The organism is Nostoc sp. 'Peltigera membranacea cyanobiont' 213 (assembly GCF_002245975.1).
In the GTDB taxonomy this organism is placed as follows: Bacteria; Cyanobacteriota; Cyanobacteriia; order Cyanobacteriales; family Nostocaceae; genus Nostoc.
In genome coordinates this window covers 57672-106888 of sequence record NZ_NOLI01000007.1, presented here as the reverse complement: position 1 = coordinate 106888, position 49217 = coordinate 57672, and the positions used below count along the sequence as shown (strand labels likewise).

Sequence of the window (49217 nt, the reverse complement as noted above, 5' to 3'; positions counted from 1 at the left end):
CTGGGGAATGGGGACTGGGGACTGGGACAAGAAGAACAACTTCTATCTTCTATCTACTGTTTCTTCCCAATCCCTAATCCCCAGTACCCAATCCCTAATCTTTAGTAGTAATTACCTACTTTGCGATGGCGAACGGCTGTGAGTCCATCGTTTTTGGAGACACGACCTTCTTGGACGGTGCAGTATAAAATCCAGTGGTCGCTGCATTCCATGCTGCTCTGTATTTCACATTCTATGTATGCTAGAGCATCAGTTAGAATCGGAGAACCGTTTTTCGCAGTTTGAGTTTTCACTCCTGCAAAGCGGTCAGCACCGGGATGCAAACGCTTGAGAAAGTGTTTTTTGAGTTCTTGATAGTTGCCTTCTTCCAAAACGTTGAGGACGAAGCGATCGCCTACTTGCATTAAGGAATCAATGGCGCGGTCTTTAGCAACAGCAATTGTTAATCCTAATGGTTGCAAACTCGCTTGCGTTACCCAGGATGCCAGCATTGCACTTGAGACATCTTCTTTTTTAGTAGTGACTATATATAGTCCACTACTAATGCGACCCAACGCCTTTTCCATGTTGACATCAAGGGACTTGATGTGCTTGATGTTGCGATCGCGCACTAGCAATTGTCCCAAGTCTTTACCCGCTTCTTCACACAACTGGAATGTGGATGCGCTGGGAACTTCTCTAATCCGAATAGCTGGGAAGGCTTCTTTAATGCCAGAGTCGAGAAATTTTCTGCGGAGTGTATCAATGGGTTCATCATCCCCACCGTAACATTCAAACAGCCCAACCAGTTGCTTGTTCTTAGCAACAGCTAACACCGAACTGATGCTAGCTTGGGCGGCGGCGCTTGTAGTCGGGGGCATACCAATAATGATGCTAGCTGCTCTACCTGCTAGTTCTTGGATTTCTTGGCTCTGGGCAGTACTTAGATCCAGGACTTCTACCCCAACCCCAGTTTTCAGTATACCTTCGGCAATTGCATGACCAAGGCGCTCGCTATAGCCGTAATCTGAGACAAAAAACAAGCCAACTGTAGTTTCTGCCTTGGCTTGTTTTTGGCTCCAATTTTCGTAGCACCCGGTTAGAACATCTAGATGGTGGTATAATAAAGGCCCGTGACCGTTGGCGATAATATTAATCTTGCCTAGTTCGCTCATCCGCTTCATGGCATTCACCAAAGAACGAGCGTTAGGGCCCATCAAACAATCGTAGTAAAATCTAAAGTCAGCTTCGATCGCTTCTAAATCTTCGTCAAAGGTGCGATCGTCACAAAAATGCATCCCAAAAGCATCACAGGTGTAGAGAATTTGGGTTTTACGGTCAAAGCTAAAGATTGTATCTGGCCAGTGCAGGTTAGGCGCACTCACGAATTCTATTTCGTGTCCTTTGCCGATATCGATGCGATCGCCAGTTTTCACAACCCTCTTACTAAAAGGATCGTGTACTAAGCCTTCCAAAAACTGAAGCGCAACTTTTGAGGCTAAGACGGTAGCTCTAGGAGCCAACTGGAGGACATCTTCTACTAAGCCGCTATGATCTGGCTCTGTGTGACTAACAATTATGTAATCAATTGTTTTGGGGTTAACAAGACCTTTTAAAGTCTCTAAATACAGCTCGCGAAACTTCTGGTGAGAAGTATCAATCAAAACTGTTTGTTCACCCCTAATTAGATATGAATTGTAGGTTGTGCCGTTTTGCAGTCCGAATTCGATATCGAAGCGATCGCGATCCCAATCAAGAGAGCGAATCGCCGTTGTGTTAGGGGCAATTTCTACAGTTTGTATAGTTAGCCGATGTTGAACGTTCTCTGCGATCGCTACCATTATTCGTCTCCGAGCGCAAATTGTCAGGTTTTTCTTCTGCCCCCATTGTCTCTATTATTTTTTATTTAAGTTGTAATGAATATCAGTTTTTGAATAATTTAACTTGTATCAATTATTACTTTTTCTTAGCAAAAAGTATGACTAAAAAATCTACTCGATCTTAATTTATCTAAAAAAATATACTGAGTATTGAATTTTGCGATTTATCTCAGTTTCTCATAAATTAAAAATATCACGATCCTTATAATATTTGACAATAAAAACTGAAAAAATAAAGATGTTATCACATATCTAGGAATACTATATAGAACTCATATCTGAATTTTTGGAAAAACTTAGTACAACTAAAAAAGCTTTATCTACCCTTGCCTCTTGGGTATTGCCTAACTATACAAGTAAGTTAAGAAATTAAAATTAATTTTTTGAGAATGACGTATTAATACTAAAAGAGATATCAGGACTTTTACATAATTCCTGTAATTATGGTGCAATATAATTGTCTTAAGCAAATAGATTAGAAGTTAGCTTTTGAAGATGCTATCTCATAAATAAGTAGGAAAAGTAGGAAAGGTGGGAAAAGTAGGAAAAGTAGGAAAGTTAACAAAATAACTCCTATCTCCAATAGGTATTGAATATATTTTTATCTCAAGGAAGAATCTTGTTACGTAAAATATAAACTTTATGTAAAGTTGATCGGATAGATATTTTTTGTAGATAATTAAGAAAAACTTCCAGAGATTAGTTTAATAAAAAGGAACTAGGCTTATATATGTATGTTTTTCCGCTCATTCAAATGGAAACTCTCGCAAAAATAATTTTTAAAGTTTCGGTAAATCACCGTAAACATACGAATAATCTAATAATTTTAGTGATACAGTCCTTTATTATCGACTTTAGACACTAATTAGGATAAAGCCAACAAATTCTTCTTGTTATGGCTAGCAGCTATAGCTTCTATCTCTCAATCCAATTTGCCTATACAGGCTAATGGTGTTCTTTTTGATGCGCCTAACTTTTTATAAAATTCCATTGTCGATGATAAATTGCAAATTTTGATATCCCTCTAAAGCCGATACTTATTGCGTAACATCATTTTAGATACTGGCATCCTTAATATTTATAGTTAAATTTTAAGAGAGTGCTATTAAATACGTAGTTTATTAAGTATATAGGCGTGAATAGACATAAGAAAAAATAGCAAAAATTAATTGTGTAAAAGGTTATTAATTATGGGATGCCGATTAAAAGTCTTTCTAAGTGAGCAAGAAAAGCTAACCTTAGAAGAGTTAAGAAAAGCCAAAGATGCTCCTCAACGTACTAAGGATCGCGCTCAAGTCTTATTGCTAAATAATCGTGGGTTAAAAAACGAGCAAATTGCTAAAGGCTTGAACTGGGCAATTTCCACAGTCCGTCAAACCCTTCATCGTTGGGAAAAGATGGGTTTAGCTGGTCTGTGGGATGCTCCTGGTCGAGGTGGAAAACCTCGATATTCAGAATCAGATTTGGTTTATCTAGAAAATTGTTTAGCTCAAGAGTCGCAGACTTATAACTCTAAACAATTAGCAAAAAAACTGGCATCTGAACGTCAAGTAAGCTTGAGTGCAGATCGGTTACGACGGGTACTTAAGCAAAGGGGAAGAAGGTTTGGAAGCGCACACAAACAACCCCAGGAACAGAATACTTAATAGTCTGTCAAGCTAGTAATGAAAAGTTTGTAGTAAGCCACTAAGCGTGCTTATAAAATCAGGACTGAAGTCGTGACTACGAACTTTCTTACCGCAGATCGAAGATAATTCGATCGATTAGTGTACTTCATAACTTCGGTAACTGCTGTATTGGCATATAGCTAGCTTTTGAGGAGAGGTACACAGACTCACTATCCGCTTTTTTGGTCAGAATATCTAACTGAATTCTGACTCCTGAATTCTGTTTAATAAAACAAAATCCACCTAAACATTAAACTGTTTGGTGGACTTGTTATTTATTCTTAGTGGATCCGAGCAGAGTCGAACTGCTGTCCAAATTGGGTATTGACCCCCCGCTCATTCACAGGTTTAGCCTTTCTGACCCTCAAGGCGGGAATCGTTCATTATCCCGAACGTAGGATGCTCTGATTTAATCTTAGCTAGACAAGCCAACCAGAGAACGCTTGCTAGAGCATCCGTTGGGGTTTGGTCTTCAGTCCTTAACGGAGTCAAACTAAAGACGCTCGAACCTATAAGAGGTGTTTAGGCAGCTACTAGAGCATCCTTACGAGCAAAGCTAACGATGTTATTCGCATTTACTTTTTGTTTGAGCCTTTGATTTCCGAGAGGAGACTCACTCTCGACCTGAATCACAGAGCAGCGTTCGCCAACCTGTCGAAACCGTGACGGACCCATGCGCTTCATATTTCAATTATAATACGCAATTTGGAAATTCGTAATTCGTAATTATCAAAGTTTGGATATATGGCTCCAATTACTCAAAATAGCCAATCGCTAATTTTAAAACCATTAGCAATTGGCTATTTACCACGATCCACAACAAATATTTTTCTAAGTTAGTGCTTCAGCACCACCTACAACCTCAAGGAGTTCTTGGGTAATTGCAGCTTGTCGAGCTTTGTTGTAAGACAGTGTGAGGCTATTAATCAATTCACCTGCATTTTCGCTGGCATTACTCATGGCTGTCATCCGCGCTGCTAGTTCACTAGCGGCAGATTCTTGCAGCGCCCGCAATAGCTGGTTACTCAGATACAGGGGCAACAGAGAATCGAGGATCTGTACTGGATCTTGCTCGAAAATCATGTCAGGAGCTAATACACGGACTTCCTTAGTCACTTTCTGCCGTTCGACTTCAAATTTACCGCCACGGGTTGTCAAGCGGAAGATTTCGTCATCGCTTGCTTCTAGACCTTGTGGATCGAGTGGCAGTAAGGTTTGGGTAACAGGACGCGAACTAACCAAGGAAAGGAATCTGGTATAGATTAATTCAATGCGGTCAACTTCTTCCGAAAGGAACAAGGAAAGTAGTTGATCGGCAATTTGATTGGCTTCGGCTGCGGTGGGAATTTGCTCCAGGCCGCTGTAGGTAGCATCAATGGGCTGATCGCGGCGTTGAAAGTATTGTGTTGCTTTGCGTCCGACTAGCACAAATTGATAGTTTAAACCTTCTGCCTTGATTTCTTTGGCGCGGTTTTCTGCACGACGGATAACGTTATTATTGTAGCCGCCGCATAAACCGCGATCGCCTGAAATTACTAACAGCCCGACTGATTTAACTTGCCGTTTTTTCAGCAGTGGCAGGTTGGCTTCTTCAAAGCGCAGACGGCTTTGCAAACCATATAATACTTGTGCCAAGCGATCGGCAAAAGGGCGAGTTGCTAGTACTTGTTCTTGTGCCCGGCGCACTCTAGCCGCAGCTACGAGGCGCATGGCTTCTGTGATTTTTTTGGTGTTTTTGACCGACTGGATGCGATCGCGTATTGCTTTTAGATTGGCCATATTTTTAAGTTCTGAGTTAGGAGTTAGGAGTTAGGAGTTAAGAGTTAGGAGTGTTTCATTAACTTTTAACTCTTAACTCTTCACTTCTAACTTTAATTACGCTGTAGCTTTGAAGGTCTTTTTGTATTCAGTAAGCGCTTCCTTCAAGGCTGCTTCTTCTGCGTCACCTAATGCTTTAGATGCTTGTACTCCTTGGGCATATTTACCACCCTTTAAGGACTCCCGCAGACCTTGGGTAAAGGTGGTGACTTTATCTACAGGTAGATCGTCTAAGTAACCATTAATACCTGCATACAAAATTGCCACTTGTTCGTATACTGAAAGTGGCGAATTTTGTGGCTGCTTGAGGAGTTCGCGTAACCGTTGACCGCGTGCCAACTGGTCTTGAGTGGCTTTATCTAAGTCAGAAGCAAATTGAGCGAAAGCTTGCAAGTCGTCAAATTGGGCTAGTTCCAATTTAATCTTACCGGCAACTTTTTTCATTGCCTTGGTTTGAGCCGCAGAACCCACGCGGGATACAGAAATACCAGGGTTTACAGCGGGACGGATACCAGCGTTAAACAAGTCAGAAGACAGGAATATCTGACCATCGGTAATGGAGATTACGTTGGTGGGGATGTATGCTGAAACGTCACCAGCTTGGGTTTCGATGATTGGTAGAGCGGTCATGCTGCCTTTACCTAATTCGTCACTTAGCTTTGCTGCTCTTTCTAGCAAACGAGAGTGAATGTAGAATACATCTCCAGGGTAAGCTTCGCGTCCGGGTGGACGACGCAACAATAGGGACATCTGCCGATAAGCTTGGGCTTGCTTGGAGAGGTCATCATAAATTATCAGGGTAGCTTTACCCTTATACATAAAGTACTCAGCAATACTTGCGCCTGTGTAAGGAGCTAGGTATTGCAGGGTTGCTGGTTCACTGGCACCAGCAAAGACAACGACGGTGTAATCCATCGCGCCTTTTTCTTCCAATGTCTGCACCACGTTAGCAACTGTGGAAGCCTTTTGACCGATCGCAACGTAGACACAAACTACATCTTCTGATTTTTGGTTGATGATGGTGTCGATAGCGATCGCAGTTTTACCGGTTTGGCGATCGCCAATGATCAATTCCCGTTGACCGCGACCGACGGGAATCATTGAGTCAATAGCTGTAATCCCCGTTTGCATGGGTTCGTGTACAGATCGACGAGCAATGATACCTGGTGCTGGAGATTCAATCAAACGGCTTTCTGAGGATTTGATGTCTCCCTTACCATCGATGGGAAGACCCAAAGCGTTTACAACTCGTCCAATTAAGGCTTCTCCTACGGGTACTTGGGCAATTTTACCAGTAGCGGTTACAGAACTACCTTCTTGAATTTCCAGCCCTTCACCCATAAGCACCGCGCCCACGTTGTCTTCTTCTAAGTTCTGGGCGATGCCAATTGTGCCATCTTCAAATTCTAAAAGTTCCCCAGACATAGCCTTTTCCAGACCATAAATCCGGGCAATACCGTCACCTACTTGAAGAACGGTACCAACGTTAGCAACTTTGACCTCTTGATCGTATTGCTCGATTTGTTGTTGGATAATGCTACTAATTTCGTCAGGTCTAATTGATATGCTCATGTGTCTATCTTGTTTGCTTTCGAGACGGAAGTAAAAGGGACTGGGGATTAGGGACTGGGGATTAGGGACTGGGGATTAGGGATGGAAATAATTTATGACTATAATCTTTTTCCTAGTCCCCAGTACCCAGCCCCCAGTACCCAGTCCCAATTTTCTAGCTATTAGTTAAGCGCAATGAAAGGCGGCGCAGTTGACCCCGAATACTGGCATCAATTACCTGTGAGCCTACTTTAATAATTACGCCACCAATTAATTCACTATCTACCTTGGTTTCGAGTTCTACCTGGCGAGCATTACTGATAGCAATCACCTTTTCTGTGATTGCTTGCTGTTGAGCTTCTGTGAGGGGAACGGCTGAAATTACTTCCGCTAATACGGTTTGATTCAGCTGCCGCAACAGCGCCAGATATTGTTCAAAAATCGATTCCAAGAATGCAATGCGGCGTTTGTCTACTAAAACCAACAAAAAGTTACGTAAGTAGGAGTTAGCGCCTTCACCGAGTATTTGTTTGATGAGAGCTTTTTTGTTCTCAGACTGAATAAACGGGTTGCTGAAGAAGTTATGTAGCTGTTTGTCTGCCCTTAGCAGTCCCAGAAAAGTCCGCGCATCTTCCCCGAACTCTTCTGTCAAATTTTTCGATTGCGCTATTGACAAAAGCGCCTGTGCATAAGGCTGGGCGACTTCGGCTGTGGCTACTTGACTTGTCATACATTGCCTCCGAGTTGTGCGATGCTGCGGTCAATTAAACTTTGTTGAGCATCGTCGGCAATCCCGCCTTTAAGCTGTGATTCGACTTTCTGCAATGCTAGTGTAGCAACTCGTTGCCGTAATTGAGCGATCGCTCGCTCGGTTTCGGTGTTTAAATCTGCTGCTGCCGTTTGTTTCAAGCGTTCTACGTCTTGCGCTGCCTTTACTAACAAGGCTTCTTTCGATTTTTGGGCGTTTTCTACGGCTGATTGGCGGATACGTTCTGCTTCTGCCTGAGATTGCTTCAACTGCTCTTGCGCTTTGGAAAGGGCAGTCTTTGCCTCTTTTAAGCGCCCTTCTGCTTCCTGAATTGCGGTGGCAATATTGGATTGTCGCTCGTTCAGGATATTGCTTAAAACTTTACGTCCGAAGTAGAATAATATGCCAATCAGAATCGCTAGATTGATCAGATTGGTTTCAAAAATGTCTAGGTTTAGACCGAAACCACCTTCTGCTGCGCCTTCTGCCAATTCAGAGTGAACAGCGTTCGCTTCTGCGGCAAGTAATAAGAATGTCCCCATGATATCCATTTACAAGTGCGCTGCTCGCTTGCTAATACGTTGTATTTTCCCGAAGGGAAATTTAAGTATCTTTTCCCAGAAGGGAAAAAGTGCCTTTGTTTGACACTTAAATTTTGCGCTCTGGACTAGGGGCCAGTTGCGCGTATGCTTTACACAGAACCAATCCCGTTAGCTTATCTAACTGGAGTTGGCCCCAATAGTTTTTCTAGAATCTGCCTGCTGAGAGCATCAACTTGTTGCTCTAAGGTGCTAAAGGCTGCTTGCTTTTGTTGTTCTATTTCAACAGAAGCTTGTTCTCGTTGAGACTGAGCTTCTTTTTGGGCTTCAGCGATTTTTTCAGCAGTAATTTTCTTAGCTTCAAGTTGAGCGGCTTCTACAGTAGCTTGCGATTGTCTGCGAGCGTCTGCAAGTTGCTGCTCATATTCTGTAGCCAAGCGCTCGGCTTTAGCCAAGCTTTCTCGCGCCTCAAGGGTATTAGTTCGGATATAATTATCGCGATCGTCTAGTACCTTGGTTAGTGGTTTATAGAAAATTGCATTCAACAAAGCTGCTAATAGCAAGAATTGCAATGCCATGAAGGGCAAGGTAGCATCGAAATCAAACATTTGTCTCCTCTTTGGCTGGAGTAGCAGTTTTCATGGCTAGCAACGTCATCCAACCTTTCATATTTTTAGAGACCCATAGCCAACAAGGGTCAACTGAACATTAGAAATATTACGATACCCAAAAGATTTGGTTGTAGAGGCGTGATGATTCACGTCTCCACACTCACAAAATTTTCAGGTATTAAGCGAAGGGGTTAGCAAACAGCAATACCAAGGCAATTACTAGACCATAGATAGTCAAGGATTCCATGAATGCCAAGGTTAATAGCAGAGTACCGCGAATTTTTCCTTCTGCTTCAGGTTGACGAGCAATACCTTCTACTGCTTGTCCAGCAGCGTTTCCTTGACCAATACCAGGGCCAATTGCAGCTAAACCAATCGCTAAAGCAGCAGCGAGAACTGAAGCAGCCTGAACTAATGGATCCATGTTGATTTTCCTTGCTTTGATTACAAAACTAACAAAAGTACGTTAACGATTAGAAACGTGGTTTTCACGCTGCACATGAGTTCTTTCGATCGCGCTTTGCGATGTTTTGAGCGAAAATGCTCTTGAAACTGTGCTATCAACTGAGAAGTTTAATGCTCCTCATGCTCATCTCCACCATGCCCCTCCATTGCCTCATGAATGTATGCTCCGGCTAGGGTGGCAAAAACCAGGGCTTGAATGGCACTGGTAAATAAACCCAAGGCCATTACAGGCAGAGGTACAAATAGAGGAACTAGCAGCACCAACACCGCGACTACCAATTCATCCGCCAAAATATTACCAAATAGACGGAAGCTTAGGGAGAGGGGTTTGGTGAAATCTTCAAGAATTGCGATCGGCAACAAAATGGGTGTTGGCTCTATATATTTCTTAAAGTAGCCTAAACCCCGCTTGCTAAAACCTGCGTAAAAATACGCTAAGGAAGTTAGCAATGCCAATGCAACAGTCGTATTGATGTCATTGGTGGGAGCAGCCAATTCGCCCGAAGGTAGCTTGATGAGCTTCCAGGGAATTAGCGCCCCTGACCAGTTCGATACGAAAATAAACAAGAAGAGTGTGCCAATAAATGGCACCCAAGGGCGGTACTCTTTCTCACCAAGTTGGTTTTTGGCCAGATCGCGAATAAATTCTAGGGCGTATTCCATCAAGTTCTGGATGCCCTGGGGAATTCTTTGTGCGTTGCGAGTAGCAGCTATTGAAGCCACTACTAGAATACTAATCACAAACCATGAGGTGAGAAAAACTTGCCCATGAATTTTAAGATTGCCCAACTGCCAGTAGAAATGATGACCTACTTCTAATTCGGCGAGGGGAAAAGAATTAAAGGCGTTTAAGACACTAAGCATTTGCATTCTTCAAGCATTTTCCCCAACAAGCGAGGATGGGATTACTATCTTTGTGAGCCTGAACTTTTTAAGAATCAGGAATGAACGCAATTTGCACCATATAGACGAGGAGCGTGGCTTTGTAAGTTAGAAATCCCAAAAATATGGGCAAAATCTGTAGCTCACGCCATTGAGTTGCTACGATCATGACTCCAATAAACAGAGCAAAACGAGTTTTGCTCAAACTGGTTTTTTCACTACCAAGTTGCTCAACGTCTCTAGCCAACATTTTTAAGTAAACCACACCTGTACACGCCCCAATTAAATAATTTAGGGCAATGTTTAAGGAATAAAAAATCCACACAGAGATAAAAATAACCCCCGTCAAGACAAGCGTGATTACCAACAATCGCTGGAAGAGTTGATGAAACTCTTGCATAGAGTTACCTGATTCTGTGTCTCCAGAATCAGTTTTAGCATCTTGTTGCGTTGTCGGAGTGGGCGCAATTGATTCGTCTGACAAGCTCACGAGACTTGAAACCAGTACAGCTAAATTATGATGACTGCACATTCAGTCAGCTGAATCATATCACGATCCGGTAACAATACTTTAGGAAAAAACAATTAACTTCTTGTCAACCTTAGACAGTCAGTAAAATTGCGCTCCCCGAAGTAAGAGAGTGACTGATGATGTAAGGGAGCGTGCGGATGAATAATCAATAATCGCTGCCGGAAAATTCAAATTTTCTTCCAATTCCAGCTTTTTTTGAGTGGATTATCCTCCTTCAAAATCGTTACATAACATCCTGGTGTTTGAATTAAGTCGGTGTCAATAAAATCAACTGGTGCTTGAGGAGTGTATAGACGTACCGCAAATCAGAAATTGTAGAGTAGCGGCTTGTCATTAAAGATCGCACCACCGCTAAATTCCAGAAAACTCCAACTTTTGGGATGTGCAATACCCTGTTTCTTGGGTACTTTCCTAATTTACATTAATTTACCAAAAGTGGTGATGGGCGATCGCTCATCACCATGAGTATAAATTGCTTTTGTTAAGCCAGTAATGCGATTAAGCAGGTGTTAATAATATCAACTGCTGCTGAAGAAGTTTTCTTACCTCATCTAATCCCAGTTGTACACCTGTCAAAATCTCTGCAACTGTGGAATTCGAATCACACTTTTGCATAAATTCAAACTCTTCTACAGATAAATTAACAATTTGGTAATTGTAATTAAAGAAGCATTGACTAGGAAATCCTTCGATACAAGGATTAAGTTCGGGAATCGCTGCCAATAAAGCGTTGTCGTCTGACCAGTCAGCTTTGACTAAAGGAGGACGACCGAGGAAAAACTCGTAATGAGTTACTTCTGGATCTAGTAATTCTATCAGGCGATAAAGCTGGCGATCGCTCAATTCTTTTGCCCGTTCTACTAACTCCGGTGCTTTGCCCAAAAGCCTCTCCAAATCCCAGAAACTCGGATTTGAGAAACCAATAAACTCCAATCCCGAAGCATCAATTAATTCAAACAGCGTCTCAATGTTGTAGTCAATTTCTTGGGGATGAACGTACATATCAGCAAAGTGTTCATCCTTGTGATTTTCTAATGACCAGCGTTGTTTTTCAGATTTGACAATTCGGTTATTTTCTGGTAGAGAAGAAAATATTTGTCGCCCGACTTGGACACCATCGCGGTAGTCGCCTTTTTTGTCACCTTGAATAAGTGCGATCGCTTTTTGCATAAGTTGAATTTCCCAGCGTCCCAATTCCCCATACACAAAAATGTGCATTAAGCCGCCTGGGGCTAACTTCTTCGCCAAAGCTTGAATACCGCGAATTGGATCGGACGTATGGTGCAAAACGCCAACACAGTTAATTAAATCAAACTCACCCGGTAACTCTTCCACATCGAATAAGCTGAGGTGATGAAACTCAACACGGTTAGCACCAGAACGTTGACAACGTTCTTTTGCTACAGCTAAAGCGCCAGTACTGAGGTCAATTCCCACAACAGAAGCTTGAGGATTGAGGTGAACCAAGTACTCTGTACTTACACCAGTACCGCAACCTGCATCTAAAATCCGAATATCTTGTCTTTTAGGTTTTTGACCTGTGCAGAAATTATGAGCGGCTAGCCAATTCCAGCGCCAGTTATAGCCTGGAGGTGGTTCATCCAACAAAGCTTCCGGCGGAAACGGATATGTATTGTAGAGTTTGGCAACAGCAGCACTGACAGTTTGAGAATCGGACATGATAAGTAAATCTTGGGGCAATTCTGAGTTTATCGAATATTTGATGCTTGCAGCCAAGAAGTTTTACCCTCCGTTTTCAGGAAGTTGAGTTAAACTGGTTTGTTGTATAAATTTTACATTTGGCATTAACAAATGGTTGCTCAACAAATATCACCACTTATGAATAAACCCGTTCATAAAATTCTCTTTGGCAGTCCTGGAACTGGCAAAAGCCACAGAATAGTTTCCGAGATTATCCCTAATTACTTAGGTATAGATGAATCTACTAATCCTGAAAATATTATCAAAACAGTTTTTCACCCAGAATATACCTATGGGGATTTTATGGGCAAATTAATACCGATTACGATGAGATCGGGGAAAGTAGAGTACAACTACTATGAAGGACATTTTTTAAAAGCACTATCTCAAGCTTATAAGAATATTAAAGAAGCCTACGATAAAGATGGTAAACAACTAAACCAACCGAAAAATGTTGCTCTTGTGATTGATGAAATAAATAGAGGTAACTCCTCAGCTATATTTGGTACTGTTTTTCAGCTTTTAGATAGAGATGAAGATGGTTGGTCAAGTTACGGTATTAATCTAACTGTTATTGAATTTTTAAAGCTATTAGAATTGATAGGAACTAAATTTAGTTATGATGACAGAGGAAATATCAATGAGTATAAATTGCAACCTTACGAAGGAGTTACTAGGCTAGAAACATTACAAAAGAAAATTGAATTTTTAAGATTTGATTTAGTAAATAGAATTATCAAAATTCCTCCTAATCTTTCTATCCTTGCTACTATGAACACTTCCGATAATTCCATTTACTTCATGGACAGTGCATTCAAACGTCGTTGGGACTGGGAATTTGTTAACTGGGATGAGACTAAGCCTAATACAGCGACGTATGGTAAAGGAGGAATCTTAGACGAAAAGGAATGGAAAAAGCTTATTAAAAACCTTAATAACTTTATCAAAAGCCATCATGCCTCGATTCGAGGAATTGAAGACAAGCAAATCGGATATTATTTTATCAAACAGCCTGTAACTGCTGAACAAATCCAGAATAAACTAATGTTCTTTCTATGGGACAGTGTGTTTAATCGTGATAAAAAGCCACTGGCGGATGTTCTAAAGGTAACAAAAGATAATCTAGTAACTTTTGGAGATTTCACTAAACTACATAATACTTTTATAAAAAATATAATGAGTCTTCCTGATTGACATTACTATTAAAATTTAACTTTGAAAAACTAGTCTCTATGTTGAATGAGCCATGTTTGATTTTTCTAGCCTTAATATAGTCAAAAATACCAACGATTTCTTCATTGGTATTCGTAAGTCTAAACTGGAAGATAATTTTGAGTTTTGTCTGCCAAATGGCTTTGATAATTTCCCAGAGGGCGACTTTGAAGCAGTACGAAATTTATTTTTCAAAATGTATCGCACCTTTCGCAAATTTGAGCGTGATAATTTAGGCAACACAAGATTCAACATCAATAAACCTGATTATCAACAAGAACAGGATCAAACGACTCTTTCATCTGGTGGAGTCAAGATGCAAACAGAGGAAGGAGATGTTTGTGTACTCTACAGTAAGATTAGAATGATTGAGCGAGTTATGGAAGCCTACGATGAACTTGCAATAAACTCAATTCAAAAGAAAGTTAAACGTAGTGAAGACATCGAATATTCTCAGATCCACAAGTATCTAGATCGCGCTATTTATCTAAAAGACAATTCAAACAACGATGTAATCTATGTTGAAGCAATGGATCTGCCACGTTCGACAGTACGCTATGAAAGCACTGATATTGTAAATCTGTATTGCTATATTCTAGATGAGATTATAGAGCAGTTAGATAGTGATGTACCAGATAACATTAAAGCACGTACTCAAGATATACGCTTTCTTGCCCAAGGCTTTAAGGAAGATTATCTAACTAGCAACCAATCTATTTTTGCCAAAGATGCCTTTGAAGAGACTATTAGTATTCTTAAAGAAGCCCTAGATAAGATAGATAAAAATACTTTATACAAAGATGCTGACTATTGGGGGCTTTACGAAGCTATTGAAACATTCCTTTACGGCGAGCTAAATCCTGAGCAAGGCGATGGTGAATTCTGGGGAGTATATGGGTTTTCCCTAATTTGGGAAGATATGTGCAACACCTATTTTTTTAAAAAACACCGCGACGAAATTTGCTATGCAGATACAGACATATCTCTGAAAGGATATCAGAACTTAGAAAGAGAAGGAGAAGAAAAAAATCGAGTCGGAAACTGCAAAGCCAATGGCGGAAGTTTATACTGGAATCAATGGGTTTACTGCACAAGTTTAACAAATTCTAACAAGTTAGGAAAAATCCAAGATAAACTTGAATGGGACGAGCTACTTTGCATTGAATTTGATTTAAATCCTAGACAATTTGTTTACTCGCATTCTAAATATAATCAGTCTGAGAAACGAGTTAGAAGTAAAGTAATACGTCGATTCATACGTCCTGATTTAATTTTAGAAACCCAGGCTGTAAAAGTAGATAATAACTTTCAAGAGAGTAAATCTATAAAAATAATTGATTATAAAGATTTACCATTAAAATTCTATATTAATAAAAAACTCTCTCAAAAGTCGGCTAAAAAATACAGGTATGACATAATCAAGCAACTTACCTATGAATACATTTTACAGCAAAAATGTGAGGTTTCTGCAAGTGAGTTTTTTATTCCTTATTACTACTACATAGCACCATCTAATCCATTAGGTGAATTAGAACCCGGACTAAACCTTCAGGGTATAAAAATATTTAGAGCAAACTTTTACTTAATACAAAATTTTTATTTAGAAGATAATTTATGAATTACAAGTTAAATATTATTGGAACTCATTTAGCAAATTCAGCCCTTGAGAGTATTTATGTTCCTTTTGTGTCCTTTGCTAACGAAGAACAAAAAAAACTTATAGAAAATTATATATTTCTGCAAATAGATAAGTTTTTTGAAAAACTTTATCCTACTGGTGTCATCCGATCTCAATTATCGTATTCAAAACTTATTACAGAAGAAGATTTTAAAAAAGTTAAGATAGCCTATTTTTATGATAACTTATTCCATGACTTAGAACGAGACTCTGATGGCAGATTAAAATTAAAAATTAAATGGAGTATCACTTTTGATGACAAATGTACTCCGATTCAACTAGTAAATATTCCTCCATCTTATCGTGGATATAAACATAAGGTTAACGATTTTTATGATAAAGACACGCAAGGTCGTCCGCATCGAAAATACGGTACTATAGAAATTAATGGAAAACCAGTATTTTACTATATCTATTTTACACTTCAGGAAATACTAGATGTAGCTAAACAAAAATCCATATAATGATTTACAACCAATCAGAGTTTAATTTACGCTGTGAATGGGGCGCACAAGGAGTTGCTCAACTTGCTCCCATCAGTGATGTAGTTGTGATAGTTGACGTTCTCTCTTTTTCCACCTGCGTGGAAATTGCCACCAACAACGGCGCAATCATTTTTCCCTACGTATATAAAGATGAATCAGCCATAGATTACGCCAAGTCAGTGCAAGCAGAGTTGGCAAGTCAGAGACAACGTTGGACTACAACTGGATATTCTCTCTCGCCAAAATCGGTAGCTGAAATTCCTGCTGGAACTAGACTAGTTTTACCCTCACCTAATGGTTCTTTTCTAACCTTACATACAGGGAATACACCAACTTTGGCTGGTTGCTTGCGAAATTGCCAAGCTGTAGCGGAGTTTGCTCAAAAGTATGGCGATCAAATCGCTGTGATTCCTGCTGGTGAGAGGTGGAAAGAAGATGGTAGCCTACGTCCTGCATTTGAAGATTTAATTGGTGCTGGAGCAATTCTCAGTTATTTACATGGCAGTTTATCACCAGAGGCAGAAGTTGCTGTGGCAACATTTCAAGCTTTCCAGCAGGATTTACTGGGCTATTTGAAAAAATGTAGTTCGGGTAAAGAGTTGATTGAAAGAGGTTTTGAGTCAGATGTTGAAATGTCCGCAGTTTACAACGTTAGTGATTGCGTACCTTGGTTTACTGATAATGCCTATGTAAATTCTGCTTACAAAGTTAATTAAGCATGTGCCATATTTAAATGCCTTTGCCTTGCCAAGTTACCTTTGTGTTTTTCCCAGGTAATGGTTGTATCGATAATCTCGTCTAAGTCATCGTGCTTTGGTTCCCAACCTAAAACTCTACGGATTTTATCAGCACAAGCTGCAACACAGGCAGGATCGCCCGGACGACGTGGGGCGGCAATAACAGGAAAATCTACACCGGAAATAGACTTGACTCTTTCAATAACTTGCCGCACACTGTAGCCTTGACCGTAACCGCAGTTGAAAATTTGGCTTTCCCCTCTTTTTTCTAAGTAATCCAAAGCATCTAAGTGAGCAGTTGCTAAATCCTCGACGTGGATATAGTCTCGGATTGCAGTTCCATCGGGCGTAGGAAAATCAGTACCAAAAATTCGTACTTCTGGCTTGCGCTTGAGTGCCGCATCACAAGCAGCCCGAATCAAGTGAGTGGCATTCGGTGACATTTGCCCCAATAATCCATTTGGTTCAGAACCTGCTACGTTAAAGTAACGTAGAATTACGTACCGTAGTGAAGATGCTGCTGCATAGTCCCGGATCAGCCATTCACTCATCAACTTGGAGCGTCCGTAAGGATTAATGGGCTGTGTAGGATTTAACTCAGTAACGGGATTATCTTTAACTTCACCGTACACTGCGGCTGTGCTGGAAAAGATGAACTTGTTAACACCCATAACGCTACAGCAGTGGAGCAAATTTAAGGTGTTGCGGGTGTTATTTGCGTAGTAGTCGAGGGGATGAGCTACTGAATCTGGAACAATCAGACTAGCGGCAAAGTGTAAAACTGTACTGAATTGATGCTGGGCAAAAATTTGATAAAGATGCCCAGTATCTACTAAATCGCCAATAATTAGTTTCCCGTGTAGTACGGATGCTGGTGAACTTGTAGAGCAGTTGTCGTAGACCACGACATCATAACCAGCTTCCCCCAGTTGACGAACTACATGGGAGCCAATGTAACCAGCACCGCCAGTTACCAATATTTTCTTTTTCATTTCTTTTTCCTTATCTACCTTTACCTAACAAAACAACTCGAATGGTTTTGAAGGCGATCGCTAAATCCAACCAAATGGAATAATTTTTGATGTAATACAGATCGTAAGAAAGCTTTTCGTAAGCATCTTCAATAGATGCTCCATAAGGATACATAACCTGTGCCCAGCCTGTAATTCCCGGTTTTACCAGATAGCGTACTTCATAGTAGGGAATGGCTTGTTTGAGTTTGACATCAAATTCTGGTCGTTCTGGACGAGGCCCAATCAGACTCATTTCACCCTGTAAGACGTTCCATATCTGAGGTAATTCATCAATACGTAACAAACGTAGCCAGTATCCGAGTCTAGTGATCCTTGGATCGCGTTGACTAGCCCACTGCGCCCCCAACTTTTCTGCATCCTGATACATGGAGCGAAATTTATAAACTCTAAATGGTTTACCGTACAACCCACTTCGCTGCTGACTGTACAATACTGGGCCAGGACTATCTAATCTAATTAGTAATGCAACCAACAACAGAAGTGGTGCAACTAATACTAGTAAAAAGAGGATCAATATGAGATCGACAACTCGCTTCAGTTTCATACTGAAGTAACCAGGCATTAGGTTAAAACCATCGCTAAAAGCCAACCATTTATCTTGTAGGAGCGATGAAGGAAGTTTATACCAAAATGTTTGGTAAACATCCGGCAATGTATAAACCGGAATACCTCGCAACCGCATTTGCATTAATTGTTGTGCTTGAGATTGGGAAAAATTTATCTGGGCTGTAACTATGACCCCAGACCAGGATTCTTGACTCCATTGCGACAAATCGCTCAGATTTCCCTGATAACTCAGATTGCTTTTTGGTAAGTCTATGGTTGTTTGATTTTCTTCTGCTAGAACAGTCAACTTTCCTAAAGGATTAAGTACCAGCAGTTTTTGTGCAAATTTAATCGCATTATCCCCTGCTCCTAGTATCAACCAACGACTTTTCAGGGCGTGCGATCGCACCCATTTCACTGCCATCACGCGCAATATTACAGCCCAGATAGTAAATATTCCCAAGCTAGGTAAGAAGATACTCCGCCACAATACCGGATTATGTTTGCCAATGCCTGACAAGTAAATTAGGGCAGAAATGAAGAAGGCGATCGCAATATTACAAACAATAATTCGAGCAGGCGCTCTTAAACCTGCGATTTGTCGCTCTGGATGGTACGCATCTGCTAAATAAAATGCTGCAAGTGTCATACACACAAATCCATAAGGCAATGGATTGAGCCAACGCAAGGGTTGATCTAAACGCAACCATTGTGCGATCGCTAAACAAATGAGCAAACCAAAAATATCTCCTAACAAGAGCAATATTGGTAGGCTGCGGACTATATTGGGCAGCCTAGCATTGGCAGGGTAACTAACAGAACTTGTAAGAGTCATTAATTTTTCTTATTCTTTCAGTATCCTGGTATTGATTTGTTCGTTAAAGCCAGCAAGAAATTCCAAGATGGCAATACTAAGGACTAGCTATGTATGTCAAAAGGAATACAAGCAATAAATTTTTGGAATGCTCTATTTTTCAAAGGAATTGGGTATTGGGTATTACGGACTAGGAGAGTAAGCATCAGCAATTTTCCGTAGTATATATCTAAAACCTACATCTTACTTGCGTAGGCTGTCCGATTTGTTCCTTTATATTTGCATTATATTTGCATGATGATATGAATGTAGTCAATATAAACTTTAAAATTAATATTGCCAATATAGTTACTTAAAATCTCAGTAATATTTTTGAAATAAAAGCAACCAAGTATTAAAATTAATGTTCCCAAATAATTATAAAAATTAAGTATAAAGAGCTTCTAGATTATAAATACAAATATTTATAATCCTTATCTATTAAGACTTTAAGCGTTTTTGTATACGTAAGCACTAGTTAATTTAATAATGTTTATATTAATTGTGATAGCTAGGGTATTAATACTTAAAGTATAAAAATATTATTTTACGCATAAAAAACTTTTGAATAAAATGTAGCTTTTATTACCAGTAGTATGCTTATTCGAAGGTTATATGAAGGTTAAATCTTTATTTAATTCAAATACTTGTCAAAGTAATATAAAATCTTAGAGAAAGATATATAAAAAATACCTTGACAATTAGATAATGTTTCTGAGATAACATCTAAAAAGAGCAACAGAAAAGAAAAGAATCTAAAAAGCTAGGATTAAGTAGTTGTTTTTTATACAAATATTTAAGAGTAATTATATTTAAGAACGTCCAAATGATTATTTTGGACTACCGAAATTGGGAAGCAAAATTAGGAACTATTTCAACTATTCGCAACATATTCCATGCCCTCTAACCAAGAAGACCAAAACTCTCTAGATTTGCAACAATACTCGCTGATTATGAAAAGGCGTTGGCTAGTCATAACTGCGGTGACTGCCTCTGTTTTTGGACTTTCAGCTTTAATTGCTATCAAGCAAAAACCAATTTATGAAGCAGAAGGCAAGTTGCTTTTTAGTAAAACTGACCGGGTTTCTTCGTTGACAAGTCCCTCGGCACAAGTTGGAGAGTTGAGCAGTCTGACTCAACTAAGTAGCCCATTGGATACAGAAGCAGAGGTAATTCGTTCTAACCCAATAGTTGAGAAAACTATTACTAGTCTCAAATTGGTAGATAAGCGAGGAATACCCTTGGAAATAGATGATTTTCTCAAGAAAATGAAGATCAAGAGTGTCCGGGGTACTGATATTTTGGCGATTTCCTACAAAAGTAGCAATCCCAAAGAAGCAGCAGATGTTGTGAATTTGCTGATGAGATATTACCTGGAGAATAATATTCGCATTAACCAAACCCAAGCAACAGTGGCACAGAAGTTTTTAAGTAAGCAATTGCCTGAAGTTGAAGCAAGGGTAGTCAAATCAGAGGCAGCTTTGCGTCGGTTTAAAGAAGAAAATCGCGTAATTGCCTTAGACCAAGAAGCAACAAAAGGAGTGGACAGACTTGCAGGTTTATCAGACCAGATTACCCAAGTCCAGGCAAATTTAACGGATGCTGAGACTCGTTCGCAACTTCTGGAGCGTCAATTGAGATTGAATTCGCAGCAGGCTGTAGATATGGGGAATTTAAGTCAATCAAAAAGTGTACAGGAGGTGCTAAAAGAGTATCAGGAGACAGAAAACGAGTTAGCGGTGGCACATACTCGCTATACAAATGAACATCCAGCGATCGCTAGTTTGACAGCAAAAGAAGCAGCCCTGAAAAAGCAGCTAGAGACTCGAATTATTGAGAATGCAGATAGAGAAAAATCTGTATCATCTCAAAATTTAGGGATGGGAGAACTCAAGCAGACCCTACTGGCCCAACTCGTACAGTCAAATGTAGAACGGTCAGCATTAGCTAATCGAGTTACACTTTTGCAGAATGCTTATGCACTTTCTCAAAGACGATTGAGTGTCTTACCGCAACTGCAAGAAAAACAGCAGCAGTTAGAACGACAGTTACAAGTAGCGAGGTCTACCTATGAAGAACTGCTAAAGCGATCGCAAGAAGTCGAGGTAGTAGTAAATCAGAATGTTGGTAATGCCAGGGTAGTATCTACGGCTTTGCTTCCTAAAAAAGCTGTTTCTCCCAAAATTGCTCTTTACCTGGCGTTGGGTGGATTTGTGGGAATTTTGCTGGGTGTAGGGGTAGCTCTGATGTTAGAAGCTATGGATCAATCCCTCAAAACTCTCGAACAAGCCCAGCAGTTATTAGGTTATCCTTTACTCGGTACGATTCCTCACTTGGGCCAAAAAACTAAAAATGATGGGGAAACTTTAGTCGAACTGCCGGTGAGAGATAATCCATATTCGGGAGCAAGTTCAGCCTTTGAGATGCTTCAGACAAACCTGGATTTTACCATCTCTGATAAACCATTAAAAGTAATTGCAGTAGTTAGTTCAACTCCAGGTGAAGGTAGATCGTTTGTAGCAGCGAATCTGGCAGTAGCTAAGGCACACATGGGACGCAGAATCTTATTAGTAGATGCGGATATGCGTCACTCCTGCCAACAGGAAATCTGGAAATTATCTAATCCAGTCGGACTAAGTAATGTTTTAGTTGGTCAAACGGAGTTTCGCAACACCACCCAAGAAGTATTAGTTAACTTGGATCTGTTAACGGCTGGGACAATTCCACCCAACCCCGCAGCATTGCTAGATTCACAGCGTATGGCTTTGCTAATTGAAGAGGCAGCCAAAAACTACGATTGTGTCATTATTGATACTCCTGCCTTGAGTTTGTTTGGTGATGCATTGATGCTGGGCAAGATGGCAGATGGGATATTGCTGGTTGTACGTCCTGGAGTGCTTGATTGTGCTGTTGCGAAGAGTACAAAGATGATGCTTGAGCAAGCGCGATCGCGCGTTTTAGGAATGGTGATGAATGGAGTGACTGCTGATAGTGGTTTTATTCACTACAACCAGAAAGGTTATTACGACAAAAATAGCAGCGATGCCTACGGCGGCAAGCTACGCAATGGTAAGGGGGAACTGAAGTTCCCCAATATACGCATTTCCTGATCGTTGGATGGCGGTTTAGTTTAACTCTTCTGGTTTTTTACGGTAATGCTTGTATTAAAAGAGAATATTTTTGGTGAACAACAGCATACTTAAGAACGGTTTTTACAATTCAATAACAGGATTAATCAAAATAGGCCTAGGCATACTGATTATCCCTGTACTAATTCGCCTATTGGGGATTGAAGAGTATGGACTATGGACTTTAGCTTCTGCTGTGGTGGTAATGGTTACTTTAGCTGAAGCTGGTCTTTCTACAGCCACAACTGTATTTGTCTCCCAAGACTTAGGAAAGAAAGATATTGATGGTCTGTCACAAACCTTGACTGTAACTTTTGGAGCAATGCTGATATTGGCAACTTTAGCGGTAGTTGCTCTTTGGATGGGTGCTGAACCGATTATGAATTTATTTCCTAAATTGGGTCAGTTACAACAGTTAAAAGTTATACAGGCTATCAAAATTGGTGGCTTAGTAGTAGCAGCGCGATTGCTGCAACAAATCTTGATTGGTGTCGAACAAGCCCATCAGCGTTATGACTTGATGAATGTGCTAAATACAATGCAGTCCGTGCTACTGAATGTCGGAATGCTAATTGTAGTATTGCTAGGAGGTCGCACCGTTGAGTTAATGCAGTGGCAGGCTGGAATCGGTGTAGTGACTTTGTTAAGTCATATCTGGGTAGTGCGATCGCTACTCCAAAATTTGAACCTTCGTCTGAATTGGAATCAACCAAAAGCATTAGCAGTCGGAGGCTACAGCTTAATGATGTGGTTAAATACATTGGGAAGTATGCTTTTTAGTCGAGGCGATCGGCTGATTGTCGGCAGCTTGCTAGGTAGTCAGGTGCTTGGAGTATATGCAGGAATTACAGACATCACCGCCCAAATAAACTCATTTTCTGCCTTACCTGTACAGCCCTTACTTCCAACTTTAAGCAATCTAATTGGACAGCAGAATATTAATCAGCGTCAATTGGAACAGCAACTTAAACAAGCTACCCAAATTAATGGATTATTTGCTTTAGGAATGGGAGCAACTCTCATAACACTTTCTCCACTAATTCTAAAAATACTATTTTCGGAGCAAACTGTAAGTCAATACTTAATTACGTTTTGTATTGCAACAGTAATTTATGCACTTTATTCCTGCCATGCAGTTGGCTACTACTCTTTGTTAGCAACAAATGCAGTTAAAGCCTGTGCATTGATTCAGCTGCTAGCTAGTTTTTCGTCACTAGGATTAATTGCCATTGGTGCTTATAATTTTGGCTTAACAGGAGCTATTATAGGTAATTTGGGATATTTCACAGCCTTTGCAGTAACTATATTTGGAATGAAACGTTTATCTATCTCTTATTATCTCTGGTTTAAATGGTTATGCTTTCCATTAATTTGGTTTTTTATAGTTCTGTTAGTGAACTTTAAGCTTCAAAATGATTACATACTAAGATTTATTATGCTTTCGATACAAACGACTATTCTCTTAACATGGTTTGCTATTAGCAATAATTATAATTTATCATTTTTTAAAAAATATATTACTGCTAAAAAATAAGTTTTAGTGCTATTATATTTTTGATATTTAGGAAAGTCTAAAAAATAAATTATTTAAATTAATTTAAACGAACAACAAAGATACAATGAAAGCATATACAGAAAAATTCTACAACTATATTGATAACAATGCATTACAAGGAAGCAAGCAAATTGTTCCATTTGTAATGGAGTTAATTAAACCAAAATCAGTTGTTGATGTAGGCTGTGGTTTAGGTACATGGCTAGTTGTTTGTCAGGAAAACGGAGCTAAAGAAATTCTAGGAATTGATGGTAACTTTGTAGATGAAAATAAATTAAATATTCCCCAAGAATACTTTATTAAACACGATCTAGTAACCCCCTTAAAACTGGAACGACAGTTTGATTTAGTTATATCTTTAGAAGTTGCGGAACATTTGCCAATAGAAAAGGCTGAGAGCTTTGTAGATACACTTACTAATCTTGGTACTGCTATTCTTTTCTCCGCAGCTGTACCTTCTCAACCTGGGACTAAACATATAAATTGTCAATGGCCTAGTTATTGGGCAAAAATTTTTAGTGGAAAGGGATATATCGTATTTGATTGCTTCAGAATGAAGTTTTGGGAAAATCCTGATGTTCCTTGGTGGTATGCACAAAATATGTTTCTTTTTGTCAAGCGATCTTGTCTACATAATTATCCTTTTCTTGAGCAAAATTTTTCTCCTCTCGATGAACCCCCAATTGCAATAATTCATCCTGAATTTTATTTGAAAGTGCAAAATGGCTTTTCCATACAAGAATCATTCTTAGTCCTAATCAAAGTTATATTGAGAAACATAAAAAATAAGATTTCTTAGTTAAATTATTCTCAGAATTACAAGGAATTTACTATGGTATCTATTATCAAAGATAATATACAACTTATAGCGAATAAAGTCTTAAAACCTTTTAAATTACGAATTGTTCGACTTGCTCGAGGAGTAGGTATAGACTTATGTTTGAAAGGACTGGCTCAACGTGGCTATAGCCCTAAAGTAGTCCTAGATATTGGCGCTGCACAAGGTTGTTGGACGAAGTTAGCAATGCAAAGTTGGCCAGATGCTGAGTATTTTTTGATCGAGCCTCTTGAAGAGCGAGTACCAGATTTACAAACCTTGACCAATCAAAATACTAACATCAAATTTATTCTAGCTGCGGCTGGCTCAGAGGCGGGTACTTTAAGCATAGGGGTGACTCAAGATTTAGATAGTAGTAGTCTGATGTATTCTGGTAGTGCCTCGCGTGAAGTACCGATTATATCTGTAGACAATCTGTTTGATGAAGGAGTTATTAAACAACCAAATTTTATTAAAATTGACGTTCAGGGTTATGAATTAAAAGTTTTATCAGGAGCGAAAAAAGCCTTAAAACTATCAGATTTTATTTTACTAGAACTACAGTTTTTTCGCTTTTCATCGGAGATGATTCTGCTACATGAATCAATAGCATGGATGAACGAGCAAGGTTTTCAGCCCTATGAAATTGTAGATGTTTTGCGTAGACCATTAGATAATGCAATGGGGCAATGTGATATTTTATTTATTCGGAAAGACCACTGGATTTTGAAAAATCAAAGCTGGTCTTGATACTCATTTAAAAGTACCTATGCGATTCATAATCGGGTAATTCACGTTTTTAAAAACTACTAATTTTGGCAAAAAATATATGAGTATGTCTCATTTGTTTAGTAAACGCTATATTTAATAATTTAGTTGAAAATTATATTTATGGATATTGTAATTTGTACTTATAACAATGCAGTTATACTAGATCGTGTTCTCACAGGAATCTCATTACAAAAATTTTATAAGAACTATAATTGGTCAGTTTTAGTTGTAGATAATAACTGTACAGACGAAACTGCTGATATTGTTGACAAGCACATTAATTCAGGATTAATCCCTAATTTGCGTAGGATAGTAGAGCAAAAGCAAGGATTAACTCACGCCCGTTTATGTGGAATTAAAAATACAACTAGTGAATGGCTGGCTTTTGTTGATGATGATTGCCTATTATCAGAAGACTGGATACCAAAAGCAATACAATTTGCGGGATCTCATCCAAATTGTGGTGCTTTTGGCGGCAAGGTAGTTCTCGATTGGGAAATAACTCCTTCGCCTATCCTTCTCAAACATTCAGGTAAATTTGCTGCCTATGAGCGCGGTGAAACTTCAAAACAATTAAATCGGCGTAATTACCAAATTCCAGGTGCAGGTTTAGTTATTCATAGAACTGCCCTTGAAAAAAGTGGCTGGTTAGATAAACAATTACTCAACGATAGAGAAGGAAAAAAATTAAGTTCAGGAGGAGATTCTGAGATAGTTTTGCGAATTCTGAACGCAGGTTATGAACTTTGGTATACACCTGATTGCGTGCTGCACCATTTTATTCCCACAAAGCGCATATCAGAAACTTATCTTTTTAACTTAATGTATGGTTTTGGTGCCGCAGCTCCTTACATTGCTGCTATTCGTTGGAACCGTTCTTATTATATTTGGTTACTTGTATCTGTTTTGCGAATTGTTAAAGGATTTTTACAAATATTCTCTTGCTATGTTTCTGCTTCATTTAATCAAAACAATAAAGCAGACACATTGATAATGTGGAATTGGACTAAAGGTCAAATTCATAGCTTATCTACTATTATCAGGATGGGTAGAGAAGAACATATAATCTGGTTAAGCTTATTTCAAAAATCTTTTATTGCCTAAGTAGAAAACATAGAATTAGATAATGACTTTTAATTTATCAAGTATCCAAACCAACTATCAAAAGTATATTTTTTTAATTATTGGAATATGCTTATGGATAAAAATTCCGATAATTGGAGTTTTGCCACTACTTTTATTTGTATTTATCAATAAAAATTCAAAATCCTATAGCCTAGATAGCTTACTCAATAATTCTATACTTCTGCTAGTTGCAGTCACTGTCACTCTTTTCTGTTGTCTTATAGATATTCAAGCTGATACCGAGCAATATTTAATAGCGTATCGAGATTGTAATGGTAATAATCCTATAGAATGTTTTCAATCAACCAATTATCCATTTGAACCAGGTTTTTATTTCCTTGCTTCCTTATTATTTATTATTTGTAACGGTTCGGAGATGGGCTTTCTGTTAAGCTGGTCTTTTATTATTAACCTTTTAACATTTTTTGTAATTTGTAAGGGGATTTCAAAAAATTATTATGCGTTACTGGTATTTTTTGTTATACTAAATCCCGCATTTTATCTTCAAGCATTTTTGATGCGCCAATTTATCTCAAGTACCTTTTTTTTGTGTGCATTAGTTTGTAGAAAAAATAAGTTTACTTGTGTGCTACTTATCTTTTTGAGTATCGTGAATCATTACTCTATACTCCTTTATTTACCTATAATAATAATGCAATTTATTGATATAAATAGTTTATTAGAGCATAGTTTTTTTAATAAAATTAGTATGTCTCTTAGATATTTAAGTATCATTTTATTTGTTTTTGCATTAATCTATTCGTCTTATGTAAATCAATCTACTCTTGCATCTATCTATGATACAATTAATAACATTCCTCAGCTTAGTTTCTTAGCTGCTAAAAGTGCATCTTTTGTAAAAAATCAACTAGCAAATATAGGTTTTCTGCCTCATTTGGTACTATTAACATTTATTGGTTATTTTTATATCAATCTTTCACGAGATAATTACATCAATACAAGCAATACAAGTTTAAATTATCGTCTTACTTCCGAAGAAAAACGTTTAGACCTAAGTATATTATGTCTTTATGTATTGCAGTCAATTTTATTCTTATTTACCCGCAACCTTGATTACCTTCCTTTGAGATTAAGTCTCATACTTCTATCATTTTTAGGAATTTTCTTCTATTTACCTTTAGAAAGGAAGAGTAAACTTAAACCACCGATAAAATTTTTATCTATGGTTATTTTGCTTTCTTTGTCGCTTAGTTACTTTATTTATTTTTTACAAGTTAACTCTCGTGCAAATCCGACATTTAATTATTTAGAAGGTCGTGTGTTTACATCATCTATTATAGATTATATTGAAATGGCTATTTCTCGGTGGTAAATAACTCCCTATAAATTTTAAAAATTATGAATAACTTAATTCAAGTTGATATAATTACTTTGACAAAAAATTCTTCAGATTGTATACTTAGAACTTTAAATAGTGTTAGTATACAAGATTATAAACAGATTAATCACATAATTGTTGATGGTGATTCAAAAGACCAAACAATTTCTATTATTAATCAATATAATCATCAAAAAAAAATAATTGTTTTTCAGCAAAATGGTCTTGGAATTGCTAATGCTTTTAATGTAGGATTAATGAAATCATCAGGTAATTTAGTAATTTTCTTAAATTCTGGAGATGCTTTAGTTAATGAACTAGTAATTACTAAAATTGTAGATTCCTATATACAACAAAAGTGGCTTTGGGCATTTGGAGAAACTATCTCTTTAAGTCGAAGAAAATACTTAAAAAGGCATATTAAGCAGTATAATTATTGGGATAAAAACTTATTTTTGTCCGGCAATCCTATCTGTCACCAGTCTACTATTTTTTCTCACAAGCTTATCCATAAAATCGGCTTGTATGATGAGCAGCTAACTTTAGAAATGGATTATGATTTTAATATTCGAGCTTCTTTAATTGCTCAACCACACCTGCTATATTTTCCAATATCTTACTATGACACTACAGGGATCTCTTCTATAAAAGTTTTTAAACATTATAAAATACACAGAAAAGTACGTAATAAATACTTCCCGCTATCTCCTATTAATAGCTTTAAAACTGACAGTTTGTGCTTTTTTAAAGCATGTATGCGTTTTATGATGATCCCTATGAAAATCTTTTTGTAGTTTCAATTATTATTTCTGTAAATCAGATTCAATATGATAGGCAAATCTAATATGTTAGTTGAACCCAGAGTCAAGACTTTTCCTTCTGTAACTATAGGTATACCTACTTATAATGAAGTAAATTATATAGAAAACCTGGTTTTAGGTTTTCTAGAAACAAGTTATCCCAACTTAATCGAAATATTGGTGGCTGATGGCGGCAGCAATGATGGCACTCAAGAAATAGTCAAAAAACTCTCTGATAAAAACGCACGAGTTAAGTTAATACACAATCCAGAAAAAGTTCAATCAGCTGGTCTTAATCTAATTTTGTCTGAATCTATAGGTGATGTTTTTATTAGAATTGATGCCCATTCGGACTATGCACCTGACTACATTGAAAAATGTGTAGATGCTTTGCAGGAATCAAAAGCTAGCAATGTCGGTGGAGCACAGCGTTTTGTTGCACAAACTTCCTTCCAAGCTGGTGTTGCTCTTGCATCCAAAAGTTTTCTTGGTAATGGTGGAGCTAAATATAGAAACCCCAACTATACAGGTTATGCGGAAACAGTTTATTTAGGGTGTTTCTGGAAAAAGAGTTTGCTAGACATACAAGGCTATAATGTCAAAGCATCTCATAATGAAGATGCTGAATTAAACTTGAGATTAAAAAAGATATTTGACATAACACAAATTAGTAATCAAGATGCTGAATTAAATCAAAGATTAATGGCTGTAAATAAACAAGCAATATATATTGACTCCAAAATTCGTGTCTGGTACTACCCTCGGAAAAATTGGAAGTCCCTGTTTATTCAATATTTTCAATATGGCAGAGGTCGCTATTTAACAAGTAAAAAACACAACATTAAATCACAGATAAGAGGTTTGCTACCTTTTGTATTTATATCTACTGTCATTTTACTACTAATTATTGATTTCCTATTTCCTAAGCTAGGTTTGCCTATAGAAACATTAATTGTGATAGGTTTGTTTTTGCCTTTTCTAGAGAGTCTGCGAGTTACTCTGGGATACTGGAAAGGCTTTAATTCTGAAATTTGGCGAGGTAGTGAAGATAAAATTCCGTCATTCTTTAGCCGTTGGGTTTTGTGCGGAATTACTTTATTGAGTATGCCACTTGCTCACTTTTCTGGCTATGGCTATCAATTATTCCGTAATCAAGTTTTGCGAGTTAACAATTGGTAATTCATAATTTACTAAGCTTTGTATTTTCAAAGGTATTAAATATGAACCCAAGTAAATAATGATATTGCTGGAATTGGATAGCAATATTTTTGTATACTATGACCATCATTCATAACGGCAAAATACTTGAGTTGCAAGTAAGCGATAATTAAAAATTTCTCAATTTAAATTAAGAGATTCAAAAATGCCACTAAATACTGATCGCAAATCAAATAATTATGTAATTTCGCTAGAGTTTAATGAACTTTGCCCTTCATTGATGGAACGTTTTATTAAAGAAGGAAAGCTACCTAACTTCCGGCAACTCTATGAACAGTCAGAAGTTTATACAACCGATGCACAAGAAAAATCACCATTTCTAGAACCTTGGATTCAATGGGTGACAGTACATTCTGGTCTACCTTACAGCGAACATCAGGTTTTTCGTCTTGATGAAGGACACAACCTTAATTCAAAACGTATCTGGGATATTGTCTCAGAAGCAGGATTAAGAGTTTGGGTTTGTGGCAGCATGAATGCGAGTTACAATTTTGGATTAAATGGATATATAATGCCAGATTTTTGGAGTACAAAAGTAACTCCTAATTCGGCTGAATTATTACCATATTTCCAATTTGTCCAAAAACAAGTCCAAGAACACACAAATGATTCTGCTCCTTTTAGCCGTGGAGATTATCTGAGATTTCTCAGCTTCATGAGTAGCCACGGACTTTCATTAGATACCATTGTTGCTATTATCCAACAACTAATTCGGGAAAAAATCACAAGAAGATATCGCTGGCAACGTGCAACTATTGCCGACAAGCTCCAATTTGATTTATTTCGCTCGTACTATCAAAAGTTTAGACCACATTTTTCTACTTTTTTTATTAATAGTACAGCCCATTTTCAGCATATGTACTGGCGCAACTTTGAGCCGGATAATTTTTCAGTAAAAGCGTCAGTAAAAGATCAGATAGAGTATGAAAAAGCCATTTTATTTGGCTATCAGGAAATGGATAAATTAATAGCTAAGTTTTTAACTTTAGTAGATGCCAATACGACTTTAATATTGTCAACAGCCTTAAGTCAACAACCTTGCTTTACTTATGAAAATTCTGGAGGAAAACGCTTGTATCGACCGCGTAAATTTGAAAATATATTAGAATTTGCAGGTGTGAATACGAAGTATGTTTGTTCTCCTGTAATGGCTGAACAATTTTACATTCGATTTGATAATGAGCAGGATGCAGTTGAAGCTGAAAAAAAGCTTTTAACTTTACAAGTTGACCGGCGTTCGATAATGGAATTAAAGCGCAATGGCAAAGATATTTTTGGTGGCTGTGGAATTTTTGACCAACTCTCAAATAATGCAATTTTGACTATTGCTAATAGCGAAAAATCAATCCCATTTTTTGAAATTTTCTACCAACTAGAAGATATTAAAAGTGGTATGCATCATCCTGATGGCATTTTATGGATTCGCAAACCAAGCTGTCAGCATTCGGTTCATAAAGATAAAGTCTCTCTGCTTTCTATTGCCCCAACTATTTTAGAATTATTAAATATTGCCAAAATAGATTCAATGAAGGGAACTGCACTAGATTATCCTACTTCATACAGCCGAACTTCATAAGGATTTAAAATAGTACTGAAACTTCTCTCAGTGGATAGGTTAGTAATAGTTTTTTTATTAAAAACAACTATTTTATCAGCTAACCCCTGAGTAAACTTGGCTGTGAAATTTATCTGATTATGATTATGATTAACAGCTATCATTAAATATTTTTTAGTATTAGGAATAGAGAATAATTTAATTTCTATATCTAAGTTGTTTACTTGTACTGGATTCCTTAAATCTTCCCCTCTAACGATTGCAGGAATGTAATCTCGGAGTTCCTGAATAATAGGATATAAAACTGACTCATTCCAGGAATGTGAAGATAAATAGTGCGTCCAAAATATTAGTCCATCAGCCCCTGTAAGGACTGATAAATAAAACATATAGCGAATTTCTCCTTTTGTTGGTAGTCGTTTTTTTGACTGCTTCTTACTATAAGCTTGTAATACGTTCCAAAATTTTTTGTTTTTAGCATCAGCTAAAGAAATGACTTTATAGAGTGCTTTTCGGTAAGATGATACCCATGAAAATTCTGGAACTCCCTCCTCACAAGGATAACGATCCCACATTAGTATATCCATTGCATCGACATAAGATTCAATTTTTTTAATATCACCAAAAACTAAAGCAACTGGCTTAGATTTATCTTCTTGTTTAATAGCTTGGTATACCTTTTTTAATAAATCTGGAGAGAGCGGTGTAGGTTTTTTAATCTCTGGTTCATCATAAAGATACCAACCATAAACTGAAGGATGATTTTTATAGGTACGAATAAAGTCTTTTACTTCTAGGATATTTTTCGATTCAACTAAGGGGCGATAAATCTCTAATAAAACTTTTACTCCTGCTTTTTTAGAATTATCCAAAAATTCTTTGATTTTCCCTTTGTCTGCTTCTCCTACATAAGGTATTAAAATGTCAATTCCTTTAGGAGATACTTGAGTTGAAACATTAATATTATAAATGTGGTCATACCAGCCTAAGAAGAAGGGTAAATTTCGTTTACGATTAAGGGTTAAATATTTTTTGGGATTTAAACTCAAAAGTATGGTGCTAGTACTAGCTAGTACGAAAGCAGGAATCAAGGCTATAAATTTACGTCGCGTTACGCTCATAAAATATCAAGTTTCAGAAGAATTTAGGAACCAAGCTAAAGACGCTGCACCAAAGCATCATAATACTTTTGCATTGGAAATTCAGCAAAAACTCGAGCGTCGGCTTTTGGTAATGTCTTCTCTACGCGCTACTGATTCTAGAGAGCGCCTGGGATATTTATTTACCTTGTGGCGTGAAAATCCCCTATTGTGTATGCTGCCTAACTAGTCCCACAAAATTCATGACTTTGTTCTAGCAAGCCATGCCTTTATTCTTTTTTCATAAAATAAAAAAATGGAATAGTCCTGCCAGAAAAAACCACTTAAGCCTGCAATGGGTATTAATATTTTAAATCTGGCATAGTGAGCTAGATTGCGGCAATTCTGAGTTTAAGAAATGGGGGACATTTCTGAACTTGCAATTATCAATTCAAAGCTCTGAGGCTAATCAGATGTCACATTCATGGGTTTGGCAGTATTTAGTTTTATTGATTGCTTCTTGTAAATTTCTCAAAGGAATGATCTGAAAATTAGTTCCATTCTGTACTGCCGCAGTGATGTAGGCAAACTTTTTGCCCCGATAAAATTGGTCACGACCAATTTTTGTGACATACCGAGACTGCTGGAAGTCATTAGCAATGTTTAAATTGTAAATATTTTCTAGTAATTTGACTCCTTTGGCATTTTTTGCAGTGAATTTGATGCTTGAGTCACCGCTAACGGTTATTCCTTCTTTAGTCACTGTCCCATTTTGAGAAGTGACATCAGCATAAAAGTATAAATTTCCCTTTGTCCCACCGTAGCCGTGGGCTTCGCTGTTGTATCTCAATGTTGGTAGTATAGTTCTGGTTTTCGCCCACTTCACAACGGTGTTGATGTTTTGCTCTGGAAGCGCATTTGCAGGAGTGACGGCTAAAATAACTGCGATCGCAGACAGAGTAACATTGAATAAATAGTTAAATTTAGAACTTTTGTACATAGTATTTTCCCGTTAGATAATACTGAATAGATAAAGCTAAAACCACCATAAATTAAGAATTATTTCTAGAGCGGCGTTATTTATTACTATTCAGCTTTTAGTAGCAAAAACAACTTAACATCGACTAACGACTACTGTCCAGCGATCGCTACTGAAGGAAATTTGGTTTCAACTAAGATTTTGTAACAGTTGCAATAATCGTAAAATGGATACTGACACAAACATCAAAATAGAGGTTTTCGGCATCAGTAGACCATGCCTAGCTTATTTCTGATTTACAAAACTTAGATTTGATCTCAGCCAAATAAGAGTATGTACTCTTAGGACTGGATGCATCTAAGCTACAGGTTCTACACACTTCTTAATAAACCAGCCTTGAGAACGCAAAACGTTCTAATCTAAAAGCTAACCGGGTTAATTTACTGGCAGTTTTGCAGGCATTACTCTCAAGCTCATAAAGCACAGAGACACCGATGTGTCAAGCCTCAAAGCGATCCAGACTTAACACATAAATGATTATGATGGGAGTTTTACAAATCCGATGAGTGTTAAGGCAAGTGGTGGAAGCTCAGTTGCGCGTCCGCAACTATATCAAACCCTAGCTGTAGCGACAATTATCCAAGCCGAACAGCAAGACCGCTTTTTAGGAAGTGGTGAACTAAATGAACTGGCAAGTTATTTTGCATCTGGTGCAAAGCGTTTAGAAATTTCTCAGACGCTGACGGATAATGCGGAGATTATTGTATCTCGCGCTGCCAACCGGATTTTTGTCGGTGGTTCGCCAATGGCTTTTTTAGAAAAGCCCAGAGAAGTAGAAATAGTACCTGTTAGTGCTGGTGCTAATGTTCAGCAAGGGATGCAACTGGGAACTGTAACCTACGTTGAAAGTCGTGGTGGGTTCCTAGAAAATTTACGCTCAATATTTAACTCATCCCCCAGTGGCCCGACACCTCCGGGTTTCAGACCAATTAACATTGCTCGATATGGCCCAAGCAACATGGCCAAGAGCTTGCGGGATTTATCCTGGTTCTTGCGCTACGCTACTTATGCGATCGTTGCTGGCGACCCCAACATCATAGCGGTGAATACACGGGGTTTGCGGGAAATCATTGAAAATGCCTGCTCTGGTGAAGCAACGCTAGTAGCTTTGCAAGAAATCAAAGCTGGTTCACTTTCTTTTTTCCGCAACGATGCTGAGGCTACAGAAATTGTGTCTCAGTATATGGATGTTTTGTTAACAGAATTCAAAGCAGCCACACCTTCAAATAAAGTCCGTCAACGCCCCTCTAGCGACCAGCAAGGGTTGGAACTGCCGCAAATTTACTTTAATGCAGCAGAACGCCGTCCCAAGTTTGTGATGAAAACTGGGTTATCAAGTAGCGAAAAAAATGAAGTAATCAAGGCTGCATATCGGCAAATTTTTGAGCGCGATATTACCCGTGCTTATAGCTTGTCTATATCTGACCTAGAATCCAAGGTAAAAAATGGCGACATCTCCGTAAAAGAGTTTGTCCGCCGTCTAGCTAAATCTCCCCTTTACCAAAAACAGTTTTACCAGCCTTTTATTAACAGCCGAGTCATCGAACTAGCTTTCCGCCACATTTTGGGACGGGGGCCAAGTAGCCGCGAAGAAGTACAAAAATACTTCTCAATTATTTCTAACGGTGGTCTACCAGCCTTAGTAGATGCTTTAGTAGATTCTGCTGAGTACGGTGACTATTTTGGTGAAGAAACAGTACCCTACCTCCGGGGTCTGGGTCAAGAAGCACAAGAATGTCGTAACTGGGGGCCGCAGCAAGACCTGTTTAACTACAGTGCGCCTTTCCGCAAGATACCTCAGTTTATTACCACATTTGCTGCTTACGAACAACCACTACCAGACCAACATCCCTATGGTTCTGGTAATGACCCCTTGGAAATTCAGTTTGGGGCGATTTTCCCGAAAGAAACCCGTAACCCCAGCACCAGTCCGGCTCCTTTTGGCAAGGATACCAAGCGTATCCTAATTCACCAAGGCGCAGGGATTAATAACCAAAATAGTAATCCCAAAGCACGGGGTGAGGCTCCTGGTACTCTTGGGCCCAAGGTGTTCAAGTTAGATCAGCTGCCTGGTACTAGAGGTAAAAAGGCTGCCAAAAATTCTAGCGTCAGATACTCCGAAAGCTCCACGCAAGCATTGATTAAAGCTGCTTACTTGCAAGTTTTTGGTCGCGATCTTTACGAAGGTCAGCGCCCGAAGGTATTGGAAATTAAGCTAGAAAACGGCGACATCTCTGTACGAGAGTTTATCCGTGCTTTGGCTAAGTCGGATGTATTCCGCAATCTGTACTGGTCATCGCTCTATGTTTGTAAAGCGATCGAGTATATTCACCGCCGCTTGTTGGGTCGTCCGACTTATGGCCGTCAAGAAATCAACAAGTACTTCGATCTCGCTGCGAAACAAGGCTTTTACGCGGTGGTTGATGCCATCATTAACAGCGTAGAATACAGCGAAGCATTTGGTGAAGATACAATTCCTTACGAGCGGTATCTTACTCCTGGTGGTGTATCAGGGCGACAATTGCGCGTTGGTAGCATTCGTGAAGATGTTGCAGCGAAAGTCCAGAAGGAAGTAACACCTACCTTTGTGACATTGGGTACAGTCACAGAAAACCGATCGGAACCAGATATTCAGTTCCGTATTAACCAAGGTGTTAGCAAGCAACGCGAACAAACCAAAATCTTCAAACTGGTATCCAATATCAGTGACAAAGTTGCAGTAAAAACCTTGATTAGCGCTGCCTATCGTCAGATTTTTGAGCGGGATATTGCACCCTACATTGCCAAAAATGAGTTTACGGCGTGGGAAAGTAAGCTGGGGAACGGTGAAATCAGTGTGAAAGAATTTATTGAAGGTTTGGGTTACTCTAACCTCTACCTGAAGGAATTCTACACACCTTACCCCAACACCAAAGTGATTGAGTTGGGAACCAAACACTTCTTGGGACGTGCGCCATTAGACCAAGCAGAAATCCGCAAGTATAACCAGATTCTGGCTACTCAAGGGATTCGTGCCTTTATTGGTGCTTTGGTAGATAGTGTGGAATACAACCAGGTATTTGGTGAAGATACGGTTCCTTACCGTCGCTTCCCGACCCTACCTGCGGCAAACTTCCCGAATACCGAGAAGCTTTACAATCAGCTTACCAAGCAAAACGATGACGTAGTTGTGCCTAGCTTTAAGCCAGTGCAAAGTCGTCCAGGTTCTAGCGCTACGCCGCTTTTAGCGCAAGCGATCGCAGATATAGCAGCCCAAACAAACGGTATAAACAAGAGCAGCCCTTCCTTTGCGGAACTGGGTCGTTCCTACAACGATGTTAGCGGACAACCCGTGGAACTGGGTGTGCGTAAACATGCACGTATTTACCGTCTAGCAGAAAGCGCAAACCAAGCCGAAACACAACAGGTAATCAACGCCATTTACTGTCAGGTATTGGATGTATTTAGCGGTGAAGTGCCTGATAATTTCCGCCGTACCGATCTAGATAGCAAACTCCAGAATGGTAAAATTTCTGTGCGGAAGTTTGTATGTGAACTAGCCAGTTCCGAAATCTATCGTCAGCGCTTCTTGTCACCTTATCCCCATGCCAAGGTCATTGAGTTCCTCTTCCGTCACCTGTTGGGGCGTATACCCGCAACTCAGGAAGAAATTAGCCAGTGTAACCAGTTGCTAGCTGATAGTGGTTTGTCGGCTGCTGTAGAAGCAATAGTCGAAAGCCCAGAATATAGCTGCTACTTCGGTGAAGATGTTGTCCCTTACAACCGCTTCCCATCTCTGCCAGTAGGTAACTACCTCGGCAGTGTACAGACGGCTGAGTAGGTAATAAGTTACAGGGTACAGATTATTTTCTGCGATCTTTACCCTGTAACCTTCGTAACCTTTCGTAATATTGCTCTCAGATTACAGCTAAAACAGGGAATTCTGAAAGGCAATATTACAAAGTGTTAAGAGCAGTCATAAATGCTCAACAGAATGCCGGAAAATGTTTTGCGGAAGGTAACTGAGTTTGAAAGCTTGTGTACTTGTGTGGACTCAAGCAAACTCGTAATTTATTAGCCGTAGCAGTTATCAAACTGCTGTGTCTAAAAGAACGAGAGAACAAACTCCGTAAACCAAATTTAAAGTCGCACCAGTTTAATCAAATCCTGGTTTCATTCGTATTGGAGGAATCCATTAATGAGTATTGTCACGAAAGCTATCGTGAATGCTGATGCAGAAGCCCGCTACCTCAGCCCTGGTGAGTTAGATCGGATCAAATCCTTCGTTGCAAGTGGTGAGCGCCGCGTGCGGATTGCTCAAATTTTGTCAGAAAATCGCGAACGCCTTGTTAAGCAAGCTGGCGATCAACTGTTCCAAAAGCGTCCTGATGTTGTATCTCCTGGTGGGAACGCTTACGGTCAAGAATTGACTGCTACTTGTCTGCGTGACCTAGATTACTACCTCCGCCTCGTTACCTACGGTATCGTTGCTGGTGATGTTACACCTATCGAAGAAATTGGTGTTATCGGTGCCCGTGAACTGTACAAGTCCTTGGGAACTCCTATCGATGGTGTTGCTGAAGGTATCCGTGGACTGAAGAATGTATCTGCTACATTGCTGTCTGGTGATGATGCTAGTGAAGCTGGTAGCTACTTCGACTACCTAGTTGGCGCTCTTCTAGGATAGGTTAAAGCTGTTTACCTACTGAAACAGAAGTATTGCAATACGGTTGGAAATAAGGAATTAACAACATGGCTCAAGACGCAATTACCGCTGTCATTAACTCCGCAGACGTTCAAGGTAAATACCTTGACTCTTCTGCTTTAGAAAAGCTAAAAGGCTACTTCGCCACTGGCGAACTGCGGGTACGTGCTGCTAGCACCATCAGCGCTAACGCTGCTGCGATCGTTAAAGAAGCTGTAGCAAAATCTTTGCTATACTCTGACATCACCCGTCCCGGCGGCAACATGTACACAACCCGCCGCTATGCTGCTTGCATCCGCGATTTGGACTACTACCTCCGCTATGCCACCTACGCTATGTTAGCTGGCGATCCTTCCATTTTGGATGAGCGCGTATTAAATGGCTTGAAGGAAACCTACAACTCTTTAGGAGTTCCCGTTGGTGCTACCGTGCAAGCTATCCAAGCAATCAAGGAAGTAACCGCTAGTTTGGTTGGTTCTGATGCTGGTAAGGAAATGGGTGTTTACTTAGACTATATCTCTTCTGGCTTAAGCTAAGAGCTAGTTTGCGCTTAAAAATTTAGGTGCGGCTTTATTAAGGTCTGGAAATCAACCGTGAGTGCTAGAACGTTATATTGCTTATCTTGGTAAATTATCAGTGATGAGTGTTAGTGGTCTAGTATTGATGTTTGATTTCCAGCCTTTGAATGATTAAAGGATTTGCACTCAAGATTTTGAGATAAAAAAAGTTTTCACAAAGTTTAAAGGAGATTTACAAAATATGTCCCGTTTGTTTAAAATTACTGCTCTAGTTCCTAGCCAAACCCGAATTCGTACCCAACGCGAACTGCAAAATACTTACTTCACTAAGCTAGTTCCTTATGAAAACTGGTTCCGCGAACAGCAACGTATTCAAAAAGCAGGCGGCAAAATCATCAAAGTAGAACTGGCAACTGGTAAGCAAGGCGCTAATACTGGCTTGTCGTAATCTGTAAATAGAATATTATTTTAGGAAATTGGTAAGAGGTCGAAAAAGACCTCTTTTTTGTTGCTTGTATTTCTGAAAGTTAAGAGTTGAACATTTCTACAAGGCGATACCCGCGAGTATATAGCGGAACTGGAGCGCCAGAATTTTGTTTTTTCCTTGCTTGTTCAGAAGTTTCATCAAATACAATTAGTGTTTCCTTACCAACCTTCAACCAGTCTTCGTAAGGCACGCTCATATCTTCTTCAATACCGCCAATACTAGGTGCTACCATTGCCCGATAAGCTTCATTGAATTTCCTCCGAAACCGGAAATCTACTGAAATTCTTAGACTTTCAGTTTTCCTTCTTACTGTTTGGTGCAATCCACGGGCATCATTAAAGTACATTGTACCGTGTTGTAGTTGTGCTTCTGTATAAGAGACAACCATTGGAATATCCCGACCTTCAGCAAAGTCTGACATCACCCGCATCGCCTCTAGTTCCATTTCGCGGGGCATCTCACCTGCTTCGATGGTTATATTGTCGATGTCGCCAAATAATGGCAGAACTACTACAGTCGCATCAGCAGCAACACCTGCCCAAACATCGCTATGGCACTTTGAGCTAGCGAAGGGCAAACTCAACTTTTCAGCGTTAGTTTTACCGTAGACCATACGGAGATTGACTGGTAAATCCACTGCATCAATCAGGTCATTTGCTCCTAGTTGGTAAAAAGCCTCAGCTACGCTTTTTTGAAAAAGGTTAAATGCGAGAGTGTGTTCTCGCTTGGGCATCAAAAGACCAGTACCTGTGTAGTTCGGCAATGTATTTCTTGCTTCCAGTAGTCTTTCAAGCATTTCAGCTTCTGAAAGAATGATGGGACTATTCAGACATGCTGAAATATAACCCATAGCAGCAATACGAATCTGCTGGAATAACTCAGGCTCTAAGATGTGTTCAAACAGTAGTCGGTACTGTCGCCTTGTAGCAATTTTATCAGCAAGCTCATCAAAGAGGCGATCGCCAAGTTGAGAAAATGCGTAGGCGTAGCCCGTCGTAGACATCGCCCGCTCATCTTGGACGCGATCGCCCTCTGTTGATTCTGCTAACAGTTCTTCTAACATCATTGTTTCCAACGTTATTATAAATTGGCTAAATACATCCAAAGCCATTTCGTTTTCAAAACGAATCTAGCTATTACAAATTAACAAGGTTATTCCCTTTATACTTCGTAAAATATACTGTTTTATTTCTCTTACTTATCTTGATTAAAAGAGTTAATTTTAACTTATTTAATAAAGCGTAGATGAAGTTAGAGCTTAAAAGCCAAACTATCTATATGTGAGATTGCTGTTAACTAAGTAACAACGAAAGTTCATGAAGTTAAATATGATTTAGCTGTTTATATTTAAAGAAACTAACAAGATGATAATTTTCAGGTTAGCTACTCCTTTGAAAAGGCTAGTTTTTAAACGCAAAATCGACAAGTAAGCGAAAATCGGTAAAATCAACCTTATCAGTAAAACAAGTTCATTATTAAATAATAGATATTCATGAATTTAGCCCGCTCGGACTAAATTCATGAATCGTAAAGTAAGTATAAAATAGTGCTAGTAAATGTCAAATGTGAATCACAAAAACTCAACTAAAAACTTATATAATCGCACAGCATCAGAATGGATTAGAGCAGAACCTACTTCCTTATCAGACTTTACGGCACGCCCTTTTGTACTAAAACTTTGTGAGCCTGTTAGTGGCTTGCAACTACTAGATATAGGTTGCGGAGAAGGTTATTGCAGTCGAGAATTACGTCGGCGTGGTGCTGCAAAAGTACATGGTATAGACCTTTCTCAAGGCATGATTGAAGCAGCAAAATTGCAAGAAGTAGAAGATGCTTTAGGTATTAGCTATGAAGTAGGATGTGCTACTAGTCTCAAGCAATTCGATGATGGCGAAATTGACTTAGTTGTTGCAGTGTTTCTATTTAACTATTTGACAATTTCTCAGACCCAAGAATGTATGGCGGAAGTTGCACGGATTCTTCGTCCGGGCGGTCGATTTGTATTCAGCGTTCCCCATCCATCTTTTCCATATATGCGGGAGCCAGCATATCCGTTTTATTTTCAAGTTGATGGTGCAGGCTATTTCAGCAAGCGAGATCGGCAGTTTCCTGGTCGTATTTGGAAACGAGACGGCTCCTGGCTAAATGTTCAATTGATTCACAAAACTCTTGAGGATTACTTTAATGCCCTTAGAATTGCTGGCTTTAATACCATGCCAATTTTACAGGAATTGCGTGTAACTCCAGAACATATCGCAGTAGACGAATCATTTTTTAGCCCCTTAGTTGACCAACCACTCCATCTAGCCCTACAAATATCACGATGATACAGACATCTTCTTTACTAATAAATTCCTTCCGTGAAATAACGGTTAATCATCCTCTATGGAGCCATGAGTTTCTAATTCGTTGTCGGGCTGGAAATTTATTTTTACCAGACGTACAGGTATTAGCTGTTCAGATGTACAAATTCTCCAAAGAATTTAATCGGATCTTGGCTAGCATCTTATCTTGTTGCGAAGATGAAAGTAGCCAGTTAGTCATCTTAGAAAACCTATTTGATGAAATGGGACAGGGAGATATAACTCAGTCCCACCCAGAATTGTTTCGTCAATTTACCCGCGCACTTGGTATCGACGACGTAACTTTGGCAGCACTACCCACTGCACCTGAAACTTCCGCTCTGATTGAAACCTACTTGCGAATGCCACATAAATACGGATACTTAGCTGCACTAGGTGCTGTCTGTTATGCTTCTGAAGGAATTGTTAGCTCGCTGTACACGCAACTATATAAAGGAATTGTCGGTGCTGCTCCTTTACCCAAAGAATCTCTGATCTTTTTTGAAGTCCATATTGATGTAGATGATAGTCATGCAGCGAAACTAGCAGCAGTGATTGAACCTCGAATCACCATGAATGAAGAGGATATCAAGGTAAGGCTGGCTATTGTAGAAGCTATGGATGCCCGTGTCCAATTTTTTAACGGAATTCAGCGTCAAATCTCTAAATATAACTTGTCTGCTGATTCATGGATCTTTATCAATTCATAGCTTTTGAGAAAAGCAAAGCGTGTAAATACGGTTGTGAATATACTGGCTTGTAGCATTAAAATGTGGACAGTTTTACCGTTCTTCAAAGGGTAAATTAAGACAGATATAGGAAAGTTTGTAATTTCAATAACCTTTTTAGGGAATCAGAATCAGTTGTCAAGTCTTGGTCAAATTCACAAAGCAAAATTAGGTGCAGTAATGAGGAGGCTTCCATGTACGGATTAGTGAACAAGGCGATTCAAGACATGGTGTGCAGTCGCTTTGGCGAAGAGACTTGGAAACAAATTAAGCACAAAGCAGAGGTGGACGTAGATGTTTTCCTCAGTATGGAAGGCTATCCCGATGACATCACTCACAAGCTAGTAAAAGCTGCTAGTGTCGTTCTAAGCTTATCTCCCAAACAAATTATGCAAGCTTTTGGGGAATTCTGGGTTCAGTATACAGCCCAAGAAGGCTATGGCGAAATGATGGATATGAGTGGAGATACACTACCTGAGTTTTTAGAAAACCTCGATAATCTTCATGCTCGTGTGGGAGTTAGCTTTCCTAAACTCCAACCCCCATCATTTGAGTGTACTGATATGGAGGAAAATTCTCTAAGCTTACACTATCGTTCTGATAGAGAAGGGCTGACTCCAATGGTTATTGGTCTAATCAAAGGATTGGGAACAAGGTTTGATACAGAAGTTCATATTACCCAAACCCTGAATCGGGATGAAGGTGCTGAACATGATGAATTTTTAGTGATTTATAAACCAAATTGAGTGCAGTAGCATGGCTCCTCCTCAGCTTACGCTTTCACCAGAGTTATTGGCGAAAGCTTTTCCCTTCCACTTTGCATTTAGCCGTAATCGTGAAATTGTCCAAACTGGTGATGTCTTGGAGCGTATTAGTCCTGAGCCATTAGTTGGTAAATTGATTGAGCAGCATTTCCAAATCAATCGTCCAAAAATTTTGGTAGATTTTGATGCTATTAGTAAACAGTCTCGTGCCCTATTCATTTTAGAGTTTCTCCACAATGGAATGCAACTCAAGGGTCAAATGATGTATCAACCAGAGGAGGAGGTGATATTTTTTTTAGGTTCTCCTTGGATTACAAATACAACTAGCTTGACTCCTTTGGGTATAAAACTCAAAGACTTTGCGATTCACGACCCAATTGTTGATTTCCTGTTTTTACTGCAAGCTCAGAACACCGCTTTGGCTGATGCCAAAAAGTTAACAAGCGAACTTAAACAGCAAAGGGCACAACTACGGAGTGCCCTGCAAATCAAAGAGAATCTAGCGGAAATTGCTGAAGCTCAGGCTAAAAAATTAGAAAAATCTCTTCGGGAGCTACAACAAACTCAAGCCCAATTAGTTCAGGCTGAAAAGATGTCCAGTTTGGGACAGTTGGTTGCAGGAGTTGCTCACGAAATTAATAACCCCGTTAACTTTATTTACGGTAATTTAAAATATACAAAAGATTATACACAGTGTTTGCTAAAGCTTGTACACCTTTACCAGCAATTTTATGCCAATCCTGTGCTAGAAATTAAAGAATATATTGAGGAAATTGAGTTAGATTTTTTACTAGATGATTTGCCCAGAATTCTAGATTCGATGGAAGTAGGATCTGAAAGGATCTCTGAAATTGTCTTGTCTCTGCGGAACTTTTCTCGTCTTGATGAAGCAGGAATGAAAAAGGTTGATATTCACCACGGACTAGATAGTACTTTGCTGATTTTACAGAATCGGTTTAAGAATAGCCTCGATCGTCCTGGAATCAAAGTAGTTAAAAATTATGGAAACTTGCCTTTGGTAGATTGCTACCCTGGCCAACTTAATCAAGTATTCATGAATATTATTAGTAATGCCATCGATGCACTCGACAGCTATAACGATAAACGCGCGATCGCAGAAATTCATGCCATTCCTAATAAAATTACAATTACTACAGAAGTCATCGAAACGAAGTGTGTTATCCGAATTGCTGATAATGGTTCAGGAATAACAGAAGCAGTTAAGGAACGACTGTTTGATCCATTTTTTACAACTAAGCCTGTAGGTAAGGGTACAGGATTAGGTTTATCAATTAGCTATCAGATTGTAGTTGAAAAACATGGGGGAACACTAAGATGTGTATCAGAACCTGGACAAGAAACTGAGTTCTGGATTGAAATTCCTCTCTCTATGGACACACAAGCAGTAAATTGCGTCAAATCATTGAGTTTTGTTTTATGAATTATCAAAATTCAGTAATGCTTGCAGTGGAGAGAGAGACTCACGACTCTCTTATTTTAACTTTCTAAATTATTGTTTAAACTACGGCGTACGTTGTATTAAATAGTGAGATTTGTTTCTCTGTAGTGATGTCTTTTCTACGAGATGCTACGCATAGCTTGCTTTCCCATAGGAGTACGGGGGCATATAGCGTTTCTCACTTGAGTGATACCAAGTCCGCTTAATCACTTACGATATGTCATTGCGAGTGAAACGGAGTGGAACGAAGCAATCGCTGCGGACTCTGCGATTACTTCACTTCGCTATCGCTGCGTTCGTAATGACAAGTATTTATCCAGACATGATATGAGTTACACCCGCAAGGGCACGGCACTCCCGTGCCCTTACAACTTGCGATAGAATGTTGTACCGCATGTAAATTGGAACCGCTATAGTCAACGCAATTTGTCAGAAATATTAATCGAGCCGTGTATTAAAGTTGACAACTCTAAGATTTATGGTTGTAAAGCCTACTTATAAGTTATAAGTTATGATTTATGAGTTTTATTTCTAACTCCTAATTCCTAACTTTTTACCTGTACCGATCGTGAATCTACGCCGCCTGATTCCAATTTTTGATAGTTCAGTCTCCAACTGGGCACTAGAAGCGCGGTTGTTGCGCTGGTTAACGTTGATTTGGCTGTTCGTCGGCTTGATCATGCTATTTTCAGCATCCTATCCTGTCGCTGATGCCCGTCAGAATGATGGATTGTACTATTTTAAGCGTCAACTACTTTGGGTTTTAGTTTCCTTGATCGGATTCAATATTATTGTTAATTTGCCATTGCAGAAAATTTTGGGAGTATCCCATTGGTTTTTGTTGCTGTTTTTGGCGTTAATTTTTGTCACACTGATCCCAGGATTGGGAAAAAAGGCTTTTGATGCAGCGCGTTGGATTTCGATCGGGCCGGTTCCGATTCAACCCTCAGAATTAATTAAACCCTTTTTGGTACTACAAAGTGCGCGGCTTTTTGGTCAATGGGAACGAATCAGTTGGCGAATTCGCTTGGCTTGGCTGGGTATTTTCGGTCTGGTACTTTTAGGAATTCTTGCCCAGCCTAACTTAAGTACAACAGCACTTTGCGGTATGACTATTTGGCTAATTGCTTTAGCAGCTGGCTTACCTTACAAGTACCTGGGAGGAACCGCAATTGGTGGAGTAATGTTGGCAATACTCAGTATTAGTATTAAAGAGTATCAACGTAAGCGGGTGATGTCATTCCTTAATCCTTGGGCGGATGCTACAGGAGATGGCTACCAGTTGGTGCAAAGTCTACTCGCCGTGGGTTCTGGTAGAACTTGGGGTTCTGGATATGGGCTTTCTCAACAAAAGCTGTTTTATTTACCCATTCAGGATACCGATTTTATTTTTGCGGTGTTCGCCGAGGAGTTTGGTTTTGTTGGCAGTATGGTGTTGATGGTGCTTTTAGCTACATTTGCCACTCTTGGATTAATTGTGGCGCTGAAGGCTAAAAACCCAGTGCATCAATTGGTAGCGATCGGTGTGACGATTTTGATGGTAGGACAATCATTGCTCCATATTGGTGTGGCTACAGGTTCTCTCCCGACTACTGGCTTACCTTTGCCCATGTTTAGTTATGGTGGTAATTCCATGATTGCTAGCTTAATAGCTGCTGGGTTGCTGATTCGAGTAGCACGCGAGAGTAATGAAGCTGAGGTCGTTCCGTTGCAAAAACCCCTGCTGGAAAATGGGCGCAAACGTCGAAGTTTTCATAAAACCAGGAATTGACCTACACTGTGGATGAATATTTAACACTTTTGAATACTTACTCGCCATATATCAAATTAGAGCCACACAACAAAGAGTCTTTACTTTTAGCGTTGAGGCATTGGATAGAAGATAAATTTGGAGGCACTCTTCAAATTTCATACATATCTGCTTTTCACATCGCTCAAAAGGTATAGCTTATGAAATTTTGGTAAGTAAGATTGTGCTGGATAGATATCTTAACAATTAACTTACCAATGGCGATCGCTTATTAAAAACCTTGCCTTAGAGGTAAGGGACTCTTAAATGGGCTATTGTTGGGTGGCAGAGGAGGTGGAATTGGGTTAATGCTAGGTATAGGAGTAGGCACTACTTTTTTGATAACTGTGATTGCAAACCCTCTTTGCTGGGGTTGTTGTTTGCCAGATATATCATTAACTTGCAGCGAAATTTGAGATGGGAAGGCTAGATTGACTGGAAGTTGCTTTGAGCCAGCTAGTGGAACGTCATCCCCGTATGGCTGAAGTTTAACCTGAATATTTTCCCCTTCTACTCTCCAACTCAGAGTAGCAGTTGTTCCTTCTTTCAGTTCTAGATTTTGTTGTTCACTACCGTTGATTGTGAAAGAAACAATCTTAAATGGTTTAGGCAATATTTCTATTTTAGATTCAGTCTTTTTAGCACTAACTTTATCACTTCCATTATTAGGAAAAGCTTTGATTTCAAAGCCAAACTTACCAGCTTTGTATGCTGTTAGAGGAATATTTGTACATCGTAGCTGTTGATTTTGTTGTGTACACAGCTTTTTAAGCTTAGGGTCTGCAAGATTGCCTTGATTAAATTTATAAGTAATTGGTTCGCTATATGATGTACCATCATCTGCACTACCAGCAAGTTGAGCTTTTGCCAACAATAATGGACGGGCAATTATCCAACTTAAAAGAATATTTTGACCTTTTATATACTGTAGTTTATCTGTTTGGAAACTAAGCACTTCAGCAATTTGTTTTTCAGCTATTTCTACTTGGGTTGTTTGACTTACGACTTGAGTCTTTGGAGAAAGGATTTCTATGCCATTACGATAAAAAGCTTGTAATTCAAAAGTGTAATTTCCTTTGGTTTTAACTCCAGTTTTAACATTGCTACAAATTAGCTCTTGTTTTTCTTGTACCTGACAAGGAGGTATTTCATTAGTACTTGCTTTACCTAGTGTTTCAGGAATGCCATTCCTAAAATCATAGGTAATAGGCTGAATTGCTTGGGAACCTTTAACCATCAGAATCAACATTTGCAATTGTTGATAGTTGTGAATATCCCACTTTAAAGCTACCTCATCCTCCTCTTCAGTAATTCGAGGATTATTAGCACTGAAATTTTCTAATCTTAAAGGATCGGGGTTTAAAATTCGCCAGATGATAAATCCTATCCCTCCCAATAATCCTAAAATTGCCAAAATTAGCAGAAGAAATTGCCACCAAGGACGAGGTTTCCATACCAAACTTCCTTGGGGCAATGTGTTAGGTAGGGGTAAATTTGCTTGGTCTTTGATATCGAGTTGAAAGTTCACTACTAACCCTGCACCAAACCAAGGTCGTCGCCACCAAGGTCTGGGTTTGACCGTCAAATTGGCCACTGCACTTCTATTAGGCAATAATCTGACTTCAGTCGGATCGAATTTGTAAGTATATAGTTCTTCTTCGTCTCGACTTTTTAAGTCTAATATCAGTTCTCGGACAATATTACCCTGGTTTGTTAGTGATAATTCGTACTTGCCAAGACTACGGCTAACTTGTCCCAAAATAGTATTAAGTTCTATATCTAGGCGATAATTTGTTGGAATTTGGATATATACCAAATCTAGTAATACTAAGTCGGGAGAGTTTTCTGAATACAAACGGATTGTCGGAGAATAGCTTCCCGCGAGGGTATCCCCAGGTGGGTGAAATTTCAACAATATTTGACCTTGAGTACCAGGATTGAGTTCTAGTGCAGTCACATCAGATACTAACCCTGTACCCTCAAATCCAGTTGTCGGATAATTGATTGTGAACCAGTCTTCGTCTAAATCTGGACAACTCAAGCGAAACCTGTCTACGAGATAAGAGCGATTATCAACTATTACCTCCACTTGTAGAAATTCACTAGGATTGAAAACTAGCGGCTTATTAGGGTTGGTGTTCGGTCTAAGGGAAAATGTCGGGTCGTTCACCCGAATTGAAGTCTGTTCTTTGAGCAGAACCTTGATTTGGTTAGGGAAGGTTATGGGTGTATCTTGGGGATAATGTTGAGGGGAATCAACGACTAATGTATAGTCATAGGTTCCGGGGAGAGCATTTGCGGCGATTTGAAACTCAAATTTTACTTCGTCACTATTCTGTTGGGGAGCTAATGCTAAACTTTCTCTAGGCGAACTAGACCAACCGGTTAAACTTTGAAATACTTCGTCAAAAACGAAATATAAGTCAATAACCGCACTTTGATCTCCTTGATTAATCACAACTATATAAAGTTCAATAGTATCTCCTGGCATCCCAAATTGAATTCCAGGTGGGTTGATAATAACTTGCAGTGGATTAAATTTAGCTTGCATGTCATTGACTCCCTTATTTGACGTGGTGTAGTTTGACCTGAAAATCTTCACTACCACTCACAATCATGGTTCCTTGATTAGTTTTCAAGTCGATGTTATTAATTTTTTTAGAACTTTGGTAAATTGTTTTACCTTCTGCTGCCTTTATTTTGTCGAGTTTGTGTTCAGGGGTTAAGTACCAAATTACCACTCGTCCATCATCGCCACCACTTACTAAGAGACTACCATCCCCACTAAATGCCAGACTACGCACAGATGTTTTTGATGCTGCCCAACGATCTATTGGCGAACAATTCAGTTCATTGATTTTTTCCTGCGGATTGCGATTTTTGCGAGTTTGGCACTGATTCAAATTCCAAATTGTAATGAATCCCGCAGAATCAGAAGTTGCTAGGATTTTTTCTGCCGAGTTAGGAACAAAAGCCAATCCCCAAATATAGTCTTCACGCCCAATTAATGGGTCTAGTTTTTCTAGATTTTGCACTGATAAAGCTGGGAATTGTTTATCAGATGGGGTTGGATTCCATTGCCACAAGATGAAACGCTTAAAG

The 49217-nt window shown here is 39.1% G+C and carries 41 protein-coding genes, 1 other RNA gene and 1 pseudogene (1 of these 43 only partly in view); 25 read left to right on the top strand and 18 right to left on the bottom strand.

Annotation, left to right across the window (positions count from 1 at the left end; genetic code table 11):
* Positions 1–101 precede the first annotated feature (101 nt).
* Positions 102–1820, bottom strand: coding sequence for a diflavin flavoprotein (locus CDG77_RS03775; RefSeq protein ID WP_094328075.1), 1719 nt, complete (start codon positions 1818–1820; stop codon positions 102–104).
* A gap of 1229 nt (positions 1821–3049) precedes the next feature.
* Here CDG77_RS03775 and CDG77_RS03770 point away from each other — a divergent pair.
* A complete protein-coding gene (locus CDG77_RS03770; protein ID WP_094328074.1) occupies positions 3050–3505 on the top strand; it encodes a helix-turn-helix domain-containing protein in 456 nt (151 codons plus the stop codon).
* 303 nt (positions 3506–3808) lie between these two features.
* Here CDG77_RS03770 and ssrA read toward each other — a convergent pair.
* The 9 genes from ssrA to CDG77_RS03725 form a co-directional block, all read right to left on the bottom strand.
* Positions 3809–4199: a transfer-messenger RNA gene (gene ssrA / locus CDG77_RS03765) on the bottom strand.
* 158 nt (positions 4200–4357) lie between these two features.
* Positions 4358–5305: a F0F1 ATP synthase subunit gamma gene (locus CDG77_RS03760; protein WP_094328073.1), complete on the bottom strand. Its 948-nt coding sequence runs from the start codon at positions 5303–5305 to the stop codon at positions 4358–4360.
* Between the two features lie 96 nt (positions 5306–5401).
* Positions 5402–6916: a F0F1 ATP synthase subunit alpha gene (gene atpA, locus CDG77_RS03755; protein WP_094328072.1), complete on the bottom strand. Its 1515-nt coding sequence runs from the start codon at positions 6914–6916 to the stop codon at positions 5402–5404.
* A 154-nt stretch (positions 6917–7070) separates the two neighbouring features.
* The gene (gene atpH / locus CDG77_RS03750; protein ID WP_094328071.1) at positions 7071–7625 is read right to left on the bottom strand and encodes an ATP synthase F1 subunit delta; all 555 of its coding nucleotides are present in this window, start codon (positions 7623–7625) and stop codon (positions 7071–7073) included.
* The gene (locus CDG77_RS03745) at positions 7622–8194 is read right to left on the bottom strand and encodes a F0F1 ATP synthase subunit B (RefSeq protein WP_094328070.1); all 573 of its coding nucleotides are present in this window, start codon (positions 8192–8194) and stop codon (positions 7622–7624) included. The genes atpH and CDG77_RS03745 overlap by 4 nt, the downstream gene beginning before the upstream one ends.
* 164 nt (positions 8195–8358) lie before the next feature.
* A complete protein-coding gene (locus tag CDG77_RS03740; RefSeq protein WP_094328069.1) occupies positions 8359–8790 on the bottom strand; it encodes a F0F1 ATP synthase subunit B' in 432 nt (143 codons plus the stop codon).
* Between the two features lie 181 nt (positions 8791–8971).
* Positions 8972–9217: an ATP synthase F0 subunit C gene (gene atpE, locus CDG77_RS03735; RefSeq protein WP_013192016.1), complete on the bottom strand. Its 246-nt coding sequence runs from the start codon at positions 9215–9217 to the stop codon at positions 8972–8974.
* Between the two features lie 149 nt (positions 9218–9366).
* Positions 9367–10128: a F0F1 ATP synthase subunit A gene (gene atpB / locus CDG77_RS03730; protein ID WP_181154192.1), complete on the bottom strand. Its 762-nt coding sequence runs from the start codon at positions 10126–10128 to the stop codon at positions 9367–9369.
* Positions 10129–10189: 61 nt separating this feature from the next.
* Positions 10190–10672: an ATP synthase subunit I gene (locus tag CDG77_RS03725; RefSeq protein ID WP_094328068.1), complete on the bottom strand. Its 483-nt coding sequence runs from the start codon at positions 10670–10672 to the stop codon at positions 10190–10192.
* A 327-nt stretch (positions 10673–10999) separates the two neighbouring features.
* On the opposite strand from CDG77_RS03725, the gene CDG77_RS36225 reads away from it, so the two are divergent.
* Positions 11000–11137, top strand: coding sequence for a hypothetical protein (locus CDG77_RS36225; RefSeq protein ID WP_190233899.1), 138 nt, complete (start codon positions 11000–11002; stop codon positions 11135–11137).
* Positions 11138–11170: 33 nt separating this feature from the next.
* Here the strand turns inward: CDG77_RS36225 and CDG77_RS03720 are convergent, their stop codons facing one another.
* Positions 11171–12352, bottom strand: coding sequence for a class I SAM-dependent methyltransferase (locus tag CDG77_RS03720; RefSeq protein WP_094328067.1), 1182 nt, complete (start codon positions 12350–12352; stop codon positions 11171–11173).
* 132 nt (positions 12353–12484) lie between these two features.
* On the opposite strand from CDG77_RS03720, the gene CDG77_RS03715 reads away from it, so the two are divergent.
* The 4 genes from CDG77_RS03715 to CDG77_RS03700 are packed head-to-tail and all read left to right on the top strand — an operon-like array spanning position 12485 to position 16464.
* Complete coding sequence (locus CDG77_RS03715) at positions 12485–13567, top strand: restriction endonuclease (RefSeq protein WP_223269705.1); 1083 nt, start codon at positions 12485–12487, stop codon at positions 13565–13567.
* Positions 13568–13619: 52 nt separating this feature from the next.
* Positions 13620–15203, top strand: a complete 1584-nt coding sequence (locus CDG77_RS03710; protein ID WP_094328065.1) for an LlaJI family restriction endonuclease — start codon at positions 13620–13622, stop codon at positions 15201–15203.
* The gene (locus tag CDG77_RS03705) at positions 15200–15727 is read left to right on the top strand and encodes a hypothetical protein (RefSeq protein WP_094328064.1); all 528 of its coding nucleotides are present in this window, start codon (positions 15200–15202) and stop codon (positions 15725–15727) included. The genes CDG77_RS03710 and CDG77_RS03705 overlap by 4 nt, the downstream gene beginning before the upstream one ends.
* Positions 15727–16464, top strand: coding sequence for a 2-phosphosulfolactate phosphatase (locus tag CDG77_RS03700; RefSeq protein ID WP_094328063.1), 738 nt, complete (start codon positions 15727–15729; stop codon positions 16462–16464). Before CDG77_RS03705 ends, CDG77_RS03700 begins: the two co-directional genes overlap by 1 nt.
* Here the strand turns inward: CDG77_RS03700 and galE are convergent.
* The gene (gene galE, locus CDG77_RS03695; RefSeq protein ID WP_094328062.1) at positions 16461–17477 is read right to left on the bottom strand and encodes a UDP-glucose 4-epimerase GalE; all 1017 of its coding nucleotides are present in this window, start codon (positions 17475–17477) and stop codon (positions 16461–16463) included. The two genes, CDG77_RS03700 and galE, sit on opposite strands and share 4 nt — an antisense overlap.
* A 10-nt stretch (positions 17478–17487) precedes the next feature.
* Positions 17488–18900 carry a sugar transferase gene (locus CDG77_RS03690; protein WP_181154194.1) on the bottom strand — a complete coding sequence of 471 codons (1413 nt, stop codon included), beginning with the start codon at positions 18898–18900 and terminating at the stop codon, positions 17488–17490.
* 914 nt (positions 18901–19814) lie between these two features.
* On the opposite strand from CDG77_RS03690, the gene CDG77_RS03685 reads away from it, so the two are divergent.
* The 9 genes from CDG77_RS03685 (at position 19815) to CDG77_RS03645 (ending at position 31247) form a co-directional block, all read left to right on the top strand.
* Entirely contained in the window at positions 19815–22028 is a 2214-nt protein-coding gene (locus tag CDG77_RS03685; RefSeq protein ID WP_094328061.1) for a GumC family protein, read from the top strand.
* Between the two features lie 73 nt (positions 22029–22101).
* Positions 22102–23580, top strand: coding sequence for a lipopolysaccharide biosynthesis protein (locus CDG77_RS03680; protein WP_094328060.1), 1479 nt, complete (start codon positions 22102–22104; stop codon positions 23578–23580).
* A gap of 85 nt (positions 23581–23665) precedes the next feature.
* Positions 23666–24400, top strand: coding sequence for a class I SAM-dependent methyltransferase (locus CDG77_RS03675; protein ID WP_094328059.1), 735 nt, complete (start codon positions 23666–23668; stop codon positions 24398–24400).
* Positions 24401–24433: 33 nt separating this feature from the next.
* Positions 24434–25168, top strand: coding sequence for an FkbM family methyltransferase (locus CDG77_RS03670; RefSeq protein ID WP_094328058.1), 735 nt, complete (start codon positions 24434–24436; stop codon positions 25166–25168).
* A 141-nt stretch (positions 25169–25309) separates the two neighbouring features.
* On the top strand, positions 25310–26293 hold the full coding sequence (locus tag CDG77_RS03665; RefSeq protein WP_094328057.1) for a glycosyltransferase: 984 nt from the start codon (positions 25310–25312) through the stop codon (positions 26291–26293).
* Positions 26294–26315: 22 nt separating this feature from the next.
* A complete protein-coding gene (locus CDG77_RS03660; protein WP_094328056.1) occupies positions 26316–27647 on the top strand; it encodes an EpsG family protein in 1332 nt (443 codons plus the stop codon).
* Positions 27648–27673: 26 nt separating this feature from the next.
* Positions 27674–28447 carry a glycosyltransferase gene (locus tag CDG77_RS03655; RefSeq protein WP_094328055.1) on the top strand — a complete coding sequence of 258 codons (774 nt, stop codon included), beginning with the start codon at positions 27674–27676 and terminating at the stop codon, positions 28445–28447.
* A 51-nt stretch (positions 28448–28498) separates the two neighbouring features.
* Positions 28499–29632, top strand: coding sequence for a glycosyltransferase family 2 protein (locus CDG77_RS03650; protein WP_223269704.1), 1134 nt, complete (start codon positions 28499–28501; stop codon positions 29630–29632).
* 184 nt (positions 29633–29816) lie between these two features.
* The gene (locus tag CDG77_RS03645) at positions 29817–31247 is read left to right on the top strand and encodes a hypothetical protein (RefSeq protein WP_094328053.1); all 1431 of its coding nucleotides are present in this window, start codon (positions 29817–29819) and stop codon (positions 31245–31247) included.
* On the opposite strand, the gene CDG77_RS03640 is transcribed toward CDG77_RS03645, so the two are convergent.
* Positions 31217–32275: a beta-galactosidase gene (locus CDG77_RS03640; RefSeq protein WP_094328052.1), complete on the bottom strand. Its 1059-nt coding sequence runs from the start codon at positions 32273–32275 to the stop codon at positions 31217–31219. The two genes, CDG77_RS03645 and CDG77_RS03640, sit on opposite strands and share 31 nt — an antisense overlap.
* 4 nt (positions 32276–32279) lie before the next feature.
* Between CDG77_RS03640 and CDG77_RS36220 the strand changes: the two genes are divergently transcribed.
* Positions 32280–32555: a hypothetical protein gene (locus CDG77_RS36220; protein ID WP_094328051.1), complete on the top strand. Its 276-nt coding sequence runs from the start codon at positions 32280–32282 to the stop codon at positions 32553–32555.
* A 219-nt stretch (positions 32556–32774) separates the two neighbouring features.
* On the opposite strand, the gene CDG77_RS03630 is transcribed toward CDG77_RS36220, so the two are convergent.
* Positions 32775–33305 (bottom strand): hypothetical protein, encoded by a 531-nt coding sequence (locus CDG77_RS03630; RefSeq protein WP_094328050.1) that lies wholly within the window; start codon positions 33303–33305, stop codon positions 32775–32777.
* A 541-nt stretch (positions 33306–33846) separates the two neighbouring features.
* Here CDG77_RS03630 and CDG77_RS03625 point away from each other — a divergent pair.
* The 4 genes and pseudogenes from CDG77_RS03625 to CDG77_RS03610 all read left to right on the top strand — a co-directional run.
* Positions 33847–37158 (top strand): annotated as a pseudogene (locus CDG77_RS03625) (phycobilisome rod-core linker polypeptide); the annotation flags it as partial.
* Positions 37159–37521: 363 nt separating this feature from the next.
* Positions 37522–38010 (top strand): allophycocyanin subunit alpha, encoded by a 489-nt coding sequence (apcA, locus tag CDG77_RS03620; protein ID WP_094328048.1) that lies wholly within the window; start codon positions 37522–37524, stop codon positions 38008–38010.
* Between the two features lie 65 nt (positions 38011–38075).
* Entirely contained in the window at positions 38076–38564 is a 489-nt protein-coding gene (gene apcB / locus CDG77_RS03615; RefSeq protein WP_069068902.1) for an allophycocyanin subunit beta, read from the top strand.
* Between the two features lie 223 nt (positions 38565–38787).
* A complete protein-coding gene (locus CDG77_RS03610; RefSeq protein ID WP_012411143.1) occupies positions 38788–38994 on the top strand; it encodes a phycobilisome linker polypeptide in 207 nt (68 codons plus the stop codon).
* 79 nt (positions 38995–39073) lie between these two features.
* Here the strand turns inward: CDG77_RS03610 and CDG77_RS03605 are convergent, their stop codons facing one another.
* Positions 39074–40099, bottom strand: coding sequence for a hypothetical protein (locus CDG77_RS03605; RefSeq protein WP_094328083.1), 1026 nt, complete (start codon positions 40097–40099; stop codon positions 39074–39076).
* Between the two features lie 490 nt (positions 40100–40589).
* Here CDG77_RS03605 and CDG77_RS03600 point away from each other — a divergent pair, with 490 nt between their 5' ends.
* The 5 genes from CDG77_RS03600 to CDG77_RS03580 all read left to right on the top strand — a co-directional run bounded on the left by CDG77_RS03600 (position 40590) and on the right by CDG77_RS03580 (position 46097).
* Positions 40590–41360, top strand: coding sequence for a class I SAM-dependent methyltransferase (locus CDG77_RS03600; RefSeq protein WP_094328047.1), 771 nt, complete (start codon positions 40590–40592; stop codon positions 41358–41360).
* A complete protein-coding gene (locus CDG77_RS03595; RefSeq protein ID WP_094328046.1) occupies positions 41357–42085 on the top strand; it encodes a TenA family transcriptional regulator in 729 nt (242 codons plus the stop codon). The genes CDG77_RS03600 and CDG77_RS03595 overlap by 4 nt, the downstream gene beginning before the upstream one ends.
* Before the next feature lie 212 nt (positions 42086–42297).
* Complete coding sequence (locus CDG77_RS03590; RefSeq protein WP_094328045.1) at positions 42298–42849, top strand: heme NO-binding domain-containing protein; 552 nt, start codon at positions 42298–42300, stop codon at positions 42847–42849.
* A gap of 10 nt (positions 42850–42859) precedes the next feature.
* Complete coding sequence (locus CDG77_RS03585; protein WP_094328044.1) at positions 42860–44308, top strand: ATP-binding protein; 1449 nt, start codon at positions 42860–42862, stop codon at positions 44306–44308.
* 586 nt (positions 44309–44894) lie between these two features.
* A complete protein-coding gene (locus CDG77_RS03580) occupies positions 44895–46097 on the top strand; it encodes an FtsW/RodA/SpoVE family cell cycle protein (protein WP_094328043.1) in 1203 nt (400 codons plus the stop codon).
* A gap of 250 nt (positions 46098–46347) precedes the next feature.
* Here the strand turns inward: CDG77_RS03580 and CDG77_RS03570 are convergent, their stop codons facing one another.
* Both CDG77_RS03570 and CDG77_RS03565 read right to left on the bottom strand, forming a co-directional pair.
* On the bottom strand, positions 46348–48666 hold the full coding sequence (locus tag CDG77_RS03570) for a COG1470 family protein (protein WP_094328042.1): 2319 nt from the start codon (positions 48664–48666) through the stop codon (positions 46348–46350).
* Positions 48667–48679: 13 nt separating this feature from the next.
* Positions 48680–49217, bottom strand: the 3' end of a protein-coding gene (locus tag CDG77_RS03565; protein ID WP_094328041.1) for a hypothetical protein. The gene runs 1697 nt beyond the window's last position; the window shows 538 of its 2235 coding nt (coding positions 1698–2235); its start codon lies beyond the right edge, outside the window — the gene reads right to left on this strand; its stop codon occupies positions 48680–48682.

Bases quoted from the DNA above. Each gene is read 5' to 3' on its own strand.
- CDG77_RS03760 (WP_094328073.1), bottom strand. From the start codon at position 5,305: ATGGCCAATCTAAAAGCAATACGCGATCGCATCCAGTCGGTCAAAAAC.
- atpB (WP_181154192.1), bottom strand. From the start codon at position 10,128: ATGCAAATGCTTAGTGTCTTAAACGCCTTTAATTCTTTTCCCCTCGCC.
- apcB (WP_069068902.1), top strand. From the start codon at position 38,076: ATGGCTCAAGACGCAATTACCGCTGTCATTAACTCCGCAGACGTTCAA.
- CDG77_RS03605 (WP_094328083.1), bottom strand. From the start codon at position 40,099: ATGATGTTAGAAGAACTGTTAGCAGAATCAACAGAGGGCGATCGCGTC.
- CDG77_RS03685 (WP_094328061.1), top strand. From the start codon at position 19,815: ATGCCCTCTAACCAAGAAGACCAAAACTCTCTAGATTTGCAACAATAC.
- CDG77_RS03590 (WP_094328045.1), top strand. From the start codon at position 42,298: ATGTACGGATTAGTGAACAAGGCGATTCAAGACATGGTGTGCAGTCGC.
- CDG77_RS36220 (WP_094328051.1), top strand. From the start codon at position 32,280: ATGGTGCTAGTACTAGCTAGTACGAAAGCAGGAATCAAGGCTATAAAT.
- CDG77_RS03660 (WP_094328056.1), top strand. From the start codon at position 26,316: ATGACTTTTAATTTATCAAGTATCCAAACCAACTATCAAAAGTATATT.
- CDG77_RS03775 (WP_094328075.1), bottom strand. From the start codon at position 1,820: ATGGTAGCGATCGCAGAGAACGTTCAACATCGGCTAACTATACAAACT.
- CDG77_RS03650 (WP_223269704.1), top strand. From the start codon at position 28,499: ATGTTAGTTGAACCCAGAGTCAAGACTTTTCCTTCTGTAACTATAGGT.
- CDG77_RS03770 (WP_094328074.1), top strand. From the start codon at position 3,050: ATGGGATGCCGATTAAAAGTCTTTCTAAGTGAGCAAGAAAAGCTAACC.
- CDG77_RS03705 (WP_094328064.1), top strand. From the start codon at position 15,200: ATGAATTACAAGTTAAATATTATTGGAACTCATTTAGCAAATTCAGCC.
- apcA (WP_094328048.1), top strand. From the start codon at position 37,522: ATGAGTATTGTCACGAAAGCTATCGTGAATGCTGATGCAGAAGCCCGC.
- CDG77_RS03675 (WP_094328059.1), top strand. From the start codon at position 23,666: ATGAAAGCATATACAGAAAAATTCTACAACTATATTGATAACAATGCA.
- CDG77_RS03570 (WP_094328042.1), bottom strand. From the start codon at position 48,666: ATGCAAGCTAAATTTAATCCACTGCAAGTTATTATCAACCCACCTGGA.
- CDG77_RS03655 (WP_094328055.1), top strand. From the start codon at position 27,674: ATGAATAACTTAATTCAAGTTGATATAATTACTTTGACAAAAAATTCT.
- CDG77_RS03745 (WP_094328070.1), bottom strand. From the start codon at position 8,194: ATGGATATCATGGGGACATTCTTATTACTTGCCGCAGAAGCGAACGCT.
- atpH (WP_094328071.1), bottom strand. From the start codon at position 7,625: ATGACAAGTCAAGTAGCCACAGCCGAAGTCGCCCAGCCTTATGCACAG.
- CDG77_RS03670 (WP_094328058.1), top strand. From the start codon at position 24,434: ATGGTATCTATTATCAAAGATAATATACAACTTATAGCGAATAAAGTC.
- CDG77_RS03610 (WP_012411143.1), top strand. From the start codon at position 38,788: ATGTCCCGTTTGTTTAAAATTACTGCTCTAGTTCCTAGCCAAACCCGA.
- CDG77_RS03720 (WP_094328067.1), bottom strand. From the start codon at position 12,352: ATGTCCGATTCTCAAACTGTCAGTGCTGCTGTTGCCAAACTCTACAAT.
- CDG77_RS03715 (WP_223269705.1), top strand. From the start codon at position 12,485: ATGGTTGCTCAACAAATATCACCACTTATGAATAAACCCGTTCATAAA.
- CDG77_RS03595 (WP_094328046.1), top strand. From the start codon at position 41,357: ATGATACAGACATCTTCTTTACTAATAAATTCCTTCCGTGAAATAACG.
- atpE (WP_013192016.1), bottom strand. From the start codon at position 9,217: ATGGATCCATTAGTTCAGGCTGCTTCAGTTCTCGCTGCTGCTTTAGCG.
- CDG77_RS03600 (WP_094328047.1), top strand. From the start codon at position 40,590: ATGTCAAATGTGAATCACAAAAACTCAACTAAAAACTTATATAATCGC.
- galE (WP_094328062.1), bottom strand. From the start codon at position 17,477: ATGAAAAAGAAAATATTGGTAACTGGCGGTGCTGGTTACATTGGCTCC.
- CDG77_RS03665 (WP_094328057.1), top strand. From the start codon at position 25,310: ATGGATATTGTAATTTGTACTTATAACAATGCAGTTATACTAGATCGT.
- CDG77_RS03585 (WP_094328044.1), top strand. From the start codon at position 42,860: ATGGCTCCTCCTCAGCTTACGCTTTCACCAGAGTTATTGGCGAAAGCT.
- CDG77_RS03740 (WP_094328069.1), bottom strand. From the start codon at position 8,790: ATGTTTGATTTCGATGCTACCTTGCCCTTCATGGCATTGCAATTCTTG.
- CDG77_RS03690 (WP_181154194.1), bottom strand. From the start codon at position 18,900: ATGACTCTTACAAGTTCTGTTAGTTACCCTGCCAATGCTAGGCTGCCC.
- CDG77_RS03630 (WP_094328050.1), bottom strand. From the start codon at position 33,305: ATGTACAAAAGTTCTAAATTTAACTATTTATTCAATGTTACTCTGTCT.
- atpA (WP_094328072.1), bottom strand. From the start codon at position 6,916: ATGAGCATATCAATTAGACCTGACGAAATTAGTAGCATTATCCAACAA.
- CDG77_RS03645 (WP_094328053.1), top strand. From the start codon at position 29,817: ATGCCACTAAATACTGATCGCAAATCAAATAATTATGTAATTTCGCTA.
- CDG77_RS03710 (WP_094328065.1), top strand. From the start codon at position 13,620: ATGTTTGATTTTTCTAGCCTTAATATAGTCAAAAATACCAACGATTTC.
- CDG77_RS03725 (WP_094328068.1), bottom strand. From the start codon at position 10,672: ATGTGCAGTCATCATAATTTAGCTGTACTGGTTTCAAGTCTCGTGAGC.
- CDG77_RS03700 (WP_094328063.1), top strand. From the start codon at position 15,727: ATGATTTACAACCAATCAGAGTTTAATTTACGCTGTGAATGGGGCGCA.